Consider the following 52,011-nt stretch of genomic DNA (forward strand, 5'->3'; position numbering starts at 1 on the left):
CGAAGGATGTCGAGACAACAATCTCGTCATCCTGCGCATGGTTGATGATTGCCCATATCCGCAGAGTTCTGCGAAAAATCAATCAAACCGCTTTCTGATTCAGGCTCTCAGGCAGCTCAACCGCAATATCGCGCTGTGTCGGCGGATCGAAAATATGCCGCGGCGGCGCCTGATGCTTCCATGACGCATGCGGCAGCAGATGAACCTGGCCAACATCGAACTGAACGTTGCTGCTGCCCATCGTCCGGCGCGGCGCGGCTTTTCTGTAAACATCGAGAAGAGCAACGCCATAGTCACGCGCATTGGTCCACAGCGCCGGCGAGATATTCGACATCAGCCGCTCGCGCGTGCCCTCGCTGCACCGGATCAGCTCCAGCCGCTGCAGAACATCAGCCGGGCTGCCGATCGGCACTTTGTAGCCATTCACGTCATTAACGACACGATCACCCAGCGCCCCGACATCGGTCACAATCGGAATAAGTCCGTTCGCCCAGGCCTCAGACAGCGAAATACAATACGTCTCAGGCCAGATCGACAGATTGAGCGCAACATCCGCAATCTTCAGCGCATCAATATCACCAGCCGAATAACGGCCATAAGTAATAACGTTCTTCCGACCCATATTGTTCAGCACACCCTCATATTCAGGATGCACATAACCAAAAATATGGAACTCAAAGAGATCCGGATGCGCCATCTCAATCACGCTCAGAACCGCATCCGCGCCCTTTGTGCGCAGAAAGTTCCCGATGATCGCAATCGACAGACGACGCCCGTTCAGAGGCGCGTAAGGCTTTTTCTCAACCGGCGCCGGCGTTTCAGGAGAAGGAATCCCGAGGATCAGACTCTCCTTCTGATCCAGATGTGGATAGACCGTATGCGTCAGATTCCGTGAATGCTCGGTTCCGAACAGGATCGCATCCACAGAATCCAGCATCTTCGCAACAAAAGCCCGACGCGTCTGTTCACCGCCAAACTCAACATTGTCCGACCGCCTGAGCGAAATATCCGCCGCAAGCACCCATTTCACATCTTCCTCGCAATAGCGAAGCTCATGGTTCAGCAGATTATAGCGCGATGACACCAAAAAGAAGTCATGTGCCGAAAAGACAACGCCAGCACCATTGGCTTTCGCAATAATCGGAAGCGAAAGACAGTGATGTCCAAGATGCTGAAAATGAACGATGTCGAAATTATACTGACTCAGCGCGCTGGAGAATGCCATCTCCTCCACGCCATCACACATCGTGTCCAGCCAGCCGGTATCGGGAACGTCGAAACTCTCAATCTCCCGCCCGCTCGCATCCGTCAGACGGCACATGCCGTCGCGATGCAGCCAGTAGAAGAACTCCACATCCCGCAGCAGTATCGATGAAATCGTCTGCTGATAAACCTCAACACCACCCCACGCCTGCTCATGAATGGTGGAGTGCGTGCACATCAGCACCCGAAGCCGCCCGCGCCGCGCCGGCACGGCGACCGGAACATTCCGGTGCCGGCTGAAATCCGCGCCCGTCACATCCATCATCCGCCGCAGGCGATGCTCGTAAAGATGCGATTCAAGCACGGCTTTCTGAGCCGCGGTCGCGGATTTACGGCGCATCGTCCTGTTGGACAGAAGCGCATCAATGTGTTCGACAACCCCCTCAACAGTCCGCGCCAGACCCACACCAGCCACTTCCCTGATGTAGTCCTCGTTGAGTTGCTCACCCGCCTCGACAACCTGCGCCGTACCCGCAAGCGCAAGCTCATAAAAACGCGGACCGGGAGCGGTCGCCTGCCCAACATCACCATGACTGGCATAGTCACGGAACATGGTCAGCGTGACGGCACTGGCATTCGCAAAATCAATGAATGCTTCATGGCTGATCGGACGCTGGATCGCCAGATCGGCAATATCCGCCGGAAGCGGCGGCAGATATTCGTTCCCTGGGCAGATCAGCTTGACCCGCGCATCAGGGAAAGCCGTGATCACACGACGAAGCGTATGAACCCGGTTCGGCCACATCGTTCCGGCAAAGAAAATGTCATAATCCAGATCGGCGGCAGACTTCACCTTCCGTTCGTGGAAAGACAAACTCGCGGCCAGCGGCAGATAATGCCCCTTGCCCAGATAGAAATCGACGCAGGACGGATCGTTCGTAAAGACGTAATCAAAAAGCCCGATATTATCGACATTGAAAGTCACCATAAAGGGATCTTCAAATGCCCAGAAAATCATCGTTTTGAAAGCCGGACGGACACGGCGCATAAGCTCCATATTGATCTGCTGGCCATCAATACAGATCAGAACATCATGCTCGCCGGACGCCGCCAGACCGGCAAGCGTCATGTTATCGGCAACAACAACATTATCGTCACCCAGAACTGTTTTTGCCGAACGCTCAAAAGCCAGCGTCAGGTAATAGTTCGGATTATGCGTGTAGTTCGTGTTGTATATGATCGCCATGAATTACGCAGACGTCGCCGTCCTCGCCTTCCTTACTGAATTACACCGACCCGATTTCGTCTCTGTTAACGGACACTACCGCAAACGTGACAGGGAAAAAAGGCCCCACTCCGGAACGTTCTCATGACACTCAAAAAAAATGGCATCTCATGAAGAGATGCCATTTTCTCAGTTCTGAACTGCCAGAAATTTAATCAGGCGTCAGAGTTGCGGCGCCGGATGGCAGCCCCGAGAATATCACCCAGGGACGCACCGCTGTCAGACGATCCATACTCATTGATCGCCTGCTTGTCCTCATCAGCCTCACGACCGCGAACGGTCAGCGCAAGCTTACGGGCCGCACGGTCAACCGACACGATCTTCGCGTCAATCTTTTCACCGATGGCGAAACGCTCAGGACGCTGCTCAGCCTTGTCACGAGCCAGCTCAGCACGACGGATGAAGCCGGTCAGAACATCGTCAACCTTCACTTCAACGCCGTTCGTCTGAACGCCGGTCACCACGCAGGTAACAATCGCGCCCTTCTGAACATGCGACAGAACGTCAGCCGCCGGATCTTCCTGAAGCTGCTTGATACCGAGAGAGATACGCTCTTTCTCAACATCAACGTCCAGAACCTTGGCCTTAACGACCTGGCCCTTTTCGTAGCTCTTCATGGCTTCTTCGCCGGCCTCATCCCAGGACAGGTCGGACATGTGAACCATGCCATCGATATCCGCGGACAGACCAACAAACAGACCGAACTCGGTGATGTTGCGGATCTCGCCTTCGACGATCGAGCCAACCTTATGCTCTTCGGCGAACTGCTCCCACGGATTGCGCTGAACCTGCTTCAGACCAAGCGAGATACGACGCTTGCCGCTGTCCACATCCAGAACCATGACGTCGACTTCCTGCGAAGTGGCGACGATCTTGCCCGGATGGACGTTCTTTTTCGTCCAGGACATCTCGGAAACATGCACCAGACCTTCAACACCCGGCTCAAGCTCAACGAACGCACCGTAATCGGTGATGTTCGTGACACGACCCGTGAAGCGTGCGCCCGGCGGATACTTAAGCGCCACGTTCTCCCACGGATCAGCCTCAAGCTGCTTCATGCCGAGAGAAATGCGCTGCGTCTCCGGGTTGAAGCGGATGACCTGCACGCGAACCGGCTGGCCGATCTGCAGAGCCTCGGAAGGATGGTTGATGCGCTTCCACGCAATATCCGTCACATGCAGCAGGCCATCGACGCCGCCGAGATCCACGAACGCGCCGTAATCGGTGATGTTCTTGACCACGCCGTCGAGGATCATGCCCTCTTTCAGACCCTGAATCAGCTCGCTGCGCTGCTCGGCGCGCGTCTCTTCAAGAACCGCACGACGCGATACAACGATGTTGCCGCGTGCGCGATCCATCTTCAGGATCTGGAAAGGCTGCGGAATGCCCATCAGAGGCGTCACATCGCGAACCGGCCGAATATCGACCTGGCTGCCCGGAAGGAACGCCATGGCGCCGCCGAGATCAACGGTGAAGCCACCCTTCACACGACCATAGATCGTGCCGTTGACGCGCTGGTTTGCCTCGAAGGCCTTCTCCAGGTTCGTCCAGGCCTCTTCACGACGCGCCTTCTCACGCGACAGAACGATCGAACCGTCACGATCCTCGTAGCGCTCGATGTAAAGCTCAACGGTATCACCCGGCTTGACCTCAGGCGTCACGCCCGGCGGACCAAACTCACGAAGTGAAACGCGCCCTTCGCTCTTCAAACCAACATCAACGATTGCATAATCATCGGTGAGGCGAACGACACGTCCCTTAACGACCGACCCTTCAAAGCCACTGTCCTTCCCGAGTGTTTCATCGAGAAGCGCCGCGAAATCTTCGCCGGCGAAGTGGTCAGTTGCTGTCTGTGTGGCTGAAGCCATTTAAAAAACTATTCCCTGCCAGAGAAAAACCCTGGCAATTCCTGCGCCCCGCACCCTGGCGAAACGACCTGCCCGAACTCTCCGCGACATCAGCCACGAAGACAGACCTCAATTAAAAAACCATGCCCCGAACTCTTCGCGCGGGCCATGAGGCGGGATGAAAGACATGCGTACAACAGCTTTGTCAATAGAAAGCACCGCATGGCGGCCCCATACCGGAAACTCGCGGAAAACCGGAGCACAACACCACGCCGGTAACGCCTCTGCTTCCCCACGGTTCACCGCTCCGGCGCCTTATCACGATCCGGTGATGAGAATCAGAAAAACCCCTGTTCTTGACAAGGATCAATGGAACGCACCGCCAACGAGACATAGTTTGACACAGTTCCAGTCACATCAAAGGCCCGCCCCATGACCGATCTCCCCTGGCTTGCGTCAAAGCCCGAAGCCCCCGAACCCATCCGCGGCGATCGCGGCGCCCCGATCCTCGGCCCCCGCAACCTGGCCCGGGAACGCGAAGTCCCCGACCTCCTCGCTTCCCCGGATACCGACGCCGGAACCATTCCCAACCTGAAATTCTCCTACGCCGATGCCCGTAACCGCCTCGGCACCGGCGGCTGGGCGCGCGAAATCACCATCCGCGAACTCCCCGCCGCAACAACCCTGGCCGGCGTCAATATGCGCCTGAAAGCCGGGGGATACCGCGAACTGCACTACCACAAAGAAGCCGAATGGGGCTTCATGATCGCAGGCAAAGCCCGCGTGACTGCCCTCGACACCGAAGGACGCCCCTTCGTGGACGACGTCGAAGCCGGCGACATCTGGAACTTTCCCGCCGGAATCCCTCATTCCATCCAGGGCCTCGGCACCGAAGGCTGCGAATTCCTCCTCGTCTTCGATGACGCGAACTTCTCCGAAAACGAGACCTTCCTCATCAGCGACTGGTTCGCTCACACCCCGCGCCACATCCTCGCGAAGAATTTCGGCGTCCCGGAATCCGCCTTCGCCAACCTTCCCACCGAAGTCGAAAAAACCCGCTGGATCTTCAGCGGCACCGAACCCACCATCTGTAAGGAAGACGCAATAAAGTGCCCGCAGGGCCCGTCCCCGATCCGCTACACCCACCGCTTCCTGCAACAGGAACCCGCCAAAGCCGCCGGGGGCACCGTTCGCGTCGTCGACTCCCGCAACTTTCCCGCGGCCTCCACCATCGCCGCCGCCATCAACGTCGTCGAACCCGGCCGGATGCGCGAACTCCACTGGCACCCCAACAATGACGAATGGCAGTATTTCGTCCGTGGCCGCGCCCGCATGACCGTCTTCGCCTCAGGCGGCAAAGCCCGCACCTTCGATTACTGCGCCGGTGACGTCGGATACGTCCCGCTCGGCATGGGTCACTACCTGGAAAATATCGGCGACGAACCCATGGTCTTCCTGGAAGCCTTCAAAAGCGACAAATTCGCGGACTTCTCAGCCAACCAGTGGCTCGGCCTCTCCCCCCGCCAGATGGTCAGAGAACACCTCAACCTGGATGACGAAACCCTGTCGAAACTCCGTCAGGACAAGCCCCTCATCGTCTGATGAGCCCCATATCGCACTCGGCCCTGCGCGTCATCGCGCTGGGCCTTATCGCCGGTTATGTCGATGCAGTGGGTTACGTCGAACTCCACGGCATCTTCTCCGCCGCCATGACCGGAAACTCCACGAGTTTCGGCGTTTCCCTCGCCGAAGGAGAATGGCCCAGGATCGCAACAATCGGCACAGTCCTCGGCCTCTTCTTCCTCGGCGCCCTCGCCGCCAGCATCCTTCGCCGGTCCCTGCGCGCCTATCGTCACGAATGGCTCTGGATCGCCGCCCTTCTCGTGCTCGCCCAGATCCTGCACTGGTTGCATCCCGCAAATTCCGGCTCGAAAACCGAAATCCTGCTTCTCACCGTCGCCATGGCCATGCAGGGAGAAGTCCTCTCCCGCTTCTCCGGCATCTCCGTTCAGACGATCGTGGTCACCAATAACATCATAAAATTTGCCGATAATATCGCCGCGTTTCTCTGGAAACTAAAAGCCGGAAAACCCGCCTTCTCCCTCGCAGCCGCCCTCCCCGGCCTCGGCTGGACAAGCTGCATCGCAGGCGCGTTCCTCTCCGTTCCCATGCGGCACGCCACCTCGGGGTTTTTCCTGCTCCCGGTCCCGCTGCTGATCGCCCTCTGCTTCCTCAGCCCTGATGAACCGGAAAACAGCTGAGCAAAACGGCACTCCTCACCCTCAGACCGACATGACAGTTCCGTGTCTTTCCGGATCACCGGCCAGTATGCCGGAAACGACCGCAAATCTGCCTTCAGCGAGCGTCACAAGCCCCTTCCCAGGCAAAAGCCCCGCCTGGCCCGGTAACGTCAAACCCGGATACTGAGTCGCCACGAACGCGATCCTCAGCCATAAACACTACTGGCCAGCGACAGGAGTGCTGCGCGAAACACCATCGGATCAGTTACCGTCTGCGATGAAAACAACCCTCCGGAAAACTCCTGATGACGCCACAGAACCCCATCAGAAACCCGCTCCGTTGCCCACATGCACACGCAGATCAAGCCAGATCCTCCGCACCATCATCACGACCGCCATCCTCCACACCACCTCCGTCCAGGCGGGCACTATCCCCAGCTTCACGTTCGGCGGGATCACCATAAAACCCTACGCCACCGACCAGCTCGATATCGGCGGTTATCCCTCAGCCAGCCCCACCCGTCCCGGCACAGACGCCAGCGGCGCCCGCATCAGAAACGGTGCCCGCGTCACCATCCGTGATCAGATCGAAATCGGCGGCATCTGGGATTTCGGTCCGGCCCCCGGCGGACCCATGCGACTGTTTGAAGGCGCCATCGCCTATACAGGTCTGAAACATTTCCTGTTCCGCGTCGGTGTTTTCAAACCCAGCTTCGGCCTGGAATCAGACGAGGCCCAGGGCGATACCGTTTTCATCGAACGGTCCGCCATCTCAACCGTCACACGAAACCTCGCCGCCGGCATCGAGCGCGAAGCCGTGGAAGCTGAAACCTTTGGTGATCGCTACCATATCGCCGTTTCGGCCACCGCCGGCACCTCCGGGCCTGAACATGACGGCAACCAGAGAGGCATCGCCTTCCGCTTCGCCGGTCTTCCGCTCAAAACAGGCAACGCCCTTCTCCATCTGGGCTTCTCCGGCGAATGGGTCTTCCGTCCCGCCTATGATGGCCCCAACGGCCGCAGCGTCTCTTTTTCAGACACACCGGAAGGCAATAACGGCGAAACCAGCCACTTCCTCAACACCAGCGCCATCCCGGCACGAAGCGCCGGTGCCTTCGGGCTTGAAGCCGCCGGTCAGTGGCGCCGCCTCCTCGTTCAGGGGGAAGCCTACACCATCACAGTCAACACACGCCCACCCGCAACAACGAACACGCTCCATTATTACGGCTGGTACGGCATGGCCGCATACACAATCGCAGGTCGTCCCCGAAAATGGAAAGCCCGTGCCGGCGCCTTCTCAGATCCCACCTGCGCTGCAAACCAGACCGTCATGTGCAACGGCACAGGCGTCATCGAAGCCGCCGCCCGCTACTCTCAGACCGATCTGCGTGCCCCCGTCTATTCAGGCGGCAACCAGAAAATCTGGACCGCCGGTCTCAACTGGTACCCTTTCGACATCATCCGCCTCACCCTCCAGTACCAGCACGGTCACATCACCGGTGGTAAATCCCCGGAGCGGTTTCACGCCATCATGTCGATGTTCCAGATTAAATTCTGACCCCGGCACTCACGAAAAAACACCCGCAAAAAAGCCCCGCGCCACGCACGCCGCCGCATCCGCCGTCTCCGCACAGAAAACACCACCGGCCCCCGGAACGTCCCCGTCAGAAACAGGCCGCAACAGCCCCGGCACAGCACGCTACCCCGCAGGACGATGGTCAGTGCAGATTTATGTTGCGCCGACCATGAAGACTCCTTTCCAATTCCGAACCACAACTCCACACGGGAGCACGACACGTCCCGGAGTCTGCCTCATAAGCCTCCCGACCATCCATCACGCGGATTTCCCGGATTCCGGGACGCGCAACCAGCATCACCTCTCCGCTGTCACGACCGGAAACACACCCAGGCAGCACATCTCCCGCTCAGCAGAGAAATTTCTGAAACAGACTCCGACAGATGACAGTCATTGCAGTTCTCCCCGGACATCGTGCACACAACAGGGATGAATAAGAACACAGGCGCGGAAAGACACAGTCTTCAGAAAAAAGTTGTCCGCGTAAACCGTCACGGGAGCAAACATCCAATGAAGTACACAGTCTGTCTTTCCATTCTGGCCCTCACCGCGGCCGCAACCGCTGCGAAAGCCGATGACAGCGCCTCCGTGCAGGCCATGCTCGACGCCTGCTATGCTGGCAAGCGCAGTTGCGTCATAGACCTCCAGGGCGCCACGAAAACTCTTAACAAAACATTGAAAATCAACCCGGAACTGGCCACGATCCGCAACGCCATATTTGAATGCCGCATGACATCCGGAACCTGCCTTTATGTTTCGCAGGACGGATTCCCCCATCTCGACAACGCCGCCATACACCGCCTCGAAAGCATTACCCTGAAGGGTAATAAATCCATCGACGGCATCACGATGAATTACAACGACAATAATACATTCGTCATCAACGCGACCATAACCCTCATGAGCGTGTCCATCCAGGGCTTCAACCACGGCATCACGCTTGGCAACAATGTCTGGGGTGTGGATATGTTCAACGTGCTGATCGGCAACGGAAACACCGGCATCTACACCTTGCCGAACCCACACAACTCAGGTGAGCGCTCCACCTTTGCCGGCGGCACGATCTACAACAATGTCGTCGCCGGGATCGACGAAGAATCATGCTGGGAATTTGATTTCCAGGGCACCAGCTTCGATTTCAACGCACGACAGATGATCCTGCGCGGTCCAACCTCATTCACCGGACACATCGAAAATCGCGATACAGGAAAAGCAGAAATCGTACTCGGCGCACTCGTCGGCGTTCCCGCCGGATCGATCTACATGAGCTCCGGATCAACCATCACAGTCGACGGATGGGACCCGAAAAAACCGCAGCAACCCTGCTACGTGGAAACAAGCCTGCCTTATAATAATATCAAAACTCCGGCGACACTTTACGGTTTCGGTGGAACAAAGGGCGCAGTCTGCGGTCCGGGCAAAGTTGTGACCTGGGACGGCCAGCCACTCCAGCCAAAATAAGAGTCTGCATCAGAAGTCTCTGACATAAAAACTCAAAGTCAGAGACCCCGTCAAAATATTTCCATGACCCGTGCCCGTTATCCCGCACATACAGGAAACAGACATACTCCTGCTTTGTCAGCCTGTTTGCGAAAACGAACCCGCTGTAACGCCGATCAGCTCCCTGCTCCCGGACACGCACGTGATGCACAGAACGGTCATGGCCATTGTCCTGTGTAAGACTGGCCGGTGCGGGAGTGGGACTGGCAGGTGCAGGACTGGCAGGGCTCTGCCCTGGAACCCGGCAAAGGCTCGCCTTTGCAAACCGTTTTATGATCAGCAAACCGGGGTACAGGGGCCTGCGGTCCCTGCCGGGCCCGGACAGAGCCCGGATACTCTCATCGACAGGTCAGTCTTCACAACCTCTGGAGAAAGCCCGCCCCGGGGCTTGTCCCTGAGACCCACAAAGGGGCACGGCCCCTTTGATCCTGATCCCTTTTAAGTCAATGACGGGGAGAGGCTGCACCTGTCGCCGGGAATGATGCAAACCCTCGTGAAATATGCGCATCCAGTAAATTATTCAGTTTTTGAAGGCGCTTTTAATTATTCAGTAATCCACGCCGACGATCATGCCCCTCAGAAAGACGCCGATCCACCTGGCGCCGAAACAGAGACGCAAGAGGGAAACAGACCATGCGGGTTACAGAAGCGGCACGCCTGATTGTCACGGGAAATCTGAGCCCGAATGTTCTGTGGCAAATGACCACGCTGACCGAACGTGTCGCCATTTCACTCCTCGTCGGCCGGCCGGACTACCTGCCGGTCAGTGCCAGCACGCCCAACGCCGCATGGGATACCCTCGACGCCCGTTATCGCGCTCTGGTCATGCGCCGCGCACCGATCAGAATCCGTCGGCGACTGCCCGGCTATACAAACATGCCCCGGCCATTTTCAATGATGTCAGCAGATGGACAGATCGCCCGGCGCGCCATCAGGGTGAAGGCGCACCATAAAGGCCAAGATCCAGCCATTTCCCCGTTGAATAGTTAAAGCCGGAGACCCGGCCATATTCCAGCGAGCGGATGTCTCTGCGGGCCAGTTCATCCTGGAATGCGCCAAGGTCGCGGCGGTCAACGACAACAAGACCACAGGAGGGATTACGACGCAGCATCGCAGCTCCCTCCCGCACATTACGAAGCTCAACCTGGCCATGCATCAGAAACACAAGGCTCGGCTCGGAAAAAGAACTCGAAACAACTTCCGTATCGGGACAGGGACGATACTGGTCCACAAGCTCCACCACGCGCGGTGCCAGCCAGATTGACTGAAGATGCGGAATAACCCCGAGAAACAGTCCCATATAGATGACAACCGCCGCGCCAGCCGAACACATCGCCGCCCGCCAGAGACGCGACCGGAATGTCTCTCTCAACGTCAGAGCAAGCAGCGGCAGACTACCACCAGCCGCAAGCCATGCCGAAACCGGAATCCGCCCTTCGAGCGCCTCACTCAGGCCAATGCCCGCCACCGACAGGGCAATACCCGCGGCAGCCCAGACAAACCCGTAAAACCCGAGAAAAAAACGCCCCCACAATGAACGCGGCCAGGCCTTCCATACATCCCCGGACGCCTGCAAAGCCGCACCCGTCAGAATGGCAATCGCCGGATAGGCAGGCAGCACGTAATGCGGGAGCTTCGTCGCAATCAGTTCAAACACCACCCAGAGCGGGATGATCCAGCAAAGCAGAAACCGCACCTTCCACGAGGCCCGCCACGACCAGATCACAGGCAGCGCCGCCGCCGCAAAGAACGAACCCGGCCAGAACGCAATCGCAAAGACCGCAAGATGATAGCCGGGAAACGCACCATGCGCCTCCTGACCATGTCCGATCTTGCCAAGAAAATTCCGCCCGACAGCCCGCTGGAAGAACTCGCCGTGACTCACGATCCCGATAGCAACGCACCAGGGCAGAACAACCGCCAGCATTACCAGCCATCCCCAGGCTGGACGCAGCCGCTTCAGCCATGAACGATCCCGCTCGGCAAACGCAAAAGCCAGCGGTGTCCCAAGTCCGGGAATAAGAATGACCGGCCCTTTGAGCATAAGGCCACAGCCAAGTGCACCCCAGAACAAAACCGCCGTCCACACCGGCGTGGACCGCCCGGCGGCCCGATCCCGTAATACCCGCAGAAGAACAGTCTGGACCAGAACGACGATGAGCAGCAGCATGCTGTCGATCGTCGCCATTCTCCCTTCGGCGGTCACAAGCACCGACGTCCCGAGAAGCGTCGCCGCCATCAGTCCCGCCGCCGGATTGAACAGCAGAGCCCCCATGCGAGCCGTCAGCACAACAGATGCCGTCATCGCAAGCAGAGACGGAACACGGTAAGCCCAGACTTCCCGCTCTTTCAGTGTTCCGGAAAGAGACACCGCCGCAGCCTCAAGCCAGTAAATCCCGGCAGGCTGGAGGTAGCGCGGCTTGTCCTGAAAGCGGACATCAATGAAATTGCCGCTGTCCAGCATCTGAGCCGTCGCCTGCATGTAGCGCGGCTCGTCACGATCGAACGGCGGAATACTGGCGCGACCGGGCAGCAGAAGAAAGAAAATACAGAACGCCAGCAGACCAGTTCGCGTGGCCAGAGATCGTCCCATAAGAAGTTTCGTGCCTTTCCGCCTCAGCATTCTCTGACTGACGACGGCAGTCTCGTCCGGTTTCGCAACCACATCACGCCAGGCAGATCGCGTACACCAACAACCGCACGCCCAAAATTCGTATATTTCGACTGCCCGTGCAGCCGTGAGCGATGGTGAACCGGCTTACAGAGAAGCGGTATTCCATAAGACTGCATCATGGCCGGCAAGAACCGGTGAAGCCCCTCAAAATAAGGCAGATCGAGGAAATCACTCCTGCGAAACACCTTCATCGGCGCGCCGGTATCAGGACAGCCATCATTCAGCAGCCTCTGACGCAGACCGTTCGCAAAACGGGTCGCCAGCTTCCGCCATACCGTGTCGCTGCGCTTCGGTCGCGTCCCGACAACAAGCGGTGCTCTGCCCTTTTCGGCAGCCGCCATCGCCATCGCCAGAAGAGCCGCTATTTCCGCCGGATCGTCCTGACCATCACCATCAATGGTCGCAATCCACGTCCCCCGTGCATGACGAACGCCAGTGCGCATCGCACCGGATTTTCCACAACAATGATCATGAGAAAGAATACGCAGAGTCTCAAGGCCCGGAATCCGGCGCGCTTCAATCAGCGCTGCCACCGTCCCATCACTGCTCCCATCATCCACAAACACGACCTCGACAGCCGGTAAAGTGGAGAGAACACCCGCAATTTCGCTGCAAACGGAGGAAATATTCTCCTGCTCGTTAAGCACAGCGACAACAATACTCAAAACCGGCGCGCCCTTATCCAGGATCGCACCGGTCGTTTTACTCTGCTCCGTCAACGCGGCCCCGGCGCTCAGGCAGCGCGCGAGGAAAGAGCCGCCGGCAGCCCGGCAATCGCGCTGTCCACCAGATCCGTCGATGACTGAGCCGGAAGAGACTGCTGTATCACAAGCCGGGCCCCCTCGAACGCGGCATCAACAGCCGCAGCCCGAACCTCTTCAATAGCCGCACGCTCAGCTGCAGCAATCCGGTCCCGTGCCATTTGCTCCCGACGGCGAAGCATGTCTTCCGCATCAAGACGCGCTTTGTTGGCAAGCTCTTCCGCCTGTTTCCGCGTCTGCTCGATCAGAGCATTCGCCTCAGCATAAGCCTGCTCACGCTCACGCGTGGCATCCTCGAGCATCTGCTCAGCCTCACGCCGAAGACGTGCGGATTCATCCAGCTCAAGCCGGATCTGATCAGCCCGCGCATCCAGAAGCCCTGAAAGAGGCTTCCAGATTTTAGGTCCGAAGATGACAAAAAACAGAACGAATGAGACGGCGAACCAGAAAACCGGTTCAAGAAAAAGATTAGACACCGACGTTATCCCCTCGTCACGGCTATGCTCGTCGAGTCAGATTACTAAGCAGGCTGAACAGCAACTCTCGCCACCGCCGCCTCGACAGACGCACGATCCGGCGCTTTGCCCGTCAGCCGCTGAACCAGCGTTTCTGCCACATCGCTTGCAATCGGACGAAGCGACTCCATGGCACGCTTACGCTCCGCAGCAACACCGGCTTCCGCCGAGGCAATCTCAGCTTCAAGCTTCGCGTTGATCTCAGCCAGACGCTGCGCGGCGGAAACTTTCTCCTGCTCAAGGACGGCGTCCAGATGAGCCTGAGATTCGGCAGCAGCTGTTTTTCTCGTCTCTTTCAGTTCCCGAACAGCTTTATCGGCTTCGACTTTCGCTGAATGGGCCTGATCAAGATCTCCGGTGATTCGCTCGTTACGGTTCTTCAGAACCGTCTCGACCCTGGGCAATGCCCAGTTACGAAGCGCCAGATAGAAAAACAGGAAGATAATGCCGCCCCAGATGACCTGACCAGTCACAAGAGGATTTTTGAAATCCAGCTGGGGCATGCCCGCCGCGCGCGCGCCAGGCGCCGCCGCCACGAGGAGCGGCAGGCCCGAAATCCCTGCCAGCAGGGAATGACGATTCAAAGAAACCGATAAGCGCACGAGACGTCCTCCATCCTCAGACGAACAGGATAAGGAAGGCGATCAGCAGAGCAAAAAGAGCAACAGCTTCTGTCAGCGCGAAGCCAAGCATGCCAAGGCCGAACACATGCGGGCGAGCCGCAGGGTTGCGAGCAATGCTGCTGACAAGCGTTGAGAAGATGTTGCCAAGCCCGATGCCGACACCGGCAAGAGCAATCACGGCGATACCGGCACCGATTTCACGGGCTGCAGCGATGTCCATTGTTGTTTACTTCCCTGGTTGACAAAACAGATTGACCGACAGGAGGGCCGCCTCAGTGAGCGACGGCCTCTCGCAGATAGATGCAGGTGAGAATTGCAAACACATAGGCCTGCAAAACACCAACCAGCAATTCAAGCCCGATCAGCGCAATGTTGATCGCAATCGGACCCACCGCCAGCACATCACCCACAAAGCCAAGGCCGGCCAGCATGATGACGAAGCTCGCGAAGATATCGAACATCACATGCCCGGCCACCATGTTGGCGAACAGTCGGATCGACAGACTGACAGGACGTGACAGAAACGAAAGAATTTCAATCGGCACCAGCAACGGCGCAAGCGCGAGGGGTGCGCCGGCAGGCATGAAATGCGCGAAGAATTTGAAACCCTGCACCTTCAGCGACACAACTATGGAAATCACGAAAACCATGATCGCCAGAGCGAATGTCACCGCAATATGACTTGTGAAGGTGAAGGAATGCGGGATCAGACCCAGATAATTACCGGCCAGAATAAAGAAGAACAGCGCGAAAATGAACGGAAAGAACGATGTTCCTTCCGGACCGATCGTGTCGACAGCCAGATTTCGCACGAATTCGTAACAGATCTCGGCCGCAGCCTGCAGCCGCCCCGGAACAACCGAAGCCGGCTTCATCCCGTAGAACAGAAACGCAAGCACCAGAGCGCAGGCGATAACCATATAGACAGGAGACTGACTGAGACGCAGCGCCTCTCCCAGACCACCGAGCACCGGATGCAGCTCGAACTGCCCGAGCACGTCGATACTTGAACCGCTCGCCAACGCCTTACTCTCCCCGGCCTGAGATAATCTCTCAGGATTTTTTATCACCCATGTCCGGTGGCTTTACCAGCCGCCAGACATTCAGGATACCCGCACAGCCACCCGCCATCGCGAACAGCACAAGAAAAAGAGCGCGGTAATGGAACCATCGGTCCAGACCCCACCCGACCAGAACTCCGACAACGAGACCGCCCAGCATTTCACTGCCCGCTCGCGCCGCCATCGCCACGAGGGATTTATCCTCGCTGTCAGGCTGCTGCTCTTCAGGCTGCTTTCCGGCTGCGCGGCTCTGCGCGGCACGGAGGCGTTCGTCAAAGGATGTCCTGTCCTCGTCCATATTCGCACCTCAGGATCGGGTGCATCGGCTTGCTAACGATACGGCTTTTCCGTGTCAAGCAACCGCGGCGGCTCACACCACACTTCGATACCCCGCTGACGATGATCAAAGCACCAATCCACACCCCGCCAGACAAAAAAACGCCGGATTCACAAAATCACAACAGTCTTTTAATGAATATTTCCGACCTTTTAACGACACACTTTCCACAAAAGATGAGAAGCTCCACGCAAGGCCAGCCCCTTATACCAGCGCGAATCAGACCAGCGCGCTTCCTGACCACACGCGCCCTCCGGCACCACCGGAAAAACCGCAACGGAAACACATCGTAATGACGAGCGCTTCATCTGACGCCACCACAACAGCCAGTTCCGGCGCAATCAGCTCCGGCGGCTATATCGTGAGCGGACAGACAGCAACCGTCACCGCAGGCACCACCCTGACAGATGCAACCATCGTCGGCGGCGGCAAACTGATCGTCAGCGGAACCGCCAGCGGCACAGTCCTCCGCGGCACCACAGCCGGAAGAGCCACGGAAATCATCGCGAACGGCGGCATAGAAAACAGCGTCACAATCAACGCGGGCATCGTCTCCGCCCTATCCGGCGGCATCATCACAGAAGCCAGCGTCCTCTCCGGCGGAACACTCATCTTCTCGTCCGGCGCCCAGGCCGGAACCATCACCGCCGGCTCAGGCGGCGCCGTAACAATCTCCGCAGCGCAGATTGGCACCCTCGAACTCGAAAGCGGCGCCACGGCAACCATCACCTCCGCCACCATCCCTCTTTCCGCCATATCCGGCGCCACACTCACCCTCGGAGCCGCCACCAGCGCCGCCAGCCTCCTCGTCGGCCCCGGCGGCACATTGCAGCTCAATGGCGGCACCGCCACAGGCACCGTCATCAGCGGTGCCTCCGCATCCGAACTCATCCTCGCCGGCCCGACGTCCGGAGGCCCGGTGGAAACACAGTTTGACATCATCAGCGGCGGATCGCAGACCATCTGCTTCGGCGTCAGCGTCGCCAGCGGAACCGTCGACAACGGCGGCACCCAGACCGTCCTGTCCACCGCCTCGGCCAGCCACGTCGCCATCGCGTCCGGCGGCCAGCAAATCATCTCATCCGGCGGTATTGTCCTCGACGACCAGATTGAAGCCGGCGCCTCGGTCCTGAACAACGGCACACTGATTTTCGATGATCAGACTACCATTCAGGGACAGATCAGCGGCAACGGCCTCGTCGAACAGACCGGCGCGAACGACACGCTCCGCTTCGCCTCAGGCGCCCTCGCCGCCTTCTCCGGCACCCTCAGCATGGCCGGCGGCACAGTCGCCATCGCCGACGGCCAGGACGCGTCAGGGATCGACTTCAGTTTCACCGCATCCGGCGCCGAAACACTGATTCTCGGCGGTTCACTGCCCTCCACCCTCGCCATCTCCGGTTTCGGGTCCGGCGACCAGATCGTTCTGTCCGGTCTCACCTCCGGCACATCCGCCGACCTCGTCAACGGGTCGCAGCTCCGTATAGAATCGGGCGGCACACTCATCGAAACCATCAGCCTCGGCAGCGGCCTCGATTACAGCGCTGCCGGCCTCACACTGACCGAACAGCCAGACGGAAACGCCGCAATCCTCACCCTCAGCGGCGCCGCCTCAGGCTACGCCAATGTCGTGATCAGCTCCGGTGCCGCCACGGCCATCGTCACGTCCGGCGAAGGCGCCGTCATCCCGACCGGCAGCACAGCGATCGGCACAGAAGTCGATTCCGGCGGCCGACTCTACGTCGAAGGAACCGGAATCCAGACCACCATAGCCAGCGCCGCCACGGAAACCATCCGCTCAGGCGGCACAACCATTCAGACCACGGTCTCAGCCGGCGGCAGCACAACCGTTCTGTCCGGCGGACTCGCGAGCGGCACAACACTCGATGGCGCCACGCAGCAAATTCTCGGAGGAACCGCAACCGGCACCACCGTCCGCGGAGATTGCGAAGGCTCCCTCTACAATCCGGCCTGGAGTCCCGGCGTCCAGATCGTCGCAAGCGGCGGCATCGCAAGCGCCACACTCGTTACCCTCGGGTCAGCAGAACAATCTCCCTACAATAACCCGGTCTACGAAGACGCCTTCCAGTATGTCGAAAACGGCGCCACCGTTATCGACACCACCCTGACCGGAGCCCACACGCCCTGGCTGTATCACATGAGTGTGCAATGGTCCGACGGACAGGCGCACGAAATCATCTCAGCCGGTGGCACCGCCATCCACACAACGATCAATGTCGGCGGCATCATGGACGTGCAGTCCGGCGGCACAGCCTCGGCAACGGTCATCGACGGCGGCACGCTGCTTCTCGAAAGCGGCGCCGGTTATTCCGGAACCCTGACCTTCGCGCCGCTGACCGCACCTTCCAGCACCAGCTCAGCCGGAACGACCGGCTCCGTCCTGAACGTCACAGCCGCGCAAATCGCCAGCCTCACCATCAACGGCTTCGACGCGATTGGCGGCACCGCACGCCTCTACCCCTGGAACACTCTGGAAACGACGACAGAAAACACCATCAACCAGATCGTCATCTCAGATCTGACCTTCGCCGGCGCCAGCGGAACAACCGATGCCGGCACCATCGGCCCGGACGGCGCCCTGACCGTCACCGAAGGCAGCGAAACCGTCACCCTGCACCTCGCCGGCACTTTCGGCTCCGATTTCTACTTCCAGGCGGCCCCCGGCGGCGGAACCGAAATCACCTACGGCGTGCCCTGCTACTGCCCCGGAACTCTCATCGCCAGCCCCAACGGCGACCGCCCGGTGCAGGATCTGTCCATCGGCGACCTCGTTCTCACCGCATCAGGCAACGCCCGCCCGGTCCGATGGATCGGCCGCCGCAGCTACGATGGCCGGTTCGCACGCGGCAACCCCGACATCATGCCCGTCATGATCCGCCCGGGCGCCCTCGGCAACGATCTCCCGCGCCGCACGCTCGTCGTCTCCCCGCTGCACGCCATGGCACTCGACAACCGCCTCGTTCCGGCAAGGCTCCTGCTGAACGGAACCTCCATCGTGCAGAGACGCGAAACCGGCCGCGTCGATTACATCCACATCGAACTCGACAGCCACGACCTCGTTCTGGCTGAAGGCACCCCTTCGGAAACCTTCGTCGATGACGGAAGCCGGGGCATGTTCCACAACGCCGCCGAATTCGATGCCCTCTATCCCGACGCAATGCCAGCCGCCAGCACCGAATCCTCCGGCCTGTTCTGCCTGCCCCGTATCGAAGACGGACCTGCCCTGGAAGCCCTCCGCACTCGCCTCGGCAGCCTGGGGCAGACCCTCGCGGAACGCTACCGCATCACCGGATTCATCGATGTCGTCAGCCCGCACGCCATCGAAGGCTGGGCACGGTGCGACGCACTGCCCGACGAACCCCGCCAGCTCATCATCCGGTGCGGAGACGAAGAAATCGGACGGGTCATCGCAAACCGGTTCCGCGCCGATCTGACCGAAAACGGCCGGTTCAGTGGCAAATCCGGATTCAGCCTGACAGTGACGCAGCCCGTCCCCCTGGCACGCCTCACCGTCGCGGATCAGGAAAGCGACACGATTCTCCCGCATGCCAGACAGCCGGACCACAAATCCGTCGCAGCCTGAAAGCCGCCATTCCGTCCCGCACGCCGCGTCCCCACCAGCAAACCGGCCTGCGGGACGAAACCACATCCACCATCCCGCGTTGGTACTACATTCAGCATTGTCTGCGATCTTCCCCCCATGCCCGCAGAACACCTTTCCCGGCCCCCGGCTCTTCCCGGAGCCGTAACCGGTTTCATCGACCTGATCTCGCACGTCCCCGGACAAGGCTGGCGTCTGGCCGGATGGGCAAGACATGCCTCCTCTCCCAAAACTCCCGCAACAGTCGCCGTGCTCTGGCATGGCGAAGAAGTCGCACGCGGCCCGGCTGAAACCTTTCGTCCGGACCTCGTCATTCCAGGCGAAGCCGACGGACGCCACGCCTTCGAATTCCTGATTCCCGACACCACCGCGCCCGCGACATCCCCGGCCGCCTTCGATCTCATCGTTCTGCCCGGCCACATCCCCCTCCGCAGAGCCGGTGACCAGCCCCCGGCCCCGCCCGTCGCGCTCCAGGGCTCCGTCGATATCGTCGGCCGCGACCGCATCGCCGGCTGGCTGCGGAATGACGACGTACCGGACACCAGACTGGGCATCATCGTCTCCGTCGACGGCGCGCTCATCCGGCGCGTGCTGGCCAACAGACTGCGAACCGATCTCCGCGACACCGGTCTCGGTGATGGCCGCTACGGATTCGATATCCCCCTGTCGCCCCCGCTTTCCGCCGACGCGGACCACATGGTCACCATCACCTGCGCCGAAACCGGCGAAAGCCTGCCCGGATCGCCTTTCCATTTCGCCGCCACCCGGCGCTTCAACGAAACATTCCGGCAGCACGTCAGACAGACCCTCGGCGGTCTCGCTTCCACCGCCCATCGGGAACAGGCTCTCCGGTTCCTCTCCTCAGAACTGGACCGCCTCCGCCAGACCCAGGGCCGCGACGACGCACGATCTCTCGCCACGGAACAGCATCGCAACGCCCGTCGCCCCGGCGGCGCTGCCAGTGCCGCAACACCCTCGCGCATCCTGTTCATTGACGACCGCGCGCCGGACCCCACCCGGGATGCCGGCTCCGGCGCCCTGCTCTCGCACATGCAGGCCGCCCAGGCCCTCGGGCATAACGTCAGCTTCATCGCCTCAGTCACCGATCCCGGTGACGCCCCGGCACGCGAACTCGAAAAACTCGGCGTCACCTGCTTTCGTGCCCCGACCTATCCGGGCGTCGAGATGCTCCTCCGCGCGCAGTCCGGCTCATTCGACGCGATCTATTTTCACCGCCTGTCCAATGCCTCGCGCTACCTCGCCCTCGCCCGGCAATACATGCCCGGTGCCCGCCTGATCTCCAGCGTCGCCGATCTCGCCCACCTGCGGATCGAACGTCAGGCCACCATCGAAGGTCGCCCCGAACTGAAAACCCTCGCCGGCCAGGAACGCGTCCGCGAACACATGGCCGCCTGGTCCTCACACGCCGTCATCACCCACTCTCCCGTCGAGGCCACCCTCCTCGCCCGCGCCGTCCCGACCGCCAGTATCCACGTCGTCCCCTGGCATATCGCGGAAAAACCGGCCCCGCTCCCGTTCCCGGACAGACACGGCATCGCCTTCATCGCCCATTACGGACACGCCCCCAATCCCGACGCCGCGAAATGGCTCGCTGAAGATATTTTCCCACGCATCCGCAAAGAAATCCCCGAGGCCGAACTCCTCCTCATCGGCAGCGCCATGCCAGACGTCATCGTCCGTATGAACAACCAGCCCGGCATCCGCGTCCTCGGCCACGTCTCAGATCTCACCGCCCTGCTGAGAACCGTTCGCCTGACGATCGCCCCGCTGCGCTTCGGAGCCGGCATCAAAAGCAAAGTGCTCGAAAGCTGGGCCGCAGGCATCCCCTGCGTCACAACCCCCATGGCCGTCGAAGGACTCACCCTCCCGCCCGAACTCTCAGCCTGCGTCGCCAGCAGCGCGGAAGCCCTCGCCACCCTCACAGCCGACCTCTACCGTCATCAGACAAAAGCCGAAATAGTCTCACAAGCTGGTCTCAGTTACGTAAAATCCCATCTGAACAAGGAAGAAGTCAGAATCAGACTCAGCAGGGCCCTGGGTCTTCCCCAAAACCGTCAGACGACATAGCGCCAGCTCTTCCCGCCCGCAAAAACGCCGGACACACCATCGCCCATCCCACTGACTGCCAGATCATCTCAGACAGAACAGAGAAATCTTTATGGCTCATCAGGCGATGTCAGAAGACGCTGGCAGGCCGCAATACATTGAGCGACCGCCGCCCCGCACTCCCGCTTGCCTTACTCGTTTCGTTACAGGCATGATCGCCACCATGCGACACGTTCTGCCGATCCTCGCCCTGCTGCTGCCCTCTGTAGCGATCGCCGCGACACCCAGCCCCCCCGGAAATCGTGGCACATGCGCCAGCCACAGCCTGGGCCGATGTTCCGGCGGACCAGCTCCTGGTCATGACGCTGGCCAGCGGCGCACAGATCGTGATCGAACTCGCACCACAATTCGCTCCGGTGCATACCGGCAATATCGTGCATCTGGCGCATGCGCACTGGTGGGATGGCGGCGCAATTACCCGCGTACAGGACAATTACGTCGTGCAATGGGCAGCCCGCGACGAAAAAGCAAAACCACCCGGAGGCTTCATCCCTCACCCACCAGCGGAATATGATCGCCCTCGTCAGGGAATCCCCATTCGTCCTCTCGGCTTTTCTGATTCCTATGCGCCATCGGCCGGCTTCGCCGCCGGATGGCCGGTCGGAACAGATGGAAACCGTGTCTGGCTCGCTCACTGCTATGGCATGGTCGGCGTCGGGCGCGACATGCCGCCCGATACTGGTGACGGGCAGGAACTTTATGCGGTCAACAGCGAAGCGCCGCGCCAGCTCGATCGCAATCTCGCCGTGGTGGGACGTGTTCTGACAGGCATGGACCATCTCGGCGCATTACCGCGCGGGACCGCCGATATGGGATTTTATGCCAGCAAAGCTGAGACTGTCCCGATCCGAAGTGTGTCCCTCGCCACCGACCTGCCGGCCGCACAACAGCCGCATCTTCAGGTGATGCGCACCGACAGCCCGACATTCTCAGCCTACCTCAACGCCCGCGCCAGCCGCACCGACCCGTTCTTCGTCCGTCCGGCCCACGGCGTCACCCTCTGCAACGTCCCGGTGCCAGCACGTCAGAAACCATAAGAACCTGCCAGAAAAGTTCCGAAGATGGCGATCTGCCCCGCGTTTCCGCGGCTCTGTTCGCGTTATGTATTGTCTCTTTCTCAGACCTTTGGAAACCGGCTTACTGATCAGCAGACCGGGTAAAGGGGGCCGTAGCCCCTCCCCGGTTCGGGCAGAGCCCAATCTTCTGCTAACCCTTTGAAAAATCACAGATCAACACATAACGCGAACAGGGCTGCCTTCAAACATCGCAGCAAAGCGCCCGCACGACGGTAAGCACCGAAACACACTCTTACACGGTCAGCCAGGCCAGCCTCCGTGGCGCAAGTCCCAGATCCCGCTTCGCTTTCCTGTTGATCGCACCGTTAAGAGAGTTCTGATAGTAAACACTCTCCTCCCCGAGCCGATGCAGAGCCTCCCTCTCATCAACACGGGATGGCGCCGCGGCGCCGATCCACTTTGCATATGCCGGGAGCCACTGAGAAACTTTCGCGGGCTGGTCATCCACCACGTTATAAATACCACCCGGCGCACTCAGAGCTGCCACAGTCACAGCGGCGGCATCCTCCACATGAATGAACGAAAACGTGGCGCTCCCGGCACCGATAATGGACACATTGCTCGCCCGGACATGCGCGCTGAATGCCCCGTCATGCCAGTACCATGTGCCAGGACCATAAAAGAACCCATACCGCAGCGCCGTGCCCAGCATTCCCGAAGCCTGGAGAACCCGTTTTTCCAGAGCAGCATACATCCGGGCACTTTCCCCGATCTGCCCCGGCGCTTCCGTCCTGAGCCGCGACGCTTCATCGGCCAGCCCGCCCGGAGCCTCCAGATAAAACCCGCATGACTGCTGAACATAACGCTGCACGCCACAAACCTGTGCCGCATCAAACAGATTGCCCCCGCCCTCCAGACGCAGTCTCCGATCCGCCGGCAATCTCTGAGGCAGATCGAACGGACTGGCAGGCAGCGATGTAAGCTGATCAATCACACTGTCCGGCCTGATCCGCGCCATCACGGCATGAACACCCTCCCGGTCCAGAGCATTCCCCTGAACAGGTTCAGCCCCCAGCGCCCGGATAACAGCAAGGCTCTCAGAGCGATGCGCCATCCCCCACACCTGATGACCCGCCTGGAGCAGACGGACAATCAGCGCACGACCCAGCACGCCACTCGCGCCCGCAACAAAAACCTTCATATCGGGAAATCCTCCGTCTCACTTTGCCGGAAAGACAAAAGGAGCCGCCCTGTCCTTGACAAAAAACGCGAGAAACCGCGCCGGTCGTGTCCTGCTGGCGTTCCGGCCAACCAGATGCACGTCCCCCGGTCCTTCGAAAAACGTCTGTCCTTCATGCAGCGTTACAGCCGAGCCGCCTTCAACCTGCATGGTGATGCTGCCCTTCAGAACATAAACAAACACCGAAGCATTATGCCGGTGAACAGGATCCGAGCCGCCAGGCGGGTAATCGACCGTCAGCATCACCCCCTCCTTACCCGGAAGACCCTGCAGATCGTGCGAAAGCAGAGGTGTGACCCTGGTGGTCGCAGCCTGAAGCGACGTCGCATAAAGACACAGGGCCAGAGCGCCAGAAACAATAAAAGTCCGCATAATGCGTTTTCCTGACAATGAGTTTTACAGATCAGACCCGTCTGACCGTCTGCGTTGCCTGACTTTGCCGCTCCGGCGCGTCCGGGCACGCTCGTCGAACCATGACCGGACGTCACCCGGAAACGACGCAGGGGCTTTTTCCGTGACGCTTTGCGCCAGATCGGCAAGCGACGTTTGCGAAAGCTCCTGCCGCATGGCCCGCTCAGCCCGCAACATCACCGCATGAATGCTGCATACTCCACGCCCCGCCCAGTCCGGCGGATTGTCCTGAAACAGCACGCAACGCCCACGGATTTCCTGACAGCTAAAGAGTGCCTTTCGCCCCTCAACCGCCTCAACAACCTCCAGAACACTGATCGTCCCGGCCGGACGCGCCAGCCTGTAGCCGCCACGCAGCCCTTCTGACGCTTCGAGAAGACCAGCCTTTTCCAGCTTCGGCAGAAGTTTCGCCACAAAAGCCGCCGGAATATCCTGCAATTCCGAGAGATCAAGACTGCTGACAGGCTCGGGATTGTCCACGAGCCACAACAGACTGTGCAGAATATATTCAGTGCTGACGCCAAAAAGAGCCATACGCAGACCTTACTGGTCCGCGTTTTGATTCGCAAGTCGCCGGTCCCCACGCTGACCCGTCAGAACCGGTGCCATGAAGACGGAAATCTCCTCCGACACCATCGCCGCCAAACCACTCCGGCGCGCTACCAGCCGCCAGTGCCCGCGCCACCTTTCCCCGATCCAGTATCGTCCGGGTCAGAAACAATCCGCGACTGGCCATCCTTTACGCCACGCAGATACGTGTCGTCCTCATTCAGAGCCTCACCAAGAAAAAGCAGCATCACCGTGATAACCCCCGCGATGGCCGTACCAACCGGATGGCGATGCCAGAACATGCCTTCGACGAACAGAAAAGCTGCCGGGCCCGGAGTCCGGATGTCTCTCAGCCGCATCAGTCGATAACTCCGTGATTGCCGCAGCGTGTCAGATGATGCGAAGGCCAGTTCTGTTTCCACACCGACCCGTCATACGACGCCCATGCAATCCGAAGCTATAGCGGCACGCCCGACGGCAGACTACCGAAAGAAAAAACGCCGCACACGCCAAAACCAGGGCTCTGCCAGCGTCCTGTGCTGATCTGTGATTTTATAAAGGATCAACAGAATCCAGGCTCTGCCCGGACCCGAAAGGGGTCGCGAACCCCTTTACCCCGATCTGCTGATCAGCAAGCAGGTTTCCAAAGGTCTGTGACCTTTACACCCACGCCCCCTGAAACAGAAAATTTCAGAACCGATGACATTCCATCGTTTCGATATCTTACGCCCGGCGCCGATCGTAACGTAACGACAACAGCGAGGCCAGCCCATCCGCCAGCCCCGCTCCCACTCACACACAACGGATTACGATCATGAACACCACGCTCTTCAGCCGCGATACCGCCCTGCTCGTCTCCCGCCTCGCCCTCTCCTCCCTTTTCCTCGTCATGGGCTGGGGCAAACTCTCAGACTACGCCGGCGCCGTCGCCTACATGACCCAGACCGGCTCCCCCTTTCCGGCCCTCTCCGCACTCCTCGCCATCCTCGTCGAACTCGGAACCGGGATCGCCCTCATCCTCGGCCTGCTGACAACGCCCGTCGCCCTCATGCTCGCCGCCTACACCGTCGCCACAGCCTTCATCGGCCATCATTTCTGGACCATGACCGGAATGCTCCGTTACGACATGACCATCCACTTCTATAAAAACATCAGCATCGCCGGTGGCCTCATCGCCCTCGCCGTCGCAGGCCCCGGGCGTTTCGCCCTGAGCCGCATCAGAACCGCCAACACCGCCCCCGCATGAACAGGGCCACAGACGCGCCAGCTACGGCCCCACGCAGACCGTGCCCGCCTCCACAGCAGCCAGCGGAACAACATCCTCCGGCTGCATCGACTTCGGCCACCGCCGATGCAGCCACAACCATGCCCCCGGACGCTCCCGCACCCAGCGCCCAAGCGTATCGTTGATGCCTACACAGATCGCCTTCACATCGGCATGGCGCTCCCCCGTAAGCGCCACGTCAAGCGGCGCCTCGCACACCAGTCGAAAACGCGCGGCACCCAGCCGCACCACATAAACCGGCACGACCGGCAGGCCGAACCGCAACGCCATCTGGGCAACAGCCGGCGCCATCATCGCCTCCCGTCCCATGAACGGGACGGAAAGACCGTCATTCATCTTCTGATCGATAAGAAACCCCAGAGAGCCGCCGTCCCGGACATGAACAAGCGCCTGACGCGCGCCCCTGCCGCCCTTCGGAAACATTTTACTCCCCGCGCCGAGAGCCCGCTGCCGCAGACCCTGAATCATCCTGTCGATAACCGGATTGGAACTCGCGCGATAAAAGCCGGACACCTCAAACCCAAGGCTGCCGGCAATCGGCAGAATCATCTCCCAGTTGCCGCAATGCCCGGAGAAAAACAGCGCCTGGCCGCCCCTCTTCCTGAGCGCCTCCAGATGCTCCCCGCCTTCAACCTCCCACCCCGGACCGGATTCTGTGCGGCCAAACCGGTGCAGATGCAGCAGCTCCGCAACATTTCTCCCCAGATTGTCCCAGACATCACCAATAATACGCCGCCGTTGCAGACCATCCAGCTCCGGCATAATGCAGCGGAGATTGCGGTCCGCCACACGGGAAGCCGACAGCCTCATGCCAATCCGGCGCATCAGATAGCCCCCCGCATCAGAGGCATGCCGGGGGGCGGGAAGCCTGAGCAGGACAACAGCCTGCCAGAGGGCATACGTCTGAGCAGCCAGAAAAAAGCGATGCAACACGGACAGGATGAAAGTCATAACCCTGCATGACACTGAACCTGGTCCGGCGGGAAAATGAAGTGTGACGAAACCCTCCGGTTAAGCCCGGTTTCGTAACGCCGGTCACAATCCGGCGCTTCCCGCCCGTGCCGCGAAGCGGTTGCATTATAGCCCGATGCCCTGCATGGTCCCGCCGCCATAAACCAACCGGCAGAAGAGGCATCCGTGTTCGCCCACAAACAGCACATCAGCTTCTGTCCGCGCGACAGAAAACGGTCTTCCACTCAATGATGTATTACAGCCGGATCAAACTGTTTTCCGTCATTTCAGTGTGCCTCATCGGACTGATGCTGTGCGTGCCCAATTTCGTTCGCAAACCGGTCGCCTCCATTCCCTGGCCGCAGATTCATCTCGGCCTCGATCTGCGGGGCGGCTCCTACCTGCTGATGCAGGTCGACCTGTCCTCGCTGACGCATGACCGGCTCCAGAGCCTCGCTGATTCGGTCCGCCAGTCACTGCTGACAGCCGGGCTCGGTTACAGAAATATTGCCCTCGATACGAAACAGGGCACTTTTTCCTTCCAGCCCCGTGACCCGTCCGAAAAAGACCGCGACTTCAGAACCGTCAACGACATGCCCCGCGCCGTCGCCGACGAATTCACCGTCACGACCCGGCCAGACGGCGCCATCCTGCTGACCCTCTCGCCGGACGCCATGAAAACCCGCGCCCGCGACGCCGTCACCCAGGCCATCGAAATCGTCCGCCGCCGTATCGACGCCACCGGCGCCGTTGACCCGGAAATCACCCGTCAGGGCGAAGACCGGATCATCGTCGAACTTCCCGGCATCAGCGACCCGCAGCACATCAAGGCCCTGCTCGGCACCACAGCCCGCATGACCTTCCGCCTCGTCGATGAAACACCAGCCGGCAGCGCCGTCGCCCCTCCCGGCGATACACTGCTTCCGCTGACCGAATCTCCCGGCCAGACCCTGGCCGTCCGCGATCATATCGATGTCGATGGCGCGGATCTCGTCAACGCCGGTGCCACAACGGACGATCAGAGCGGCGGCTGGGCCGTCAGCTTCACGCTCAACTCCGTCGGAACCCGCGCCTTCGCCGGCGTCACCCAGGCCAATGTCGGACGCCGCTTCGCCATCGTCCTCGATAATAAGGTCATCGAAGCCCCGGTCATCCGTTCCGCCATCACCGGCGGCAATGGCATCATCACCGGCAATTTCGACGCTCGCAAAGCCACCGATCTCGGCCTCCTGCTCCGCGCCGGCGCCCTGCCCGTGCCGCTCACGGTCATTGAGGAACGCTCCATCGGCCCATCACTCGGCGCCGATTCAATCCGCGCCGGCGCCCTCAGCCTGATGGTCGGCTTCCTCCTCGTCATCGTCTTCATGGCGCTGTTCTACGGACGCTTCGGCTGGTACGCGAACATCGCCCTGTTCGCGAACGTCACCCTGATGCTCGCCATCCTCTCCCTCTTCGGCGCCACGCTGACCCTGCCCGGAATGGCCGGCATGCTGCTCACCCTCGGCATGGCCGTGGACGCGAACATCCTCATCGTCGAACGTATCCGCGAGGAACTGGGCCGGGGCCGCACCGCACTGGCCGCCATGCAGGCCGGCTTCGAACGCGCCACCGGCACCATCCTGGACAGCAACGCAACAGCCTTCCTCGCCCACGTCATGCTGTTCGTCTTCGGCACAGGCCCCGTGCGCGGCTTCGCGCTGACGATCACCATCGGCATCGCGACAACCCTGTTCACGACCCTCCTGCTCTCCCGTCTCCTGATGGTGCGCTGGTACGCCCTCACCCGCCCTTCCTCCCTTCCCGTCTAGGCCGAAGCGTTATGTTTGGACGTCCCCTGCTGCGCTTCGTCCGCAGCGAAACACACATCAACTTCATGCGCGGCCGCTTCCTCGGGCTCATCACCTCGGCAGTCCTGTCGATCGCGTCCCTGATCCTGTTCTTCCACCCCGGTCTCACCCTTGGCCTGGACTTCAAAGGCGGCATCGTCGTCGAAGCCCGGACCGCAGGCCCCGCCGATTTCGGTAAAATCCGCAGCGCCCTGGCCGCGCACCATATCGAAGCCGCAGGCGTCCAGTCCTTCGGTGGCGATAACGATGTCCTCATCCGCCTCGGCGCCGACGAAAACACCAACACCAACGCCGTCATCGACCAGGTCCGGCAAGCCATCACCGAAGCGCAGCCCGGTGCCACAGTCCTGCGGGCCGACGCCGTCGGCGCCTCCGTGTCCGCGGAACTGCTCCGCAACGGCCTGCTCGCCCTCGGCCTCAGCCTGGTGATGATCCTCGCCTATATCTGGTTCCGGTTTGAATGGGAGTTCGCTCTCAGCGCCGTCGTCACCCTGGTGCTCGATCTGACCAAAACCATCGGCTTCCTGGTGCTCACCCATTTCGAGTTCGACCTCGTCATGGTCGCCGCGATCCTGACCATCCTCGGCTACTCCACAAACGATAAAGTCGTGGTCTACGACCGCGTCCGCGAAAACCTGCGTCGTTACCGCACCATGCCGCTGCGCGAACTGATCGACCTCTCCATCAACGAAACCCTGAACCGCACGCTCGGCACCTCGACCACCGTGTTCCTCGCAGCCCTGCCGCTCGCCATCTTCGGCGGCGCCAGCCTGTCCGGCTTCGCCTGGGTCATGCTGTTCGGAATCGTCGTGGGCACCTCGTCCTCCATCTTCATCGCCGCCCCGCTGCTCCTGCTGCTCGGCGAAAAAAGACTGCGAAAAGACACAAAACCCGTCGCCGGATAATCAGCCGGCCCACGCCATCAGACTCAACGCCGGACACAGGTTCCGGCTCTGAAGCCCGCCAGTCCGAGACCGTATTCTGCCCTCCTGATACATGATATTTTACAAGAGATTACTTGCCCGTCCCCGCCTGAGCTTCCAGAACGTAACCCCACAGACACAATGACCGTTTCCGGCAGAATCGGGCATCAGCTCCGTCGCCTGCCAACGTGCCTTCAGAATGTATGCGGGAGTCCAATGCAAACGGCTGATAAAACAGATCGCCCTTTCTTTATCATCGTGGGCAATCAGAGGTCAGGAACAAACTACATCCGTGACATCTTCATGCGGCAGACGGATATCTATCCTTATGGCGAGGTCTTTTTCCCGGACGTCCACATAACCCATAATTTCGACGGCCATTTTTTCCAGTTTTATCGGGACAAGATAGCGGAAGATAAATACAATATCTTTTTCAATAACGGCGTTATTTTCGACGCTCTTTTTTCATCCTATATCGACGAAATCGTACAGTATTCACCCAGAAAAATCAGTTGTTTCGATGTCAAAAGTGACTGTTTCCTGACAGTCCCGAGACTCTACGAATGTATCGAGCTGATGAATATCCGCGTCCTGCATCTGCATCGACGTGACCGCCTCGGCCGCGCCCTGTCCCAGGCCGTCCTCGACAGGTGCTTCAATGTGGACGAACAGTTCAACCCGACACGCAGCAACACCGCGCCATCCGTCGAGCTGGACCCCGCCCTGATCGCCAGGATGCTGTCTGCCGCGGATGGTTTCGACACCTTCATCACGAAGCGTTATCCCGCCCATCAGCGACTGTCCGTGTGCTACGAAGATCTGCTCGAATCCCCGTCTCACTGGGAAAAAATCCGGAACTTCACCGGTTTCACAGGCGACATACGGCCACAGGCCGCATTCACGAAGCGTCAGGGACTGGGCACGAAATCGCGCGTCTCAAATTACGACGAGATCGTCAGATTTCTGACCGACAACAATCTGTTAGCCCCCTGACAGAAACGCCCTGACAAACTCCGCCAGCTCGTCAGCCTCCCCCGCCGGCTTATCCGTCCTGATCCGCGACACCCTGGGAAACCGCAGCGCCACACCGCTCTTATGCCGCTTCGAATACTGAGCAGCATCAAAAGCAATCTCCAGAACAAGCCCCTGCTCCACCTCCCGAACCGGACCAAATCGCCCCGTCGTGTGCGTGCGCACCCAGCGATCAAGAAACGTCAGCTCCTCATCCGTAAATCCGGAATACGCCTTCCCGATCGGCACCAGCTCACGCCCGTCCACGCCATCACGCCACAGTCCGAACGTATAATCCGAATAAAAGCTGCTCCGCTTCCCATGTCCGCGCTGCGCATACATCAGCACAGCATCCACCGTCAGCGGCTCACGCTTCCACTTCCACCACGGCCCGCGCGGACGCCCCGGAACGTAGAGACTGTCCGCCCGTTTCAGCATCAGTCCCTCGATGCCTTCCGACCGCGCCGCCTCGCGTAGCGCCGCAAGTTCGCTGAAATTCTCAAAAGGGATCAGTTCCGAAAGAGTCATGCGCGGCGGCGTCAGCCGTGCAAACCACCCCTCAAGCCGCTTCCTCCGGACATCGAAAGGCAATCCCCGCAGATCCTCGCCATCCTCGAACAGAATGTCATAAAGCCTTACCCCGGCCGGCAAATCCCGCAACATCGCCTTCCCCGGCGATTTCCGGTTCAGACGCTGCTGCAAATCCGCAAAAGACGCAGGCTCATCACCCTGCATCACCAGCAGTTCGCCATCCAGAACCACATGGCTTCCCAGATCGCCCAGACTCTCCAGCACATCCGGAAACGCCTGACCGATATCCTCCGCCGTGCGCGTATAGACCCGCTCTCCCCCCGGCGTTCTGACAAGCTGAACCCGGATACCGTCCCACTTCCACTCCGCCCGCCAGTCCGTCGGATCAAACTCCGCCAGATCGACACCCTCCAGAGACTGCGCCAGCATCGGCGGCCTGAACACCGGCGCCTCTCCCGACTCAGGCCGCGCCGCCCGACCGCTGAGCCACGCAAACAGCGGACCATAAGGCGCCTCAAGCCCGTGCCAGACTTCCTCAATCTCATCCGGCGTTATCCCGCCCAGCTCCGCCAGAGCCGTCTTCGCCAGCCGCGCCGACGCCCCAACCCGCAAAGACCCCGTCATCAGCTTCAGAATGGCGTAACGCGATGAACTGTCCGAAACATCAAGCCACCCCGCCACCAGTCCGGGCAGATCCGCTTTCGGCGTCGCCTCCAGAGCCGCTACAACCTCCGCCAGCCCCGGCGTCACACTGTTCGGCCTCACCACCCCGTCACGCCAGATCAGCGCCACCGTCTCCGCCAGATCCCCGACATAATCATAAGACAGCGCAAACAGCTCCGGATCGGTCCGCTCCATCGCCAGCGCTCTCAGCATGGCAGGCTTCGCGGCTGAAAAAGATAACGCCCCCGCCATCGCCGCCAGCGCAAACCCACGGTCAGGATCAGGCGTCTCCGCAAAATAGTTTTTCAGCAAAGCAATTTTCGTATTGCGCGACGGCGTGAAGGCAAGCCGCTCCAGAAGCGCCGCAAAAGCAATCACGACTCAGCCTCGCTGCCTTCATCCTCCGCCTCATACCCAACCAGCCGAAGCGCTCGCCCCCTGATCCCGCGCAGCCCCAGCGCATGAATCAGAGCCTCCTCCCGCCCATGCGTCACCCAGACCTCAGGTGCCCCAACCTCCTCACAGGTCGCCAGTAACGCATCCCAGTCCGCATGATCGCTGATAACAAGTGGAAGCTCCACGCCCCGCGCCTTCGCCCGCTGCCTCACCTGCATCCATCCCGACGCCAGACACACCACCGGGTCCGACAGCCGCCGCGCCCAGCGATCCGCAATCGCCGAAGGCGGCGCCAGCACAATCCCGCCCCGCAACTCAGACTTTTCAGCCACAGTGGCCTGCCGCAATTCCCCAAGCGGAATCCCGAAACTCTCATACAGCGCACACATCGGGATCAGAGCACCATGCAGCCAGACCGGCCCATCATACCCACTCTGCCGCAACAGCGCGATCAGACGCTGACACTTCCCCAGCGCATAACACCCGACAACATGCGTCCTGTCAGGAAACAATCTTACATCATGAAGCAGTTTCGCAATCTCATGCGCCGGATCAGGACGACGGAAAACCGGCAGAGCAAATGTCGCCTCCGTCACAAAAAGATTACACGGCACAACCTCAAACGGCGCGCAGGTCGGATCAGGCGCCCGCTTGTAATCCCCGCTGACAACAGCCCGCTGTCCTGCATACTCCATGACAACCTGCGCGCTACCCGCAACATGCCCCGCAGGCGCCAGCCACACCGTGACACCCCCCAGAGTAACACGCTCGCCATAAGACAATGCCTGCTGCACGTCCCCCGCGCGCTCCTCCCCCATGCGCAGCCGCATGATCGCCAGAGTCTCCGGCGTCCCGATCACCCGCTTATGAAAAGGACGCGCATGATCCGAATGACCATGGCTGATCACCGCACACGCCACGGGACGAAGCGGATCAATGTAAAAACCACCCGGAACGCAGAACAGCCCCTCCGGCTCAGGCACCAGCCACTCCAAATTCAACCCTCCCGCAACCAACACCCGAACCCGGCCCGATGTTCCGCGTTTGTTCAGTTATATGAGAGAAACACTCCCCCCGGTATTCAGAACGTGGTTCACCCGCCGCGGTTGGCACATCCATCCACACCAGCTCGCAATGATCGCGGCAGCACAGCGCAAAGAGTCCACACTCCTCATCGCGCCCACCGGCGGCGGAAAGACCCTGGCCGGCTTCCTCCCCACCCTCATCGACCTCGCGGAAAACCCCGCTCCACCGCCAGAAATACACACACTCTATGTCAGCCCGCTGAAAGCCCTCTCGACAAATATCGCCCAAAGCCTGTCCCGCACCGTCGCCGAAATGGAACTGCCCATCCGCATCGGAACCCGCACCGGAGACACATCAGCCACGCAAAGAAAACATCAGAAAAAAAACCCACCACACTTTCTCCTCACCACGCCGGAAAGCCTGAGCCTGCTGCTCTCATACCCGAACGCAGCCGAAACCTTCGCCAGCCTCAGAGCCCTCATCATCGATGAAGTCCACGCCCTCGCCGGAACCAGACGCGGAGACCAGCTCGCCCTCTGCGCCTCCCGCCTGAACACGCTCGCACCGTCCCTCCGGCGCAGCGGCCTCTCCGCGACCGTCACTCATCCGGATGCCATCGCCGCCTGGATTTCCCCAACCGGCGATGCCGCCGATATCCGCCGCATCACCGCCAGAGGCGGCGCCGAACCCGACGTGTCGCTGCTCCTGCCCGACCGGAACGGCTACCTCCCATGGTCCGGCCATATGGGCCTCGGCACCACCACCGCCATCCTCACCGAAATCGCACGCACAAAACTTACCATCGTCTTCGTCAACAGCCGCGCCCAGGCGGAACTGCTGTTTCAGGAACTCTGGAAACACAACACCGACACCCTGCCCATCGGCCTGCACCACGGCAGCCTCGGCACCGAGCAACGACAGCGGGTCGAACAGGCCATGGCCGAAGGACAGCTCCGCGCCGTCGTCGCCACCTCTTCGCTGGATCTCGGCATCGACTGGGGCGACGTCGAACAGATCATCCAGGTCGGCGCGCCCAGGGAAGTCACCCGGCTCGTCCAGCGCATCGGCCGCGCCAATCACCGCATGAACGAACCATCCCGGGCCCTCCTCGCCCCCGCCAGCCGGTTCGAAGTCCTGGAATGTGAGGCCGCCAGAGAAGCCGTCGCCGCCCATGATCTCGACGGCCCGCCCCCAAGGCCCGGCACCCTCGACGTCCTCGCCCAGCACATCATGGCAACAGCCTGCAACGGTCCCTTCCTCCCCGACGCGCTCTGTAATGAAGTCCGCAACGCCGCGCCCTATCACGCACTGTCACGTAAAGACTTCGATGATGTCGTGAGTTTTGTCGAAGACGGCGGTTACGCCCTGAAAGCTTATGATCGCCACCGGCGCCTGTTCCGTGATTCCCTCGGACAGTTGTGGGCCCGCAACGAACAGATCATGAAGCAGTTCCGCATGAATATCGGCACCATCGTCGATACCCCCATGCTCCGCGTCAAAACCCGCCGCGGCAAACAGATCGGCGAAATCGACGAATACTTCGCCTCCACCCTCGTCCCCGGCGATACTTTCCTTCTCGCAGGAGAACTTTTCCAGTTCATCAGCATGCAGGACACAACCGTCCAGGTCGCAAAAGGCAGCGCAAAAGAACCGCGCATCCCCGTCTATGGCGGCAACCGCCTCTCCATCTCCACCGGCCTCGCCGCCCGCGTCCGCGCCATGCTGCACAACCCCGACGCCTGGCACACCCTGCCGCAATCCGTGCAGAACTGGCTGGACATGCAGCGCCGCCGCTCCCGCCTCCCCGGCCCCGACAACCTCCTCGTCGAAACATTCCCGCACAGAAACCGCTGGTACCTCGTCGCTTACTGCTTCGAAGGCCGCAACGCCCACCAGACCCTCGGCATGCTCCTCACAAAACGACTGGAACACGCCGGAACCGGCCCCCTCGGCTTCGTCGCAAACGATTACATGCTCGCCTGCTGGTCAGTCCGGGAACCAACCGATATCAACACGCTGTTTGACGAAAACATGCTCGGTGATGATCTCACCGACCGGATCGCGAACAGCGCCATGCTCCGCCGCACCTTCCGTGACGTCGCCATCATCTCCGGCCTCATCGAACGCAACCACCCCGGCCGCGAGAAAAGCCGCCGCCAGATGACCATCAGCAGCGATCTGCTCTACGATGTCCTGCGTAAACACGATCCCGATCACGTCCTGCTCCGCGCCACAAGGGCCGAGGCCGCCCACGGCCTCACAGATCTCGACCGGATCACCGCCATGCTGAAAAGAATCAAAGGCCAGATCGATCACGTCCGCCTCCCCCGAATCTCCCCCCTCTCCGTGCCCGTCATGCTCGAACAGGGCCGCGAAAAAATCAAAGGCGGCGAAGGCGAGGAACAGCTTCTTGCCGAAGCGGACGCCCTCTTTACCGAAGCCGAATCCGGATCATGACGACGCCCACACCCCACACCCTCGCCGGCGAAACGCTCCTCCTTCTCCCCGAAGGCGCGATTGTCCACCCCGCCAGCAAAACACTCATCGTCGCAGACCTGCACCTGGAAAAAAGCTCCTCCCGCCGCGACGCCGGACTGCTTCTTCCGCCCTACGATACCGGCATCACGCTCGACCGCCTCACAGCACTCGCCACATCCTGGCGGCCGGAACGAATCATCGCTCTCGGCGACAGCTTCCACGACAACACCGCCAGCGAGCGCCTCTCACCCGCCGATCGCGCCCGCCTGACCCTCCTCGGCCAGCACGCGGCCCTGCTCTGGCTGACCGGCAATCATGACCCGATTCCACCGGCAGACCTCCCCGGAATCTGGAAAGCGGAACACCAGGAAGGCACCCTCCTGTTCCGACACATCCCGACCAACACCATCCCTCCCGGAACCGCCGAACTGGCCGGTCATCTGCACCCGAAAGCCCGCATCACCCTCAGAGGCCACACACTCACCCGCCCCTGCTTCGTCATGGATGAAACCCGCGTGCTGCTGCCAGCCTTCGGCACTTACACAGGTGGCCTGGACGTACAAAACCCCGCCATCTCGCAACTGTTCACAGGCCCGATGCAGCTCTGCCTTCTCGGCAAAAACCGCCTCAGCAGGATCAGCCTGCCCGCCCGCGTGGCATAATATTCCTCAGCGCCCGTCCGCCTGCCGCGGCCGCGCCGCGCCATGATCGGTCGGGTCCGTCGCCGCCAGCAAAACCTGCACGGCCTTGCTCGCAGCCGCCAGGTTGGTCCCCGACGGATAAGCCGTCTCCTTCAGCACAGCCAGAAGAGCCGCCCGGTCGGCAACCAGCAGCCCCGTCAGCTTCTGCGGAGTCATCTCGCCCGACATAACCGTCCCGCGCGCCATGCCATGCGCCATCAGATAGGTGTAAATCAGCGTATGCGGAGTCGGCCGTACATCCACCACCGCCTGCTGCTGACACGCCGAAACGCACAGAAGAACAGCCAGCGCACCACCCGCTCGCAGCAACCACCCGGCTCCGGTAGCATTCGCGGCCGGTTTCGTGTCTTTTCCCAGATGCAACAGGTGATCTTTCCGGTTATGGCCGACTGACCGTCAGGAAGTGGGATGAAAAAGCGATGCAACTCAGGATCGTAAAGCAACGCGGAACACGCCGCTCCGGTCACCGCGAACCTATCCCCGCACGCCCCCACGGGCAAACCAGACCCGGAAGCGATCATCCGTTGCCGGAAGGCGCATCCCTGTGAGACTGCCCGATCTCGAAGCCTGGGCGATCTTCGCCAAAGTCGCCGAACACGGCTCCTTCGCCAAAGCCGCCGAAGATGTGCAGCTCTCCCGCCCCACCGTCTCAAAAGCGATCAGCAGACTCGAAGACGCACTCGGCCTCTCCCTGTTCAGCCGAACCTCCCGCCAGCTCTCCCTGACCGGCATGGGACGCCAGCTCCTCAGCCACGCCCGCCAGGTCATCGCCGAAGCGGAGGCCGCCGAAGCCGAGGCACGCGAGACGATGCTCACCCCGACCGGACTGGTGAGACTCGCCGCCCCCATGACATTCGGCGTTCACCACCTGTCCCCCCTGCTCCCCGGCTTTTTCACACGCTGCCCGGATGTCGATGTAGACATCGATTTCAGCGATTCCCTCGTCGATCTCGTCGCCGACGGCTTCGATGTCGCCATCCGTATCGCAACCCTGGCCGATTCCTCCCTCAGAGCCCGCCGGCTCTGCGGCGTCAGACTGCTTCTCGTCGCCAGCCCTCAGTGGATCAGCACAACCGCCCCCCTGACCACACCTCAGGATCTCGATCGGCATAAGGGCTTCGTCTACACCGGAACATCCACGCCCGGCCTCATCCGCATGACACATCATAACGGAGACAGCCACACCATCGCCCAGACCGCACGCTTTCGCTCGAATAACGCCGAAGCCTTCCTGCCCTCACTCGAAGCCGGTTTCGGCTACGGACTTTTCCCCGAATTCATGATCTGGAAAGCCCTCCGGGACGGTCGACTGCAACGAATCCTTCCCGACTGGCACATGCCCTCCATCGGAATCTGCCTCGTCACTCCCCCCAACGCCCTGCGTCCCAGACGTGTCCAGGCACTGATGGACTACCTGTCCGAAACCCTGCCCTCAGCCCCATGGGTCGATCACGAACCAGACGCCCCATAATCTTTGCCCGCCCCGAAAGAGCTCGCGGCTCTTTCCATCCTGATCTGCTAACATATGGCAGATTGCAAAGGGGTCGTTTGCGTTACGTGTTGATCTTTTATTTTTCAAAAGGTTAGCAGAAGGTCGGGCTCTGCCCGGACCCGGCAGGGACCGTCACGCGAAGGCGTGCTGCGCACGACGGCCCCTGCACCCCGATTGATTCATAATAAAACGGTTTCCAAAGGTCTGTGACCTTTGGTGGGTTCCAGGGCAAAGCCCTGGGAAGGAGCCAGCACTTAACGCTGACAGAGCCCTTGCCGGACTTCGGAGCCGGTTCCCGCCTCGTTCCAGAGCAAAAACCCCGAGAAAGCGCCGACCCGGCCTCAGGCCAGCTTCGTCGCAATCCCCGTCACATGAGACCCGAGAAACTTCGCCCCATCCAGCTCCGTCACAGTCGGCTGACGTGACCCGTCACCCGCCGCAATCGTCGTCGCACCATAAGGCGACCCGCCCGTGATCTCATCCAGCCGCATCTGCCCCTGAAAAGTATAAGGCAGACCACTGATGATCATCCCATGATGCAGAAGATTGGTCATCAGCGAAAACAAAGTTGTCTCCTGACCACCATGCTGACTGGCCGTGGACGTAAAGACCGCCCCAACCTTGCCAACCAGCGTACCCTTCGCCCAGAGACCACCCGTCTGATCCCAGAAATTCGCCATCTGCGAAGGAAGACGCCCAAACCGCGTCGGAGCCCCGACAATAATCGCATCATACTCCGGCAACTCAGCCACCGTCGCAAACTGAGCCTCCTGATCGAGCCTGAAATGGCTCGCTTTCGCAATCTCTTCCGGCACCAGCTCCGGAACACGCTTCACAACAACATCAGCCCCCGCCTCACGCGCGCCCTCAGCAACCGCATGCGCCATTTTCTCAACATGCCCATACGACGAATAATAAAGAACCAGCACCTTCGGCATCGGGATCATCCTTTTCCAGTTCCGGCCATGGCCTGTCACAACCCGTCAGTACAAGCCCCCGGTGCCGCAAAGATAACGTTCAGCACAGTCCGGCACAGAGAAAATAACGAAACAGACCTGTTCCGTTTTTTGCCATGACGGGAATGTGAAAAATCAAAACAGAGCCCGGCTCCGTCCGAACCAGGCAGAGACGTCCCCACACCCGACCCGTTTCGCAAACGGATTTGCAAAGGCTCTGTTGTCATTAAGTGCTGGCTCCTTCCCAGGGCTTTGCCCTGGACCCCACCAAAGGTCACAGACCTTTGGAAACCATTTTATCATAAATAAATCGGGGTGCAGGGGCCTGCGGTCCCTGCCGGGTTCGGGCAGAGCCCGATCTTCTGCCAACCCTTTGAAAAAATCACCGATCAACACTTAACGCTAACAGAGCTTTTGCAAAGGCTCTGTTGTCATCAGTTACCGGCACCTTACTCAGGGCTTTGCCCTGGAACCCACCAAAGGTCGCAGACCTTTGGAAACCATTTAATGAAACAGATCGGGGTAGAAGGGGGCCGCGACCCCTTCCGGGTGCGGGCAGAACCCGGAATCCCTCCCGCAAACAGCCGCCGAAGCATCAGCCCCTCAGAACGGCTTTAGCAACCGGTCGAGATACTCCAGTTCCTGCGGCGGCCGTGTCCGGTCGGAGTCACGCTTGCGAAGCTCTTCCTCAATCTCATGCGCCCGCTCACGGGATGCCGCATCCGGAATATGCCCGCCCTGATTCTGACCGCTATCGTTGCCTTCCCCGGTCGCACGCCCCAGCGGATCACGATCCGTGTCCTGATCGTCGCCCGAGCCCTCATCAGTGCCATCCCCGCCCTCATCGCCGGAATTGCTGACCCCGCTCTGGTCATTGCCGCCGCCGCCGCCCTGCCCGCCACCGAAAGACGGCAGGAAGCTCGTCGCCCCGGAACCGCCTCCCTTGCCCTGGAGAGACTGCCGCATCTGCTGACGCCCCTGCTGCAACTCCTGAAGAGCCTTCTGCTCCGCCGTCACGGCCTGCGAATCGTCGCCAGACGCCAGCGCATGACGCGCATCGCGCATATCGGTCTGCGCCTTCGCGAAAGCCGGCGGTTCCTTGCCCGTCAGATCCTTAAATTCCTGCCGAAGCTCATCCGTCGCACGCATCAGCGCATGCTGAGACGCCCGGTCCGCCTGCCGCTGATCCGCCGCAGCAGAAGCATCCCCATGCGCCGCCTCCCCGTTCGCAGACCCGGACCCGGCATCACCATTTTTCGCCCCGTCCTGCGGCTCATCTCCTTCATGACCCTGAGCCTGACCAGACTGCGACTGAGCTGCCGATCCCTGAGGTGACTGCTCCTGCCCTCCCTGCTCACCAGGCGGCACCAGCCCCAGACGCCGCAAAAGCTCCTGCGTGGACATCATGGACAGATCACTGTCCCCATCCTCGCCCGGAGGCGGAGCCATCTGCGCCCTGCGCGCCTCGTCAGTCCGGTGAACCCGATCAAGCCGGGACTGCGTATGATCGAGCAACGACGTCTGCTGTTTGACAAGATCCTGCAAACCTTCCGTCTGCTCCTGCAACTTCTGCTGCGCGACCATCTGCTGCGCCATCTGCGCCATGTCCTGCGGCGTCGCGTTGCGCATCCGCTCGATGGAATCCTCAAGCTGCTGCAACTTCTCCATGGCGCCTTCACGCCCCTCGGCCGCATCCGACTGAAGCCGCTGCATCAGACGCTGAAACGCCCTGTCCCCGTTTTTTGACAGTCCCGGCAAATCAGGAATCGCCGTCCCGTCCCGGACCGCCTGCTGCGCCAGCGCCTGCATCTTGCGCGCAATCGCCTGCCGCAATGTGTCCATCCGACGCTTCAGTTCAGCCTGATCCTCAGACCCATGCGCATTATCCTCGCGCATATGCCGGAGCTGTTCCGCGACAGCCTCCTGAGCAGCCCGCACATCAATCGACGCCAGAGCTCCCTCCGCGCCACCGTGCAGCCGGTCCTCAATATCAAGCGCCAGATCCCACAGCCGCCCGACAGCCTCCTCCCGCGCCTCATCATCCGCAACATCGGAATCAGCCAGCAAAGACGCCACCGATGTCAGATTCAGAAACATCCCCGTATTTTCGGCAATCGGCCCCGGCGTGTCGCCCAGCGCCTCCAGATCATCCGCCGCGGCGCTCCGTGATTCCGATCCCAGCGCCAGCCGCCTGCGAAGATCCAGAACAGCCCGCGCCACCGGTGACCGGAACTGCCGCGAGCCGAGCATGAATGTCACTGCCTGGCTCCGGCCCTCATGGTGGCTGACACTCGTCGCAACCAGCACCGCCGAAACCTGCTCCCCGGCCCACGGGTCCGAAGACAGATCGGGCGTCGCTGTTCCCTTCGCATCGATCGGATGGCCGGAAAGCGGAACAGGCACCCGCAGAACCCGCTCCTTCGCAAGGAAGGACGGATGCGCCAGCCGCATTTCCACAACAAGCGACGCAATGCCGTAAGCATGATGCGCCTCAAAAGGAATCCGCGTCCGTCGCCCGCCTTTTTCGCCGCCAGGGTCTTTGCCCCACCGGACAGCCGGTGCCGCATCCGGCGCCACCACCACATTCCAGTGCGCGATGGTGCGCCCCCGCGCCCGAAGCGTCAGCCAGCCGGACTCATCAAGTGTTCCTTCCACGCGCCAGGATCGCTTATCCAGCGCCCGCACATGCTGACCGGAAAGAGCCCCCTCCAGTTGCGGCGCCCCGTGCAGGCCCGTCACGGTCGCCGTCAGAACCGCCCCCTGCGGCACCGACGCGGTTTTCCCACCCGAAGTCAGAAAAACCGGAGCAGACGGAGTGTAAGGTGGCGGCGTAATCCAGGCTTCCACATGCGGAAGCGGCACATCCGGATCGTCCCATCCCGGCACCAGCGCAGCGACCATCCGTCCAGGTGCATGACTGCCCGCCATAAAGGCCGCAATCACCACGGCAGGAACAAGAAGCACTGCCGCCCGCCACGGATCACGCGCCCGAAACCGCAGTTTCGGCCACCCGGCTTTTAGCGGTCCCAGAGCCGCGATCAGCCGTCCCTGATACGCCGACCACAAGGCCGGAGAGCCAATACCCGCCGACTTATCCATCAGACTCGCAAGCGGCCGGTGCTTCAGCCCCGACACCTGCTCAAGACGCCGGTCCGCCGCCGACTCCGACGGCGGCACATATCCCCGCAACCCCCGCCGCGCGAGCCCGCCAGCCAGCGCCAGACAAAGACACTCGGCAATCAGATGCAGCCAGTCAGGAAGGCTCTGCGGCAGCCGGAACAACGCCGCCAGGCCATAAAGCAACAGCACGGAAAGCGCCGGCACCAGCCGCCGCATCACCTGCTCGGTAACAAGAACCCGACGCGCCCGCTGCCTCGCCGCCGCCAGCATCGCGAGAGGAGATCCACCATCTGCCGGGATCTGAACAGCCCCCTCGTGCCGCGCGTCGCTCATGCCGGGTGCTTGATCCAGTCAGGAATAGTCTCACCGGCCCAGAGCGCCTCCACGCTCTGGCGCGGCCTGATAACCGACCACCGCCCGCCATCGACGAGCACCTCAGCCGCAAGCGGCCGCGCGTTATAGGTCGAACTCATCACCGCCCCATACGCGCCGGTATCAAGCACAGCCACCCGCGCACCACGCTCCAGCCGGGGAAGCACCCGCTCCTGCGCGAACGTGTCGCCTGACTCACACACAGGCCCCACAATGGTCGCCGTCTCAGCGGCGGCAACAGCATCCCGGGGCGATAACGGTACGATTCCATGCCAGGCATCATAAAGCGAAGGCCTCAACAGATCGTTCATCGCCGCATCGAGAACAATGAAAGGCGCCTCTCCCGTCACTGCCTTGCGCAGCACAACCGTGGACAACAACACCCCGGCCGGCGCCGCGATCCACCGCCCCGGCTCGATCGCCAGCCGCACATCCAGATCCCCGAGCTCGGCCCGGATCACGCCCGCCCACACATCCGGCGATCCTTCACCCTCGTCCCGATAACAGATGCCCAGCCCGCCACCGCAATCCACCGCGCTGACAGCCAGACCAGCCTCCCGCGTCGCCCGCACAAGCGCCGCCAGCCGCGCATAGGCCGCCCGAAAAGGTGCCGCCGCCAGAATCTGACTGCCGATATGCATCGCATATCCCGCTGCCCTGATCCCCGGCAGCCCCGCCGCATGCCGGTAAAGCGCCAGCGCCTCATCCCAGGGAACACCAAACTTGTTCCCCGCCACACCCGTCGTAATCTTGGCGTGCGTCCCGGCATCCACATCCGGATTCACCCGCAGCAGAACCGTCATCTCCCGACGACACTCCACCGCCAGCGCCGACAAAATCTCCAGCTCTTCAGCACTTTCCACATTGACCTGGGCAATGCCCTCGGCAAGCGCCAGCCTCAGTTCGGCCTCCGTCTTACCAACACCGGAAAACACAATCCGCGACGCCGGGATCCCCGCCCTGCGGGCCCGCAGAAGCTCCCCCGCGCTGACCACATCAGCACCCAGCCCGGCTTTCGCCAGAATCTTCAGAATCGCCAGATGATCGTTTGCCTTCACCGCGAAATGCGACGAGACGGAAAGACCCGCCTGCATCATCGCGCCGGAAAGCCGCTGCGCCCGCGCCCGAAGTGTGCCCGCGCTCATAACCCAGCACGGCGTGCCCACTTCGTCCGCAATCGCGGACAAAGGCACTCCCTCCATCATCAGCCCGCATTGCACATCGAGCGTAAGCTGAGGATGAGTAGCGAGAAGCTCGCGGACAGTCGGATCAGGTGTTGAAAACGATATCGGTTCGGCCATTGGCATACGTTACTGGCTCAGCAACCTCTCTCCAAGTGGGGAAAGACGCACAGGATAATATGACATCAAACATGCGTTCGGGCCGGAAAAATCCCCAGCCGGACGCAATACTTCCACCCAGGCTCAGAAAGACATGTTTCTGGCAAAACCACTTAAAAAATTCATCATCCTGCGTCGGTATCAGCACGCTCAGTCGCAGAGGCTGACCTGTCAGAAGCAGATGCGTCAGAGTCGGGTGTGCCAAAGTCGGGTGTGCCGGAGCGGATCAGCCAGGCCCGGTAATGGTGCATCGCACCAAGTTTCCAGTCATATCCGCCCACGCCACCGGCAAAATGCAGCACCGGCTCCGTCAGCGCCGAAGCATAACGGTCGTAAACATCGCTCTCCGCGTGGTTCATCCCCATGTCGAAATTTCTGACATACCGGTTGAGCAGCTTCGCATCCGTGCGACATCCCATCTTCGACAGCACATAATTCGCAACGGGCTGGTCATAACAGCGCAATTCCATCCGCGAGTTCAGGCCCCGGCTCTGCCGGAAAATAACCCGCCTGACATTCTTCAGAAAAGGACCGGCCTGTTCAAGATTCCGAAAGGCCATGACGCCCGTGCTGAATCCATACTCCGGCATGCGGGCGAACTCATCCGCGTCAAACAACTCTTTCCCCCAGTAATTCTCAGATGCCGGATCGCGTGTTTCAACAAATACATAAACGGAAGGTTCGGAATCACGCATAATGTCGAGAAACAGCTTATCAACAGAGCGTCCGGCAATAATATCCGTGTCGAGATATAAAATCGGCTGATACTGATGAAACTGTTCATAATCACCGATATCAAACCGCGATGACATATAATCAATCAGGTCGAGAGGCACATACGGCACCAACTCGACCCTGTCATCCCGAACCGCCTCATATCTGTTCCTGATATCTTCAGGAGAACGTTCGGTCAGAATCTTGATATCGCCATCATATTTTGCAAAACGCCGCAATGAATCCACGACCATATCCAGCGTTTCAAACGCTTCATCCCTGCCGAAAGTGCAGCAATAGACAAGCGGATTAAACAGCTCCAGATGCTCAAATCGCCATGAGTTATAAAAAACGTCGATACTTTTTGTATTCAGATCCGAAACACTTTTGAAAAGATCATCAATTTTCGGCCGGATACCGGAAAAATCGATTTCGAAATCCTGCGCAATCGGCACAGGTCCGGAAACAACCCTGTTCAGGGAGCGGGAATACCAGGAATGCCCTGTAATAAAGGCAAGTTTACCAAATTCTTCCACAGACAGAACGCGGAACGTTTCCCAGTCATAGACGTGATGCTTGTCGATCTTCACCCCGCCACCCGGGTCCGCGCTCAGAAAAAGGCCATTGAACCCGATGGCAATATATTTCATCCCGCGCCGCTGATACTCGATGGCAAAGCGGCTTGCCACTGTTTGCCCGGGGCGAAGATACCCATCGGTGGAAACTGAGAGTGTCTCCCACTTTCCATCAGCCCCCTGAAAAGAAAGCATAGCAATATCATCTTCAACAGCCACTCGCAGACGAGGCGGAGTGCCGTCCATCTGACGGTTTACGGCAAAACCCTGATCGTCATTGAAATCAAGAATATTGCCCCAGTAGTCGAGAAGGAAACCGTCCATGGAAAAACTCACTCTGTTCACAAAAGCCGGATGGCACTCCGGAAGTTTGCCGGCAAACAAACTATGCTTCATCCCGCTCCGGCATACACTCCAATGTTACACAACAATACCCCCGCCCTGTCTCATCGGCAAAAGACAATACCAGGATCACAGGACCGGATAAAAACGCCATCGTCTCACAGGCCGCCCCTGTGATCTTCTGCCTCCGGCCCCGAAAATATTTCCGGACCTGAAATCCCGTTGGGAAAGACATATCCTGCCAGTCAGCTTTTCATGGCCCGTCAGCTTTGCCCCAGGATCATCCCAGGCGCAACATTACCTGCCCCCTTCGTCCCGAAAGCAGACCCGGTCAGTCACAATCTGACGTCACCTGCAGGAAGCCCCAGGCCATCATTCCGCATCCAGCCGCGTTCCCTGTTTCCATCGATGCGAAATCATGCCTCTGGCACCCTTACCTGAGCCAGACCGGTGACCAGTTTTAATATTTCGAAAACAAAACAAAAATGTCCGGAACATTACGGAATCCGCCTCCACGCTCCCTGCGTCACCAAAACAAACCAGTATATTTCTCTCTACCGACCGCTGACACCAGCTTGCATCCCCATACAGAGACAGGCGTGATCCCCGATCCTCAGGCAAAGGACTTAACATCAGGAAAACCGCCGCAAGCAGCAAATAAAGCTCACTCCCGGACAGCAATTACCCCGACACGTCTCCCGCCATTCATAAAAAATAAACAGCCGCGATCACCCTCCCCGACCGGACAGATCAGACCCCCACCCCCCTCTGGACTCTCCACCTTGCCTGGCCGCCCGCTGCTTCCTATACATTTTCATTCTGCCATCCTGGCAAACAAGAGCCTGAAGAGCCCGTAGGACAGTCCGGCCATGACCGAAGAGTTCCATCGCATCCGTCGCCTCCCGCCTTATGTCTTCGCTGAAGTCAACAAGGCCAAGGCCGCCGCCCGGGCGCGAGGCGAGGACATCATCGACCTCGGTATGGGCAATCCCGACAGCCCCACCCCTCCGCATATCGTCAAAAAACTGATCGAAACCGTCGCTGACCCCCGCAGTCACCGTTATTCGGTCAGCCGCGGCATCCCCGGTCTTCGCAAGGCCCTGGCCGGTTATTACGAGCGCCGCTTCAACGTGAAACTCGACCCGGAAACCGAAGTCATCGCCACCCTTGGCTCGAAGGAAGGCCTCGCCAACCTCGCCTCGGCGATCACCAGCCCCGGCGACACCATCCTCGTCCCGAACCCGTCCTACCCGATCCATCAGTTCGGTTTCATCATCGCAGGCGCCTCAGTCCGCTCCATCCCGGCTTACCCGGATGAGAACATGCTTCGCGCCCTCGAACGCGCCGTGCGTCACTCCGTCCCGAAGCCAACCGCCCTGATCGTCAACTTCCCGTCCAATCCGACGGCCTATGTCGCGGATCTCGATTTCTACAAGGAAATCGTCGCCTTCTGCCGCAAGGAAGAGATCTTCATCCTCTCCGATCTCGCCTATGCCGAGATCTATTTCGGTGACGTGGTTCCCCCGTCGATCCTCGCCGTACCGGGCGCGAAAGACATCGCCGTCGAGTTCACCTCACTGTCCAAAACCTATTCCATGGCCGGCTGGCGCATGGGTTTCGCAGCCGGCAACCCGCAGCTGATCGCAGCCCTCACCCGTATCAAATCCTACCTCGATTATGGAGCCTTTACGCCCATCCAGGTCGCCGCTGTCGCAGCGCTGAGCGGCCCACAGGATTGCGTCGCTGAAATCCGGGCTCTTTACAAAGAGCGCCGTGACGTTCTCCTTCGCGGCCTCCAGGGCTCCGGGTGGGATATCCCGCCTCCCGAAGGCTCAATGTTCGCCTGGGCTCCGATTCCGGAAGCCTTCCGTGATATGGGCAGTGTCGCTTTCTCCAAGCTTCTGCTTCAGGAAGCAGGCGTGGCCGTCGCTCCCGGACTTGGTTTCGGCGAGCACGGTGAAGGCCACGTCCGGATCGGCCTTGTTGAAAACACACAGCGTCTCCGTCAGGCAACCCGTGCTATTCGCGGTTTCCTGAGCGCTCATGGTATCAACCCCACTCAGGCACCACCTGCACCTCAGAGACAGTCTGCCATGGAGGACAGCATATCGTGACGTCACCCTCGGGAAGCACAGCATCAGCCACACCCTTGCGGCTCGGGGTTGCCGGCCTTGGTACAGTGGGTGCCGGCCTGATCACTTTGCTCCGCGACAACGCCGACCTGATAACGGCCCGTGCCGGCCGGCCAGTCGAAGTCACAGCCGTTGCCGCCCGTGACCGGAATCGTGACCGCGGAATCGATGTCACACCCTTCCGCTGGTATGACAACGCCACGGACCTTGTCAGCGATCCGAACGTCGACGTGATTGTCGAACTCATCGGTGGCGCTGATGGAACTGCCCGCCTTCTGGTGGAATCCGCGCTCACGGCCGGCAAACCAACCGTAACGGCCAACAAGGCTCTTATTGCCCTGCATGGTGAGACACTCGCCAGATTAAGCGAACGCCATAAAGCTCCTTTGCTGTTCGAAGCCGCCGTCGCAGGTGGGATACCCGCGATCAAGACCGTCAGGGAAGGACTGGCAGCCGACCGTATCCTCTGGATCGGCGGGATCCTGAACGGAACCTGTAACTATATCCTGACCGCCATGCGGGAAACCGGGCGGGATTTTGCCGACGTGCTCGCCGAAGCCCAGGCGCTGGGATATGCGGAAGCTGATCCTTCGACTGATGTCGATGGTATCGACGCCGCACACAAGCTAACCATTCTCGCCTCGCTGGCATTCGGTAACCCCATCATCTTTGACAGCGTCCACGTCGAAGGTATCCGTCATATCGGCGCGCTTGATTTCAGCTTCGCCAGAACTCTCGGTTACCGTATCAAGCTGATCGGCCTCGCAAGACGAAACGAATACGGGATTGAAGCCCGCGTTGCGCCCTGTCTGATTCCTGAAGCATCACCCATCGCCCAGGTTGACGGTGTTTTTAACGCTGTGATCACCGAAGGAACGTTTGTCGGTCGCCTCATGGTCGAAGGTCGCGGGGCCGGTGCGGGGCCGACCGCCAGCGCTGTGGCAGCTGACCTTATCGACCTCGCCAGAAACACCACAGCTCCGGTATGGGGAACAAGCTCAAGTGAGCTGAAATCCGTCCGTAGCCGACCGGCGTCAGAACGCGAAGGAGCATTTTATATCCGCCTGACAGTAACGGACCGCCCCGGGGTCATTGCCGATATTGCCGCCATCCTTCGGGATTGCGGCGTATCGCTCAATAGTATGATCCAGCATCCTTCGGCCAGAACAGACCAGGACGTATCGCTCGTTCTGGTGACTCACCCTACACGGGAAGCCGGAATGCAGCATGCTGTTGATAAAATTTCCGCCCTGCCGGTTGTTCTGTCTGCACCGGTCCTTGTCAGAATCGAAAATCTCTGAGCATGCCTTAAAAAAGCCATTCAGCTCCCGAGCATATGCCCTGAAAAGCGACTGCCGCGCGACATTATATTCACGCCGCAGCCAGCAAGTTTACAAGCCCGAACAACCATTGCAGCAGTCCGGCGCCTCTTAAATTTTTAACAGGTTGCCACAACCGGAGAAGTCTCATGTCGGCTGAAACAACATTCAGTTCCTTCGTCGTATCAGATCGCAATCTTGCCCTCGAACTGGTCCGCGTCACGGAAGCGGCGGCTCTGGCATCGTCTCACTGGACGGGACGCGGCCAGAAGAACGACGCCGACGGAGCCGCGGTCGAAGCAATGCGTACCGCTTTTGATACCGTAGCCATCGACGGAACGGTTGTAATCGGCGAAGGCGAGATGGACGAAGCGCCCATGCTGTACATTGGTGAAAAAGTCGGCGCAGGCGGACCACCAATGGATATCGCCGTTGACCCGCTCGAAGGCACAAACCTGTGTGCCAAGGATATGCCAAACGCAATTACTGTTGTTGCTCTGGCAGAACACGGTAATTTTCTGCATGCACCAGACGTCTATATGGACAAGATCATTGTTGGAGCAGGTCTGCCCGATGACCTGATCGACCTCGATGCCTCCATTGGCGAAAATCTTCGCAATCTGGCTAAAGCGCGAGGAAAGGATGTTGGTGAAATCGTCCTTTGCGCGCTGGATCGTGAACGTCATGCTGAGCTGATCGCAAAAACCCGCGAAGCCGGTGCCCGTGTACGCCTGATTTCCGATGGCGACGTTGCTGCAGGTATTGCCGCATGCCTGGAAACAGCAACAGTGGATATCTATGCCGGATCTGGTGGTGCGCCTGAAGGTGTGCTGGCTGCTGCCGCCGTCCGTTGCATGCACGGCCAGATGCAGGCACGCCTCCTGTTTGAGGACGCAGATCAGCGTAATCGCGCAGAAAAAATGAACCCCGGCAAACAGCCTGACAGGAAACTTGGCCTGCGCGACCTTGCCGCCGGCGATGTTCTGTTTTCCGCTACCGGAGTAACAACAGGTTTCCTTCTCCAGGGGATCAAGCGTCGGACCCATCACGCCGTCACCCATTCGCTCGTTATGCGCTCAAAATCAGGAACCCTTAGATTTATTGAGGGACATCACAACTTCAACACCAAAACCTGGAGTGCACGTTAATCAAACGGTTTATGTCTCTCCCGATTTCTGACTACCCAACGCTGATAGCGTCGCATGTCTGATACGGCGCCATCAGACGATCAGGCTAAAAATGGTGTTGACCATAGCGCCGTTGACGCCGATGTCCTTCCTGCACCTGCATTTGGTGTGGAATCCGGACTTGCTGGCTGTCGATGGCAATGGAGAGCCGGCACAGAGGATCCGGCAACTGCCCGCGTTGGCACTGCAATCGCACAGCGTTACAACCTTCCGGAAATTGTTGGCCGGATCATGGCGCTTCGCGGTATCCGACTTGAGGAAGCATCTGATTTCCTTGAGCCCACTCTCCGTGCACTGATGCCTGACCCCTCCAGTCTGAAAGATATGGACGTCGCGGCAAAACGCCTTGCCAATGCGATAAAAAACAAAGAAACCGTTGCAGTTTTTGGGGATTATGACGTCGACGGCGCCTGTTCAACCGCTCTGCTCACGACGATACTGCAGAAACTTGGCTGTACAGTTCTGACTCACATCCCGGACAGAATGACCGAGGGTTACGGTCCCAATGTTCCGGCCCTGTTTTCCCTGGCAGACAAGGGTGCGACACTTATCGTTTGTCTGGACTGCGGTACTGCAGCCGCTGATATCCTGCACTGCCTGAAAGATCGTGCAGACGTTATCGTCGTCGACCACCACAAGTCCGAAGGCAAACTTCCCGACATTCTGGCAACGGTCAATCCAAACAGGCCGGATTGTCATTCGAAACTTAATACTCTTTGTGCAGCAGCATTAACATTCTTTGTCGCTGTCGCAACGATGCGCGAACTTCGAAAAACCAAATGGTTTTCGGATCAGCGGCCAGCGCCAGATCTCCTCCTGGAACTCGATCTGGTTGCACTCGCTACCGTCTGTGACGTTATGCCGCTGACCGGACTCAACAGAGCTTTTGTCCGACAAGGACTGCGCACCATGACGATGCAATTGCGTCCTGGCCTGCGTCATCTTGCTGAAGTCGCCGGGCTAAAATCCGCACTATCAGCATTTTCCTGCGGATATACCCTTGGTCCACGAATTAACGCCGGTGGTCGAATAGCCGAATCTGACCTCGGTACACGCCTGCTAATAACACAGGATGCTATAGAGGCACGTGAACTGGCCGAGCGACTTAATACCATTAATCGTAAACGTCAGGACGTTGAAGCCGATATCTTTGAACATGCAATAAAGCAGGCAGAAGAACAGAATCAACAAGGTCATGCGGTTCTGATGCTCATAGGATCTGAATGGCACGCTGGCGTTGTGGGAATAGTTGCCAGCCGCATCAAGGAACGATTCAACAGGCCTACCCTTGTCTGTGCCGAACAGGACGATGGGCAGATCAAAGGTTCAGGTCGCTCTATTGAAGGTCTGGATCTTGGCGCAGCTGTTATAGCTGCCAGAGAACGTGGATTGCTGACAAATGGCGGTGGTCACGCAATGGCTGCCGGATTTACTCTGCCAAAGCAGCGCGCATCCGATTTTCTAGCTTTTTTGAATATCAGACTGGCAGCAGCAAGTTCTCAGCCAGATCGCACGATACTCCAGATCGACGCAGTCCTCTCACCTCGTGGCGTGTCAGTTGAGACATCTAAAGCCATTGATATTCTCGCCCCTTTTGGGCAAGGAAATGAAGAACCTCTGATCGCACTGACCAATGTGCAGGTCATGAAACTCGATCGCATTGGAACGAATGGTACTACTTTACGGCTGATTTTGGCCGGTGAAGGTAATCGCAATATTAAAGCCCTTATGTTCCGCGTCACCGAAAGCCCAGTTCTTACAGCACTTGAAGACCGGACGCGACCACTCCTAAATTTAGTGGGATATCTTCGTCATGAAGTCTGGCAAGGACGCGAAGTAGCGACTTTTTTCATTCAGGATATAACTTTTTCATAATACGATTTATAAATTTGGGTGGTTTTTCTATAACGGAGCATCTGACGTCAACTCCATAGTGGACGTGTCACGGTTTAGCAGCCTGTCGGGTTGGGCATTTTGCGGCTGATAACGCCGAGGCTGACCCGGCTTATGCTGTTTGAAGCCGTGCCATTCTTTTGCAGTTGTATGCGAGAGCGACGAGTGTC

The 52,011-nt window shown here is 59.9% G+C and carries 39 protein-coding genes and 2 pseudogenes; 20 read left to right on the forward strand and 21 right to left on the reverse strand.

Annotated elements, in window-relative coordinates:
* Positions 1-98: pseudogene (locus tag GOB85_RS11665) on the forward strand (IS5/IS1182 family transposase); the annotation flags it as partial.
* Positions 99-109: 11 nt separating this feature from the next.
* On the opposite strand, the pseudogene GOB85_RS11670 reads toward GOB85_RS11665, so the two are convergent.
* Both GOB85_RS11670 and rpsA read right to left on the reverse strand, forming a co-directional pair.
* Positions 110-2,449: pseudogene (locus tag GOB85_RS11670) on the reverse strand (glycosyltransferase family protein); the annotation flags it as partial.
* A 194-nt stretch (positions 2,450-2,643) separates the two neighbouring features.
* The gene (gene rpsA / locus GOB85_RS11675) at positions 2,644-4,356 is read right to left on the reverse strand and encodes a 30S ribosomal protein S1 (protein WP_173577714.1); all 1,713 of its coding nucleotides are present in this window, start codon (positions 4,354-4,356) and stop codon (positions 2,644-2,646) included.
* Positions 4,357-4,767: 411 nt separating this feature from the next.
* Here rpsA and GOB85_RS11680 point away from each other — a divergent pair, with 411 nt between their 5' ends.
* The 5 genes from GOB85_RS11680 to GOB85_RS11700 all read left to right on the forward strand — a co-directional run bounded on the left by GOB85_RS11680 (position 4,768) and on the right by GOB85_RS11700 (position 10,641).
* Positions 4,768-5,937 carry an oxalate decarboxylase family bicupin gene (locus tag GOB85_RS11680; protein ID WP_173577715.1) on the forward strand — a complete coding sequence of 390 codons (1,170 nt, stop codon included), beginning with the start codon at positions 4,768-4,770 and terminating at the stop codon, positions 5,935-5,937.
* The gene (locus GOB85_RS11685) at positions 5,937-6,596 is read left to right on the forward strand and encodes a YoaK family protein (RefSeq protein WP_173577716.1); all 660 of its coding nucleotides are present in this window, start codon (positions 5,937-5,939) and stop codon (positions 6,594-6,596) included. The genes GOB85_RS11680 and GOB85_RS11685 overlap by 1 nt, the downstream gene beginning before the upstream one ends.
* A 319-nt stretch (positions 6,597-6,915) precedes the next feature.
* Positions 6,916-8,133 carry an OprO/OprP family phosphate-selective porin gene (locus tag GOB85_RS11690; RefSeq protein ID WP_242011472.1) on the forward strand — a complete coding sequence of 406 codons (1,218 nt, stop codon included), beginning with the start codon at positions 6,916-6,918 and terminating at the stop codon, positions 8,131-8,133.
* 528 nt (positions 8,134-8,661) lie between these two features.
* Positions 8,662-9,612, forward strand: a complete 951-nt coding sequence (locus GOB85_RS11695; RefSeq protein ID WP_173577718.1) for a hypothetical protein — start codon at positions 8,662-8,664, stop codon at positions 9,610-9,612.
* A 672-nt stretch (positions 9,613-10,284) separates the two neighbouring features.
* Positions 10,285-10,641 carry a hypothetical protein gene (locus GOB85_RS11700; protein WP_173577719.1) on the forward strand — a complete coding sequence of 119 codons (357 nt, stop codon included), beginning with the start codon at positions 10,285-10,287 and terminating at the stop codon, positions 10,639-10,641.
* On the opposite strand, the gene GOB85_RS11705 is transcribed toward GOB85_RS11700, so the two are convergent.
* From GOB85_RS11705 to GOB85_RS11735, 7 genes are read right to left on the reverse strand one after another with little or no spacing between them, the layout of a single operon-like run.
* Positions 10,583-12,244 (reverse strand): ArnT family glycosyltransferase, encoded by a 1,662-nt coding sequence (locus GOB85_RS11705; protein ID WP_408737069.1) that lies wholly within the window; start codon positions 12,242-12,244, stop codon positions 10,583-10,585. The genes GOB85_RS11700 and GOB85_RS11705 overlap by 59 nt on opposite strands.
* Before the next feature lie 23 nt (positions 12,245-12,267).
* Entirely contained in the window at positions 12,268-13,044 is a 777-nt protein-coding gene (locus GOB85_RS11710; RefSeq protein WP_173577720.1) for a glycosyltransferase family 2 protein, read from the reverse strand.
* A gap of 14 nt (positions 13,045-13,058) precedes the next feature.
* Positions 13,059-13,562, reverse strand: coding sequence for a F0F1 ATP synthase subunit B family protein (locus tag GOB85_RS11715; protein WP_173577721.1), 504 nt, complete (start codon positions 13,560-13,562; stop codon positions 13,059-13,061).
* 44 nt (positions 13,563-13,606) lie between these two features.
* A complete protein-coding gene (locus tag GOB85_RS11720; RefSeq protein WP_338421719.1) occupies positions 13,607-14,203 on the reverse strand; it encodes a F0F1 ATP synthase subunit B family protein in 597 nt (198 codons plus the stop codon).
* A gap of 16 nt (positions 14,204-14,219) precedes the next feature.
* Positions 14,220-14,444, reverse strand: coding sequence for an ATP synthase subunit C family protein (locus tag GOB85_RS11725; protein WP_146886574.1), 225 nt, complete (start codon positions 14,442-14,444; stop codon positions 14,220-14,222).
* A gap of 52 nt (positions 14,445-14,496) precedes the next feature.
* On the reverse strand, positions 14,497-15,246 hold the full coding sequence (locus GOB85_RS11730) for a F0F1 ATP synthase subunit A (protein WP_173577722.1): 750 nt from the start codon (positions 15,244-15,246) through the stop codon (positions 14,497-14,499).
* A gap of 31 nt (positions 15,247-15,277) precedes the next feature.
* Positions 15,278-15,583, reverse strand: coding sequence for an AtpZ/AtpI family protein (locus GOB85_RS11735; protein ID WP_173577723.1), 306 nt, complete (start codon positions 15,581-15,583; stop codon positions 15,278-15,280).
* A 331-nt stretch (positions 15,584-15,914) separates the two neighbouring features.
* Here GOB85_RS11735 and GOB85_RS11740 point away from each other — a divergent pair, with 331 nt between their 5' ends.
* The 3 genes from GOB85_RS11740 (at position 15,915) to GOB85_RS11750 (ending at position 22,408) form a co-directional block, all read left to right on the forward strand.
* The gene (locus GOB85_RS11740; protein ID WP_173577724.1) at positions 15,915-19,226 is read left to right on the forward strand and encodes a Hint domain-containing protein; all 3,312 of its coding nucleotides are present in this window, start codon (positions 15,915-15,917) and stop codon (positions 19,224-19,226) included.
* A gap of 117 nt (positions 19,227-19,343) precedes the next feature.
* Complete coding sequence (locus tag GOB85_RS11745; protein ID WP_173577725.1) at positions 19,344-21,332, forward strand: glycosyltransferase; 1,989 nt, start codon at positions 19,344-19,346, stop codon at positions 21,330-21,332.
* A 281-nt stretch (positions 21,333-21,613) separates the two neighbouring features.
* Positions 21,614-22,408, forward strand: a complete 795-nt coding sequence (locus tag GOB85_RS11750) for a peptidylprolyl isomerase (RefSeq protein WP_338421720.1) — start codon at positions 21,614-21,616, stop codon at positions 22,406-22,408.
* A 271-nt stretch (positions 22,409-22,679) separates the two neighbouring features.
* Here the strand turns inward: GOB85_RS11750 and GOB85_RS11755 are convergent, their stop codons facing one another.
* The 4 genes from GOB85_RS11755 to GOB85_RS11770 form a co-directional block, all read right to left on the reverse strand.
* Positions 22,680-23,588: an NAD-dependent epimerase/dehydratase family protein gene (locus tag GOB85_RS11755; RefSeq protein ID WP_173577726.1), complete on the reverse strand. Its 909-nt coding sequence runs from the start codon at positions 23,586-23,588 to the stop codon at positions 22,680-22,682.
* 18 nt (positions 23,589-23,606) lie between these two features.
* Positions 23,607-23,999 (reverse strand): cupin domain-containing protein, encoded by a 393-nt coding sequence (locus tag GOB85_RS11760; protein ID WP_173577727.1) that lies wholly within the window; start codon positions 23,997-23,999, stop codon positions 23,607-23,609.
* A 24-nt stretch (positions 24,000-24,023) separates the two neighbouring features.
* Positions 24,024-24,572 (reverse strand): RrF2 family transcriptional regulator, encoded by a 549-nt coding sequence (locus GOB85_RS11765; RefSeq protein ID WP_173577728.1) that lies wholly within the window; start codon positions 24,570-24,572, stop codon positions 24,024-24,026.
* 125 nt (positions 24,573-24,697) lie between these two features.
* The gene (locus GOB85_RS11770; protein WP_173577729.1) at positions 24,698-24,946 is read right to left on the reverse strand and encodes a hypothetical protein; all 249 of its coding nucleotides are present in this window, start codon (positions 24,944-24,946) and stop codon (positions 24,698-24,700) included.
* A gap of 455 nt (positions 24,947-25,401) precedes the next feature.
* Between GOB85_RS11770 and GOB85_RS11775 the strand changes: the two genes are divergently transcribed.
* A complete protein-coding gene (locus GOB85_RS11775) occupies positions 25,402-25,833 on the forward strand; it encodes a DoxX family protein (RefSeq protein ID WP_173577730.1) in 432 nt (143 codons plus the stop codon).
* Positions 25,834-25,854: 21 nt separating this feature from the next.
* On the opposite strand, the gene GOB85_RS11780 is transcribed toward GOB85_RS11775, so the two are convergent.
* Positions 25,855-26,823, reverse strand: a complete 969-nt coding sequence (locus tag GOB85_RS11780; protein WP_173577748.1) for a lysophospholipid acyltransferase family protein — start codon at positions 26,821-26,823, stop codon at positions 25,855-25,857.
* Between the two features lie 248 nt (positions 26,824-27,071).
* Between GOB85_RS11780 and secD the strand changes: the two genes are divergently transcribed.
* The 3 genes from secD to GOB85_RS11795 all read left to right on the forward strand — a co-directional run bounded on the left by secD (position 27,072) and on the right by GOB85_RS11795 (position 30,586).
* Positions 27,072-28,631 (forward strand): protein translocase subunit SecD, encoded by a 1,560-nt coding sequence (secD, locus tag GOB85_RS11785; RefSeq protein WP_173577731.1) that lies wholly within the window; start codon positions 27,072-27,074, stop codon positions 28,629-28,631.
* Between the two features lie 11 nt (positions 28,632-28,642).
* Entirely contained in the window at positions 28,643-29,575 is a 933-nt protein-coding gene (gene secF, locus GOB85_RS11790) for a protein translocase subunit SecF (protein ID WP_173577732.1), read from the forward strand.
* 234 nt (positions 29,576-29,809) lie between these two features.
* Positions 29,810-30,586, forward strand: coding sequence for a sulfotransferase (locus GOB85_RS11795; RefSeq protein WP_173577733.1), 777 nt, complete (start codon positions 29,810-29,812; stop codon positions 30,584-30,586).
* Here the strand turns inward: GOB85_RS11795 and GOB85_RS11800 are convergent.
* Both GOB85_RS11800 and GOB85_RS11805 read right to left on the reverse strand, forming a co-directional pair.
* The gene (locus GOB85_RS11800; RefSeq protein ID WP_173577734.1) at positions 30,575-32,176 is read right to left on the reverse strand and encodes a cisplatin damage response ATP-dependent DNA ligase; all 1,602 of its coding nucleotides are present in this window, start codon (positions 32,174-32,176) and stop codon (positions 30,575-30,577) included. The two genes, GOB85_RS11795 and GOB85_RS11800, sit on opposite strands and share 12 nt — an antisense overlap.
* Positions 32,173-33,189, reverse strand: a complete 1,017-nt coding sequence (locus GOB85_RS11805; protein ID WP_173577735.1) for a ligase-associated DNA damage response exonuclease — start codon at positions 33,187-33,189, stop codon at positions 32,173-32,175. The genes GOB85_RS11800 and GOB85_RS11805 overlap by 4 nt, the downstream gene beginning before the upstream one ends.
* Before the next feature lie 139 nt (positions 33,190-33,328).
* Here GOB85_RS11805 and GOB85_RS11810 point away from each other — a divergent pair, with 139 nt between their 5' ends.
* Both GOB85_RS11810 and pdeM read left to right on the forward strand, forming a co-directional pair.
* Positions 33,329-35,677, forward strand: coding sequence for a ligase-associated DNA damage response DEXH box helicase (locus tag GOB85_RS11810; protein ID WP_242011474.1), 2,349 nt, complete (start codon positions 33,329-33,331; stop codon positions 35,675-35,677).
* Positions 35,674-36,360: a ligase-associated DNA damage response endonuclease PdeM gene (pdeM, locus tag GOB85_RS11815; RefSeq protein ID WP_173577737.1), complete on the forward strand. Its 687-nt coding sequence runs from the start codon at positions 35,674-35,676 to the stop codon at positions 36,358-36,360. Before GOB85_RS11810 ends, pdeM begins: the two co-directional genes overlap by 4 nt.
* A gap of 6 nt (positions 36,361-36,366) precedes the next feature.
* On the opposite strand, the gene GOB85_RS11820 is transcribed toward pdeM, so the two are convergent.
* Positions 36,367-36,762, reverse strand: coding sequence for a hypothetical protein (locus tag GOB85_RS11820; protein ID WP_173577738.1), 396 nt, complete (start codon positions 36,760-36,762; stop codon positions 36,367-36,369).
* A 181-nt stretch (positions 36,763-36,943) separates the two neighbouring features.
* Here GOB85_RS11820 and GOB85_RS11825 point away from each other — a divergent pair, with 181 nt between their 5' ends.
* Positions 36,944-37,870, forward strand: coding sequence for a LysR substrate-binding domain-containing protein (locus GOB85_RS11825; protein ID WP_173577739.1), 927 nt, complete (start codon positions 36,944-36,946; stop codon positions 37,868-37,870).
* 362 nt (positions 37,871-38,232) lie between these two features.
* On the opposite strand, the gene wrbA is transcribed toward GOB85_RS11825, so the two are convergent.
* From wrbA to GOB85_RS11845, 4 genes are all read right to left on the reverse strand, one after another.
* The gene (gene wrbA, locus GOB85_RS11830) at positions 38,233-38,829 is read right to left on the reverse strand and encodes an NAD(P)H:quinone oxidoreductase (protein ID WP_173577740.1); all 597 of its coding nucleotides are present in this window, start codon (positions 38,827-38,829) and stop codon (positions 38,233-38,235) included.
* 621 nt (positions 38,830-39,450) lie between these two features.
* Positions 39,451-42,300 (reverse strand): DUF4175 domain-containing protein, encoded by a 2,850-nt coding sequence (locus GOB85_RS11835; RefSeq protein ID WP_173577741.1) that lies wholly within the window; start codon positions 42,298-42,300, stop codon positions 39,451-39,453.
* A complete protein-coding gene (lysA, locus tag GOB85_RS11840; RefSeq protein WP_173577749.1) occupies positions 42,297-43,640 on the reverse strand; it encodes a diaminopimelate decarboxylase in 1,344 nt (447 codons plus the stop codon). Before lysA ends, GOB85_RS11835 begins: the two co-directional genes overlap by 4 nt.
* Positions 43,641-43,804: 164 nt before the next feature.
* A complete protein-coding gene (locus tag GOB85_RS11845) occupies positions 43,805-45,292 on the reverse strand; it encodes a hypothetical protein (RefSeq protein ID WP_173577742.1) in 1,488 nt (495 codons plus the stop codon).
* An 887-nt stretch (positions 45,293-46,179) separates the two neighbouring features.
* On the opposite strand from GOB85_RS11845, the gene GOB85_RS11850 reads away from it, so the two are divergent.
* The 4 genes from GOB85_RS11850 (at position 46,180) to recJ (ending at position 51,823) form a co-directional block, all read left to right on the forward strand.
* Complete coding sequence (locus GOB85_RS11850) at positions 46,180-47,424, forward strand: LL-diaminopimelate aminotransferase (protein ID WP_173577743.1); 1,245 nt, start codon at positions 46,180-46,182, stop codon at positions 47,422-47,424.
* Positions 47,421-48,743, forward strand: a complete 1,323-nt coding sequence (locus GOB85_RS11855; RefSeq protein WP_173577744.1) for a homoserine dehydrogenase — start codon at positions 47,421-47,423, stop codon at positions 48,741-48,743. Before GOB85_RS11850 ends, GOB85_RS11855 begins: the two co-directional genes overlap by 4 nt.
* 167 nt (positions 48,744-48,910) lie before the next feature.
* Positions 48,911-49,909, forward strand: a complete 999-nt coding sequence (glpX, locus tag GOB85_RS11860; protein WP_173578995.1) for a class II fructose-bisphosphatase — start codon at positions 48,911-48,913, stop codon at positions 49,907-49,909.
* Positions 49,910-49,963: 54 nt separating this feature from the next.
* Positions 49,964-51,823: a single-stranded-DNA-specific exonuclease RecJ gene (recJ, locus tag GOB85_RS11865; RefSeq protein WP_173578850.1), complete on the forward strand. Its 1,860-nt coding sequence runs from the start codon at positions 49,964-49,966 to the stop codon at positions 51,821-51,823.
* Positions 51,824-52,011: the final 188 nt, after the last annotated feature.

Source organism: Acetobacter fallax (assembly GCF_011516735.1).
GTDB classification, from domain to species: Bacteria; Pseudomonadota; Alphaproteobacteria; order Acetobacterales; family Acetobacteraceae; genus Acetobacter; species Acetobacter fallax.

What these genes read in the sequence shown, in the direction of transcription:
- rpsA (WP_173577714.1), bottom strand. Translation starts at nt 4,356, where the DNA reads ATGGCTTCAGCCACACAGACAGCAACTGACCACTTCGCCGGCGAAGAT.
- GOB85_RS11680 (WP_173577715.1), top strand. Translation starts at nt 4,768, where the DNA reads ATGACCGATCTCCCCTGGCTTGCGTCAAAGCCCGAAGCCCCCGAACCC.
- GOB85_RS11685 (WP_173577716.1), top strand. Translation starts at nt 5,937, where the DNA reads ATGAGCCCCATATCGCACTCGGCCCTGCGCGTCATCGCGCTGGGCCTT.
- GOB85_RS11695 (WP_173577718.1), top strand. Translation starts at nt 8,662, where the DNA reads ATGAAGTACACAGTCTGTCTTTCCATTCTGGCCCTCACCGCGGCCGCA.
- GOB85_RS11700 (WP_173577719.1), top strand. Translation starts at nt 10,285, where the DNA reads ATGCGGGTTACAGAAGCGGCACGCCTGATTGTCACGGGAAATCTGAGC.
- GOB85_RS11705 (WP_408737069.1), bottom strand. Translation starts at nt 12,244, where the DNA reads ATGGGACGATCTCTGGCCACGCGAACTGGTCTGCTGGCGTTCTGTATT.
- GOB85_RS11725 (WP_146886574.1), bottom strand. Translation starts at nt 14,444, where the DNA reads ATGGACATCGCTGCAGCCCGTGAAATCGGTGCCGGTATCGCCGTGATT.
- GOB85_RS11735 (WP_173577723.1), bottom strand. Translation starts at nt 15,583, where the DNA reads ATGGACGAGGACAGGACATCCTTTGACGAACGCCTCCGTGCCGCGCAG.
- GOB85_RS11740 (WP_173577724.1), top strand. Translation starts at nt 15,915, where the DNA reads ATGACGAGCGCTTCATCTGACGCCACCACAACAGCCAGTTCCGGCGCA.
- GOB85_RS11745 (WP_173577725.1), top strand. Translation starts at nt 19,344, where the DNA reads ATGCCCGCAGAACACCTTTCCCGGCCCCCGGCTCTTCCCGGAGCCGTA.
- GOB85_RS11755 (WP_173577726.1), bottom strand. Translation starts at nt 23,588, where the DNA reads ATGAAGGTTTTTGTTGCGGGCGCGAGTGGCGTGCTGGGTCGTGCGCTG.
- GOB85_RS11760 (WP_173577727.1), bottom strand. Translation starts at nt 23,999, where the DNA reads ATGCGGACTTTTATTGTTTCTGGCGCTCTGGCCCTGTGTCTTTATGCG.
- GOB85_RS11765 (WP_173577728.1), bottom strand. Translation starts at nt 24,572, where the DNA reads ATGGCTCTTTTTGGCGTCAGCACTGAATATATTCTGCACAGTCTGTTG.
- GOB85_RS11770 (WP_173577729.1), bottom strand. Translation starts at nt 24,946, where the DNA reads ATGCGGCTGAGAGACATCCGGACTCCGGGCCCGGCAGCTTTTCTGTTC.
- GOB85_RS11775 (WP_173577730.1), top strand. Translation starts at nt 25,402, where the DNA reads ATGAACACCACGCTCTTCAGCCGCGATACCGCCCTGCTCGTCTCCCGC.
- GOB85_RS11780 (WP_173577748.1), bottom strand. Translation starts at nt 26,823, where the DNA reads ATGACTTTCATCCTGTCCGTGTTGCATCGCTTTTTTCTGGCTGCTCAG.
- secD (WP_173577731.1), top strand. Translation starts at nt 27,072, where the DNA reads ATGATGTATTACAGCCGGATCAAACTGTTTTCCGTCATTTCAGTGTGC.
- secF (WP_173577732.1), top strand. Translation starts at nt 28,643, where the DNA reads ATGTTTGGACGTCCCCTGCTGCGCTTCGTCCGCAGCGAAACACACATC.
- GOB85_RS11795 (WP_173577733.1), top strand. Translation starts at nt 29,810, where the DNA reads ATGCAAACGGCTGATAAAACAGATCGCCCTTTCTTTATCATCGTGGGC.
- GOB85_RS11810 (WP_242011474.1), top strand. Translation starts at nt 33,329, where the DNA reads ATGATCGCGGCAGCACAGCGCAAAGAGTCCACACTCCTCATCGCGCCC.
- pdeM (WP_173577737.1), top strand. Translation starts at nt 35,674, where the DNA reads ATGACGACGCCCACACCCCACACCCTCGCCGGCGAAACGCTCCTCCTT.
- wrbA (WP_173577740.1), bottom strand. Translation starts at nt 38,829, where the DNA reads ATGCCGAAGGTGCTGGTTCTTTATTATTCGTCGTATGGGCATGTTGAG.
- GOB85_RS11835 (WP_173577741.1), bottom strand. Translation starts at nt 42,300, where the DNA reads ATGAGCGACGCGCGGCACGAGGGGGCTGTTCAGATCCCGGCAGATGGT.
- lysA (WP_173577749.1), bottom strand. Translation starts at nt 43,640, where the DNA reads ATGGCCGAACCGATATCGTTTTCAACACCTGATCCGACTGTCCGCGAG.
- GOB85_RS11845 (WP_173577742.1), bottom strand. Translation starts at nt 45,292, where the DNA reads ATGGACGGTTTCCTTCTCGACTACTGGGGCAATATTCTTGATTTCAAT.
- GOB85_RS11850 (WP_173577743.1), top strand. Translation starts at nt 46,180, where the DNA reads ATGACCGAAGAGTTCCATCGCATCCGTCGCCTCCCGCCTTATGTCTTC.
- glpX (WP_173578995.1), top strand. Translation starts at nt 48,911, where the DNA reads ATGTCGGCTGAAACAACATTCAGTTCCTTCGTCGTATCAGATCGCAAT.
- recJ (WP_173578850.1), top strand. Translation starts at nt 49,964, where the DNA reads ATGTCTGATACGGCGCCATCAGACGATCAGGCTAAAAATGGTGTTGAC.